Annotated in this window: 51 protein-coding genes (2 of these 51 running past the window's edge); 40 read left to right on the top strand and 11 right to left on the bottom strand. The window is 67.9% G+C overall.

Annotation, left to right across the window (positions count from 1 at the left end; all coding sequences use genetic code 11):
- From AC07SQ_RS17090 to xylB, 8 genes are all read left to right on the top strand, one after another.
- Positions 1-95, top strand: partial view of a carbohydrate ABC transporter permease gene (locus AC07SQ_RS17090; protein ID WP_013539656.1) — the 3' portion only. The gene continues 730 nt to the left of window position 1, outside the view; the window shows 95 of its 825 coding nt (coding positions 731-825); the start codon falls outside the window, past its left edge; the stop codon is at positions 93-95.
- Positions 96-112: 17 nt separating this feature from the next.
- Entirely contained in the window at positions 113-1,150 is a 1,038-nt protein-coding gene (locus AC07SQ_RS17085) for an ABC transporter ATP-binding protein (protein ID WP_070059983.1), read from the top strand.
- 90 nt (positions 1,151-1,240) lie between these two features.
- Positions 1,241-2,620, top strand: a complete 1,380-nt coding sequence (gene dalD, locus AC07SQ_RS17080; RefSeq protein ID WP_495272500.1) for a D-arabinitol 4-dehydrogenase — start codon at positions 1,241-1,243, stop codon at positions 2,618-2,620.
- Positions 2,617-3,405, top strand: coding sequence for an L-iditol 2-dehydrogenase (locus AC07SQ_RS17075; protein ID WP_062472674.1), 789 nt, complete (start codon positions 2,617-2,619; stop codon positions 3,403-3,405). The genes dalD and AC07SQ_RS17075 overlap by 4 nt, the downstream gene beginning before the upstream one ends.
- A 26-nt stretch (positions 3,406-3,431) precedes the next feature.
- The gene (locus tag AC07SQ_RS17070) at positions 3,432-4,103 is read left to right on the top strand and encodes a transaldolase family protein (protein ID WP_495272418.1); all 672 of its coding nucleotides are present in this window, start codon (positions 3,432-3,434) and stop codon (positions 4,101-4,103) included.
- Positions 4,104-4,126: 23 nt separating this feature from the next.
- The gene (locus AC07SQ_RS17065) at positions 4,127-5,095 is read left to right on the top strand and encodes a carbohydrate kinase family protein (protein WP_495272419.1); all 969 of its coding nucleotides are present in this window, start codon (positions 4,127-4,129) and stop codon (positions 5,093-5,095) included.
- A gap of 15 nt (positions 5,096-5,110) precedes the next feature.
- The gene (locus tag AC07SQ_RS17060; RefSeq protein WP_070059980.1) at positions 5,111-6,052 is read left to right on the top strand and encodes an AraC family transcriptional regulator; all 942 of its coding nucleotides are present in this window, start codon (positions 5,111-5,113) and stop codon (positions 6,050-6,052) included.
- A gap of 52 nt (positions 6,053-6,104) precedes the next feature.
- On the top strand, positions 6,105-7,571 hold the full coding sequence (gene xylB / locus AC07SQ_RS17055; protein WP_495272420.1) for a xylulokinase: 1,467 nt from the start codon (positions 6,105-6,107) through the stop codon (positions 7,569-7,571).
- A 164-nt stretch (positions 7,572-7,735) separates the two neighbouring features.
- Here xylB and groL read toward each other — a convergent pair whose 3' ends face one another.
- Complete coding sequence (groL, locus tag AC07SQ_RS17050) at positions 7,736-9,391, bottom strand: chaperonin GroEL (RefSeq protein WP_042579049.1); 1,656 nt, start codon at positions 9,389-9,391, stop codon at positions 7,736-7,738.
- A gap of 55 nt (positions 9,392-9,446) precedes the next feature.
- Positions 9,447-9,737 (bottom strand): co-chaperone GroES, encoded by a 291-nt coding sequence (locus AC07SQ_RS17045; protein ID WP_056572926.1) that lies wholly within the window; start codon positions 9,735-9,737, stop codon positions 9,447-9,449.
- Positions 9,738-10,114: 377 nt separating this feature from the next.
- Here AC07SQ_RS17045 and AC07SQ_RS17040 point away from each other — a divergent pair, with 377 nt between their 5' ends.
- Entirely contained in the window at positions 10,115-10,606 is a 492-nt protein-coding gene (locus AC07SQ_RS17040; protein WP_095743735.1) for a cupredoxin domain-containing protein, read from the top strand.
- A gap of 155 nt (positions 10,607-10,761) precedes the next feature.
- A complete protein-coding gene (locus AC07SQ_RS17035; protein WP_495272421.1) occupies positions 10,762-12,984 on the top strand; it encodes a copper-transporting P-type ATPase in 2,223 nt (740 codons plus the stop codon).
- On the opposite strand, the gene AC07SQ_RS17030 is transcribed toward AC07SQ_RS17035, so the two are convergent.
- Entirely contained in the window at positions 12,965-13,900 is a 936-nt protein-coding gene (locus AC07SQ_RS17030) for a LysR substrate-binding domain-containing protein (protein ID WP_495272422.1), read from the bottom strand. The genes AC07SQ_RS17035 and AC07SQ_RS17030 overlap by 20 nt on opposite strands.
- Positions 13,901-13,997: 97 nt before the next feature.
- Between AC07SQ_RS17030 and AC07SQ_RS17025 the strand changes: the two genes are divergently transcribed.
- From AC07SQ_RS17025 to AC07SQ_RS17005, 5 genes are read left to right on the top strand one after another with little or no spacing between them, the layout of a single operon-like run.
- Positions 13,998-14,450 carry a hypothetical protein gene (locus tag AC07SQ_RS17025; protein ID WP_307695446.1) on the top strand — a complete coding sequence of 151 codons (453 nt, stop codon included), beginning with the start codon at positions 13,998-14,000 and terminating at the stop codon, positions 14,448-14,450.
- 8 nt (positions 14,451-14,458) lie between these two features.
- Positions 14,459-15,631 (top strand): trans-sulfuration enzyme family protein, encoded by a 1,173-nt coding sequence (locus AC07SQ_RS17020; RefSeq protein ID WP_495272423.1) that lies wholly within the window; start codon positions 14,459-14,461, stop codon positions 15,629-15,631.
- A 22-nt stretch (positions 15,632-15,653) separates the two neighbouring features.
- Entirely contained in the window at positions 15,654-16,580 is a 927-nt protein-coding gene (locus AC07SQ_RS17015) for a transporter substrate-binding domain-containing protein (protein WP_495272424.1), read from the top strand.
- A 55-nt stretch (positions 16,581-16,635) separates the two neighbouring features.
- Positions 16,636-17,373, top strand: coding sequence for an amino acid ABC transporter permease (locus AC07SQ_RS17010; RefSeq protein ID WP_495272425.1), 738 nt, complete (start codon positions 16,636-16,638; stop codon positions 17,371-17,373).
- A complete protein-coding gene (locus tag AC07SQ_RS17005; RefSeq protein ID WP_159278447.1) occupies positions 17,373-18,062 on the top strand; it encodes an amino acid ABC transporter permease in 690 nt (229 codons plus the stop codon). The genes AC07SQ_RS17010 and AC07SQ_RS17005 overlap by 1 nt, the downstream gene beginning before the upstream one ends.
- 7 nt (positions 18,063-18,069) lie before the next feature.
- Here AC07SQ_RS17005 and AC07SQ_RS17000 read toward each other — a convergent pair whose 3' ends face one another.
- Positions 18,070-20,250 (bottom strand): TonB-dependent receptor, encoded by a 2,181-nt coding sequence (locus AC07SQ_RS17000; RefSeq protein WP_495272426.1) that lies wholly within the window; start codon positions 20,248-20,250, stop codon positions 18,070-18,072.
- A 271-nt stretch (positions 20,251-20,521) separates the two neighbouring features.
- Positions 20,522-22,114, bottom strand: coding sequence for a phospholipase D family protein (locus tag AC07SQ_RS16995; protein ID WP_095948312.1), 1,593 nt, complete (start codon positions 22,112-22,114; stop codon positions 20,522-20,524).
- Between the two features lie 174 nt (positions 22,115-22,288).
- On the opposite strand from AC07SQ_RS16995, the gene AC07SQ_RS16990 reads away from it, so the two are divergent.
- From AC07SQ_RS16990 to AC07SQ_RS16975, 4 genes are read left to right on the top strand one after another with little or no spacing between them, the layout of a single operon-like run.
- Entirely contained in the window at positions 22,289-24,385 is a 2,097-nt protein-coding gene (locus AC07SQ_RS16990) for a TonB-dependent siderophore receptor (protein WP_495272427.1), read from the top strand.
- Positions 24,386-24,415: 30 nt separating this feature from the next.
- Complete coding sequence (locus AC07SQ_RS16985; protein ID WP_492728418.1) at positions 24,416-25,603, top strand: PepSY-associated TM helix domain-containing protein; 1,188 nt, start codon at positions 24,416-24,418, stop codon at positions 25,601-25,603.
- Positions 25,600-25,812 carry a hypothetical protein gene (locus tag AC07SQ_RS16980; protein ID WP_070059960.1) on the top strand — a complete coding sequence of 71 codons (213 nt, stop codon included), beginning with the start codon at positions 25,600-25,602 and terminating at the stop codon, positions 25,810-25,812. The genes AC07SQ_RS16985 and AC07SQ_RS16980 overlap by 4 nt, the downstream gene beginning before the upstream one ends.
- A 37-nt stretch (positions 25,813-25,849) precedes the next feature.
- A complete protein-coding gene (locus AC07SQ_RS16975) occupies positions 25,850-27,976 on the top strand; it encodes a TonB-dependent receptor domain-containing protein (RefSeq protein WP_495272428.1) in 2,127 nt (708 codons plus the stop codon).
- 75 nt (positions 27,977-28,051) lie between these two features.
- On the opposite strand, the gene metK is transcribed toward AC07SQ_RS16975, so the two are convergent.
- Entirely contained in the window at positions 28,052-29,236 is a 1,185-nt protein-coding gene (metK, locus tag AC07SQ_RS16970; RefSeq protein ID WP_062471813.1) for a methionine adenosyltransferase, read from the bottom strand.
- 232 nt (positions 29,237-29,468) lie between these two features.
- Between metK and AC07SQ_RS16965 the strand changes: the two genes are divergently transcribed.
- Together AC07SQ_RS16965 and AC07SQ_RS16960 are read left to right on the top strand one after the other, a co-directional pair.
- A complete protein-coding gene (locus AC07SQ_RS16965; protein WP_495272429.1) occupies positions 29,469-30,368 on the top strand; it encodes a lysophospholipid acyltransferase family protein in 900 nt (299 codons plus the stop codon).
- Positions 30,365-31,249, top strand: coding sequence for an LpxL/LpxP family acyltransferase (locus tag AC07SQ_RS16960; protein WP_495272430.1), 885 nt, complete (start codon positions 30,365-30,367; stop codon positions 31,247-31,249). The genes AC07SQ_RS16965 and AC07SQ_RS16960 overlap by 4 nt, the downstream gene beginning before the upstream one ends.
- Here the strand turns inward: AC07SQ_RS16960 and AC07SQ_RS16955 are convergent.
- Together AC07SQ_RS16955 and yihA are read right to left on the bottom strand one after the other, a co-directional pair.
- Positions 31,243-32,157 (bottom strand): alpha/beta fold hydrolase, encoded by a 915-nt coding sequence (locus AC07SQ_RS16955; protein ID WP_495272431.1) that lies wholly within the window; start codon positions 32,155-32,157, stop codon positions 31,243-31,245. The two genes, AC07SQ_RS16960 and AC07SQ_RS16955, sit on opposite strands and share 7 nt — an antisense overlap.
- Before the next feature lie 90 nt (positions 32,158-32,247).
- Positions 32,248-32,985, bottom strand: a complete 738-nt coding sequence (gene yihA, locus AC07SQ_RS16950; RefSeq protein ID WP_307584259.1) for a ribosome biogenesis GTP-binding protein YihA/YsxC — start codon at positions 32,983-32,985, stop codon at positions 32,248-32,250.
- Positions 32,986-33,056: 71 nt separating this feature from the next.
- Here yihA and AC07SQ_RS16945 point away from each other — a divergent pair, with 71 nt between their 5' ends.
- The 5 genes from AC07SQ_RS16945 (at position 33,057) to msrQ (ending at position 39,161) form a co-directional block, all read left to right on the top strand.
- Complete coding sequence (locus tag AC07SQ_RS16945) at positions 33,057-33,728, top strand: c-type cytochrome (protein WP_095743749.1); 672 nt, start codon at positions 33,057-33,059, stop codon at positions 33,726-33,728.
- A gap of 121 nt (positions 33,729-33,849) precedes the next feature.
- Positions 33,850-36,030, top strand: a complete 2,181-nt coding sequence (locus tag AC07SQ_RS16940; RefSeq protein ID WP_095743750.1) for a cytochrome c biogenesis protein ResB — start codon at positions 33,850-33,852, stop codon at positions 36,028-36,030.
- Entirely contained in the window at positions 36,027-37,346 is a 1,320-nt protein-coding gene (gene ccsB, locus AC07SQ_RS16935) for a c-type cytochrome biogenesis protein CcsB (RefSeq protein WP_095743751.1), read from the top strand. Before AC07SQ_RS16940 ends, ccsB begins: the two co-directional genes overlap by 4 nt.
- A 116-nt stretch (positions 37,347-37,462) precedes the next feature.
- The gene (gene msrP, locus AC07SQ_RS16930) at positions 37,463-38,476 is read left to right on the top strand and encodes a protein-methionine-sulfoxide reductase catalytic subunit MsrP (RefSeq protein ID WP_495272432.1); all 1,014 of its coding nucleotides are present in this window, start codon (positions 37,463-37,465) and stop codon (positions 38,474-38,476) included.
- 31 nt (positions 38,477-38,507) lie between these two features.
- Entirely contained in the window at positions 38,508-39,161 is a 654-nt protein-coding gene (gene msrQ, locus AC07SQ_RS16925) for a protein-methionine-sulfoxide reductase heme-binding subunit MsrQ (protein WP_495272501.1), read from the top strand.
- A 7-nt stretch (positions 39,162-39,168) separates the two neighbouring features.
- Here the strand turns inward: msrQ and lysA are convergent, their stop codons facing one another.
- Together lysA and lptM are read right to left on the bottom strand one after the other, a co-directional pair.
- Positions 39,169-40,446 (bottom strand): diaminopimelate decarboxylase, encoded by a 1,278-nt coding sequence (lysA, locus tag AC07SQ_RS16920; RefSeq protein ID WP_495272433.1) that lies wholly within the window; start codon positions 40,444-40,446, stop codon positions 39,169-39,171.
- Complete coding sequence (gene lptM / locus AC07SQ_RS16915; protein ID WP_062471782.1) at positions 40,443-40,694, bottom strand: LPS translocon maturation chaperone LptM; 252 nt, start codon at positions 40,692-40,694, stop codon at positions 40,443-40,445. The genes lysA and lptM overlap by 4 nt, the downstream gene beginning before the upstream one ends.
- A gap of 12 nt (positions 40,695-40,706) precedes the next feature.
- Between lptM and cyaY the strand changes: the two genes are divergently transcribed.
- Positions 40,707-41,039, top strand: a complete 333-nt coding sequence (gene cyaY, locus AC07SQ_RS16910; RefSeq protein ID WP_062471779.1) for an iron donor protein CyaY — start codon at positions 40,707-40,709, stop codon at positions 41,037-41,039.
- 24 nt (positions 41,040-41,063) lie between these two features.
- Here cyaY and AC07SQ_RS16905 read toward each other — a convergent pair whose 3' ends face one another.
- Positions 41,064-43,475, bottom strand: coding sequence for a penicillin-binding protein 1A (locus tag AC07SQ_RS16905; protein WP_169805026.1), 2,412 nt, complete (start codon positions 43,473-43,475; stop codon positions 41,064-41,066).
- Between the two features lie 251 nt (positions 43,476-43,726).
- Here AC07SQ_RS16905 and AC07SQ_RS16900 point away from each other — a divergent pair, with 251 nt between their 5' ends.
- From AC07SQ_RS16900 to AC07SQ_RS16840, 13 genes are all read left to right on the top strand, one after another.
- Positions 43,727-44,806: a pilus assembly protein PilM gene (locus AC07SQ_RS16900; protein WP_062471776.1), complete on the top strand. Its 1,080-nt coding sequence runs from the start codon at positions 43,727-43,729 to the stop codon at positions 44,804-44,806.
- Positions 44,803-45,423, top strand: coding sequence for a PilN domain-containing protein (locus AC07SQ_RS16895; RefSeq protein ID WP_492728433.1), 621 nt, complete (start codon positions 44,803-44,805; stop codon positions 45,421-45,423). Before AC07SQ_RS16900 ends, AC07SQ_RS16895 begins: the two co-directional genes overlap by 4 nt.
- Before the next feature lie 6 nt (positions 45,424-45,429).
- Positions 45,430-46,110, top strand: coding sequence for a type IV pilus inner membrane component PilO (locus tag AC07SQ_RS16890; RefSeq protein ID WP_062471770.1), 681 nt, complete (start codon positions 45,430-45,432; stop codon positions 46,108-46,110).
- Positions 46,107-46,649, top strand: a complete 543-nt coding sequence (locus AC07SQ_RS16885; RefSeq protein WP_070059946.1) for a pilus assembly protein PilP — start codon at positions 46,107-46,109, stop codon at positions 46,647-46,649. Before AC07SQ_RS16890 ends, AC07SQ_RS16885 begins: the two co-directional genes overlap by 4 nt.
- The gene (locus AC07SQ_RS16880) at positions 46,646-48,790 is read left to right on the top strand and encodes a type IV pilus secretin PilQ (RefSeq protein WP_495272434.1); all 2,145 of its coding nucleotides are present in this window, start codon (positions 46,646-46,648) and stop codon (positions 48,788-48,790) included. Before AC07SQ_RS16885 ends, AC07SQ_RS16880 begins: the two co-directional genes overlap by 4 nt.
- Positions 48,791-48,813: 23 nt before the next feature.
- Complete coding sequence (locus tag AC07SQ_RS16875) at positions 48,814-49,362, top strand: shikimate kinase (protein ID WP_062471759.1); 549 nt, start codon at positions 48,814-48,816, stop codon at positions 49,360-49,362.
- 33 nt (positions 49,363-49,395) lie between these two features.
- Positions 49,396-50,520 (top strand): 3-dehydroquinate synthase, encoded by a 1,125-nt coding sequence (gene aroB / locus AC07SQ_RS16870; protein WP_495272435.1) that lies wholly within the window; start codon positions 49,396-49,398, stop codon positions 50,518-50,520.
- A 28-nt stretch (positions 50,521-50,548) separates the two neighbouring features.
- Positions 50,549-51,685: a deoxyguanosinetriphosphate triphosphohydrolase gene (locus tag AC07SQ_RS16865; RefSeq protein ID WP_495272436.1), complete on the top strand. Its 1,137-nt coding sequence runs from the start codon at positions 50,549-50,551 to the stop codon at positions 51,683-51,685.
- A complete protein-coding gene (locus AC07SQ_RS16860; RefSeq protein WP_495272437.1) occupies positions 51,682-52,968 on the top strand; it encodes an MFS transporter in 1,287 nt (428 codons plus the stop codon). Before AC07SQ_RS16865 ends, AC07SQ_RS16860 begins: the two co-directional genes overlap by 4 nt.
- On the top strand, positions 52,965-53,540 hold the full coding sequence (locus AC07SQ_RS16855) for a DUF1415 domain-containing protein (protein WP_354347914.1): 576 nt from the start codon (positions 52,965-52,967) through the stop codon (positions 53,538-53,540). The genes AC07SQ_RS16860 and AC07SQ_RS16855 overlap by 4 nt, the downstream gene beginning before the upstream one ends.
- Positions 53,537-54,436: a class I SAM-dependent methyltransferase gene (locus AC07SQ_RS16850; protein WP_495272438.1), complete on the top strand. Its 900-nt coding sequence runs from the start codon at positions 53,537-53,539 to the stop codon at positions 54,434-54,436. The genes AC07SQ_RS16855 and AC07SQ_RS16850 overlap by 4 nt, the downstream gene beginning before the upstream one ends.
- Before the next feature lie 29 nt (positions 54,437-54,465).
- Entirely contained in the window at positions 54,466-55,167 is a 702-nt protein-coding gene (locus AC07SQ_RS16845) for a transposase (RefSeq protein WP_495270006.1), read from the top strand.
- A gap of 178 nt (positions 55,168-55,345) precedes the next feature.
- Positions 55,346-56,472 carry the 5' end (the start) of a glutamate synthase-related protein gene (locus AC07SQ_RS16840; protein WP_495272439.1) on the top strand. The gene runs 3,619 nt beyond the window's last position, so 1,127 of the gene's 4,746 nt are visible here — the first part of the coding sequence; its start codon is at positions 55,346-55,348; its stop codon lies off the right edge, out of view.

The following is a 56,472-nucleotide window of genomic DNA, read 5'->3' as shown; positions in this document are numbered from 1 at the left end:
CCGCGTCGCTGATGGCCATCGCGCCCATCGTCGTGTTCGGCTGGTTCAGCCAGAAGCAACTGGTGCAAGGCCTGACCTTCGGCGCCGTCAAGTAAAGAAAGGGAGACATCTCATGGCCTACCTCGAACTCAAGAACATCAAGAAGAGCTTTGGCGACGTCCACATCATCAAGGGCGTCGACCTGCAGATCCAGAAGGGCGAGTTCATCGTCTTCGTCGGGCCCTCGGGCTGCGGCAAGTCGACGCTGCTGCGGCTGATCGCGGGGCTCGAACCCATCACCAGCGGCAACCTGCTGCTCGACAGCAAGGACATCACCTGGACGCCTTCGGGCAAGCGCGACCTGGCGATGGTGTTCCAGAGCTACGCGCTGTACCCGCACATGAGCGTGTACGACAACATGTCCTTCGCGCTGAAGCTCGCGGGCGTGGCCAAGGACGAGATCAAGACCAAGGTCGAGTACGCGGCCAAGACGCTGAACCTCACGCAGTACCTGGACCGCACGCCGAAAGATTTGTCGGGCGGCCAGCGCCAGCGCGTGGCCATCGGGCGCGCGATCGTGCGTGCGCCCAAGGTGTTCCTCTTCGACGAGCCGCTGTCGAACCTCGATGCGGCGCTGCGCGGCAACACCCGCGTCGAGATCCACAAGCTGCACCGCGCGCTCGGCGCCACCACCATCTACGTCACGCACGACCAGGTCGAGGCCATGACGCTGGCCGACCGCGTGGTGGTGCTGAAGGACGGGCTCATCGAGCAGGTCGGCACGCCGCTGGAGCTGTACGACCGCCCCGCCAACCAGTTCGTCGCACAGTTCATCGGCATGCCGTCGATGAACATGGTGGCGGCGAGCGCCATCCCGAGTTTTTCCGCCGCCACCGGCGGGCGCCTGCCGAGCGACGGCTTCCTGGGCGTGCGCCCCGAAGGCCTGCGCGTGCATCCGAAGCAGGGCGCGGCCGCCGGCGTGCCGGGCCGCGTCGAGCTCATCGAGGCGCTGGGCGCCGACACGCTGATCCACGTGGACGTGGGCGGCGTGCCGCTCATCGCGCGCCAGAACGAACGCACGCCGCTGCAGGCCGGCGACGACGTGGCGGTCGAACTCGACCCGTCCGTGCTGCACCTGTTCAGCCGCGAAGGCCGCGCCGTCGCCGCCTGATCCGACGCCCCTCACTTTCAACGGACCTTCCCCGTGACCCTCGCAGCAGCGGGCCTCGTGCCCACCCCACCGGCGCCTTCGGAATTCACGGTGCTTCACCTCGGCCTCGGCTCGTTCCATCGCGCCCACCAGGCCGTCTACCTGCAGCGGCTGATCGATGCGGGCGACACCCGCTGGTCGCTGTCGGGCGCCAACATCCGGCCCGACATGGCCGAGGTCGTCGCGGCGTTGCAGGCCCAGGGCGGGCGCTACACGCTCGAGACGGTGTCGCCGGCCGGTGAGTACCGCTACGAGCAGATCGAGGCGATCCGCGAGGTGCTGCCGTACGAGCCCTCGCTGGCCCCGGTGATCGCACGCGGCGCCGCGCCGTCCACGCGCATCGTCTCCTTCACCGTGACCGAGGCGGGCTACTACCTCGACACCAAGGGCAAGCTCGACCTGTCGTTCACCGACCTCGCGGCCGACATCGAACGCGCGCGGCGCGGCGAGGCCGGCGAGACGATCTACGGCGCGGTCTGCGCGATCCTGCGGGCACGGCGCGCCGCGCAGGCGGGCCCCGTGACGCTGCTGAACTGCGACAACCTGCGCCACAACGGCGACCGCTTTCGCGCGGGCCTGCTCGAGTTCATCGCGCGCGTCGGCGACGCGCCGCTGCAGGCCTGGGTCGATGCCAACACCCGCTGCCCGAACGCGATGGTCGACCGCATCACGCCGCGCCCGCCGCCCGAGCTGCGCGCGCGCGTGCGCGCCGCCACGGGCCGCGACGATGGCGCGGCGGTCACGGGCGAGAGCTTCATCCAGTGGGTGATCGAAGACGACTTCATCGCCGGCCGGCCCGACTGGGGGCGCGTCGGCGTCGAGCTGGTCGACTCGGTGCAGCCGTATGAGGAAGCCAAGATCCGCATCCTCAACGCCACGCACAGCTGCATCGCCTGGGCCGGCACGCTGGCGGGGCTGGGCTTCATCCACGAAGGCACGCACGACGCGGCCATTCGCCGCATGGCCTTCGACTACGTGACCGACGACGTCATCCCGTGCCTGAGCCCCAGCCCGATCGACCTGGCGGCCTACCGCGACGTGGTGCTCGACCGCTTCGGCAACCCCGCGATCCGCGACACCAACCAGCGCGTGGCGGCCGACGGCTTCTCGAAGATCCCGGGCTTCATCGCGCCGACCGTGCGCGAGCGCCTGGCAGCCGGGCAGGGCATCGACAGCGTGGCGATGCTGCCCGCGCTGTTCCTCGCGTTCCTGCAGCGCTGGCACCGGGGCACGCTGCCCTATGCCTACCAGGACCAGAGCATGGACGACGCCGCCGCGCACGCCATCTGCGACGCAGCCGACCCCGTGGCGGCGCTGTGCGCCGATGCCGGGCTGTGGGGCAGCCTCGCGGGCGATGCGCGGCTGGTCGATGCGGTGCGCCGTGCCGGCGAGCGCGTGGCGCGCTTCATCGAAGAGAAGGCCGCGCCATGAGTGGCCGGCTGCAGGACCGCCATGTGCTGCTGACCGGTGCCGGCGGCGGCATCGGCCTGGCGGTCGCCGAGGCCTGCATCGCCGAGGGCGCGCGCTGCAGCGTGATCGACCGCGCGACCGCCGCGCCCGAGGCCGTGCGCGCGCTGCAGCAAGCCCATCCCGACGCGCTCGCCTACATCGCGGCCGACGTGACCGACACGCAGGCCATCGCGCACATGCTGGCCGAGGCGCAGGTCGCCTTCGGCCCCGTCCACACGCTGTTCAACAACGCCGCCGTGTTCGACCTCGCGCCGCTGCTCGACAGCGACGAGGCCTCGTTCGACAAGCTCTTTGCCGTCAACGTGAAGGGCATGTTCTTCGTGATGCAGGCCGTGCTGCGCCACATGGTCGAGGCCGGCACGCCGGGCGCGTCGGTCATCAACATGGCCTCGCAGGCCGGGCGCCGCGGCGAGGCGCTGGTGTCGCACTACTGCGCGACCAAGGCGGCCGTCATCAGCTACACGCAGAGCGCCGCACTGGCCATGGCGCCGCACGGCATCCGCGTCAACGGCATCGCCCCCGGTGTGGTCGACACGCCGATGTGGGACCATGTCGACAGCCTGTTCGCCAAGGCCGAGGGGCTGGCGCCGGGCGAGAAGAAGCGGCGTGTCGGCCTCGCCGTGCCGCTCGGGCGCATGGGCGTGCCGGGCGACATTGCCGGGGCGGCGGTGTTTCTCGCCAGCGACGAGGCGCGCTACATCACGGCGCAGACCCTCAATGTCGACGGCGGCAATGTCATGAGTTGAACCCCACCTTCCTTCCGCATTTCCGCATGAACGACGACTTCCACCTGTACCTCGACAGCGCCGACCTGGCCGAGCTGCAGGCCTGCCTGCCGCACCCGGTGGTGCACGGCGTGACGACCAACCCGACGCTGCTGCAACGCGCCGGCGTCGGGCGCGCTTACGTCCCGGATCTGCTGAAACGTTGCATCGATCTGGGCGCGCGCCAGGTGCAGGCCCAGGTGTATTCGAGCGAGGTCGACGGCATGCTGGAAGACGCCGCGTTCCTGCTGCCGCAGTTCGACCCCGGCCAGCTCGTCATCAAGATTCCCGCCACGCGCCAGGGCCTGGACGCCGGCGCGCGGCTCATCGCCCAGGGCGTGCCCGTCACCTGGACCGCCGTGTACGCGCCCGAGCAGGCGCACTTCGCCGCGCAGCTGGGCGCGGCCTATGCAGCGCCCTACCTGGGCCGGCTCGAAGACGCCGGCATCGACGGGCTGGCGCTCATCGCGCAGATGCAGTCGCTGGTCGCGCAACGGCCTTCTTCGGGCACGCGGCTGCTGGTGGCGAGCATTCGTTCGCGCGCGGCGTACCTGTCGCTGCTGGGGCTGGGCGTGGGCGCCATCACCATTCCGCCGCGCCTCTTTGCCGAGCTGCTCGACCATCCCGCCACCCTGGCTGCCGAAGCGGGTTTCCTCGCCGACGCCCGCGCCTTGCCCTGACAGAAGAAGAAAATCCAAGCACCATGCGCATTGCACTCACGGGCGAGGCCCTGATCGATTTCACCGCCGGCGAAGGCGGCACTCTGGAGTTCCTCGGCCATGAAGGCGGCTCGCCGCTGAACACGGCCGTGGCCTGTGCACGGCTCGGGCAGCCGACCGGCTTTCTCACGCAGCTGTCCACCGACCTGTTCGGCGAGCGGCTGATGGCTTTTCTCGAACGCAACGGCGTCGACACCCGGCTCATCCTGCGCAGCGACGCGCCGTCGACGCTGGCGTTCGTGGAGCGCACGCCGCAGACCAATCGCTACGCCTTCTACACAAGCGGCAGCGCCGACGCCACCTGGGCGCCCGAGCCGCTGCCGCAGCTGCCTGCGGAATGCCGCTTCCTGCACTTCGGCTCGATCTCGCTGCTGCAGGAGCCGGCGTCGTCGCGCATCGCCGACCTCGTGGCCGCCCACACGGGGCGCTGCGTGATCGTGTTCGATCCCAACGTGCGGCCCAGCCTGATCCCGGACATGGCCGCCTACCGCGCCCGCGTCAGCGAGTGGTTCGCCATGGCCGACCTGGTCAAGCTCAGCGACGAAGACGCTGCGCTGCTCGCCCCCGGACGGCCGGTCGATGCGCTCGCGGCCGAATGCCTCACGGCCGGCGCGCGCGCCGTGGTCGTCACGCGCGGCGGTGCCGGTGCCACGCTGTGGCGCACCGGCAGCGCGCCGCTCACCGTGGCCGCGCCGCGCGTCGAGGTGGTCGACACCATCGGCGCGGGCGACACCTTCACCGCCGGGCTGTCCGTGGCGCTGCTGGCGCATGGCGTCGAGCATCCGGCGCAACTGGCCGAGCTCGGCGACGACGCCTGGCGCGCCGTGATGCGCTTCGCCGCCACCGCCGCGGCCCTGAACTGCACCCGCGAGGGCGCCGATCCACCGACGCTGGAAGCCGTTCGCACGGCGCTTTCGCAGGAAGACAACGAGGCCGTCGCTTCCCGGCCCTGATCGATCCGTGCCGCCATGACCACGACCACCCGCAAACGCGCGATCCCTCGTCAACGCCAACCCGAACTGGAGCGCGACTTCGCGCGCTCCCCGTCGCTGGGCTACGAAGCCCCGGAAGAAACCGGCTTGGTGCGCTGCCTCGCGCACGGCTTTCCGAGCCCGCTGGTGCGATGGCACTTCCATGAAGACTACGAGCTGCACCTGATCACCGAGACCTCGGGCAAGGCCTTCATCGGCGACTGGATCGGACCGTTCCAGCCCGGGCATCTCGTGCTGTGCGGGCCGCGCCTGCCGCACAACTGGATCTCGCTCGATGTGCCCGAAGAAGGCGCCGCCGGGCGCGACCGTGTGATCCAGTTCCGCCACGAGCCCATCGAGCGCGCGGCCGCCGAGATTCCCGAGCTGCGCGACGTGATGCCGCTGCTCGATCGCGCGCGCCACGGCATCGAGTTCTTCGGCATGTCGGAACAGGCGCTGGCGCACTGGGACGCCATCAAGGCCGCGCGTGGCGTGCGCCGCCTGGGCCTGTTCTGCGAGTTCATGGCCGACCTGGCCCAGTGCACCGACTACCGGCTGCTGTCGAGCGTGCAGATGCAGGGCGTTCAGGGCAGCGACGGCGATGCGCAGGTCGACCAGATCAACGACATCGTGAACCGCATCACCAACAACATGACCGACTCGATCTCGATGTCGGACGTGGCCGCCGAGCTGGGCATGAGCGAGAGCCGCTTCAGCCGCTTCTTCCGCCGCTCGACGGGCAACAGCTTCACCGACTTCGTGAACCGCGTGCGCATCAACAGCGCCTGCCACCTGCTGATGCAGACCGACCACTACGTGACCGACATCTGCTACCAGGTGGGCTTCAACAACGTGGCGAACTTCAACCGGCGCTTTCTCGAAATCAAGGGCATGACGCCGAGCGAGTTCAGGCGCCAGGCCGACACGCGCTTCGGCTGACTTCTTTCAAGGCGAACGCGCCCGCTCCGAAGGCGCCATCAGGGAGACCATCTTGTATCTGGGACTCGACCTCGGCACGTCCGAGCTCAAGGCATTGCTGCTCGCGGACGATCACCGCATCGTTGGCGTGGCACGCGCGCCGCTCACGGTCGACCGGCCGCAGCCGCTGTGGTCCGAGCAGGCGCCCGCCCAATGGTGGCAGGCGCTCGAGGCCGTCATGGCCGAGCTGCGCACCACGCATGCGAAGGCGCTGGCGCAGGTGCGCGCCATCGGCCTGTCGGGCCAGATGCACGGCGCCACGCTGCTCGATGCGGCGGGCGACGTGCTGCGCCCGGCCATCCTCTGGAACGACGGCCGCAGCGGTGCGCAGTGTGAGGCGCTCACGCGCGCCGTGCCGCGCCTGGGCGAGATCGCCGGCAACCTCGCGATGCCTGGCTTCACCGCGCCCAAGCTGCTGTGGGTGCGCGAGCACGAGCCCGAGGTCTTCGCCCGCGTGGCGCGCGTGCTGCTGCCCAAGGACTGGCTGCGCTTCATGCTCAGCGGCGAAGCGGTCAGCGAGATGTCCGACGCGGCCGGCACGCTGTGGCTCGACGTGGGCGCGCGTGACTGGTCCGACGAACTGCTCGCCGCCACGGGGCTCACGCGCGCTCACATGCCGCGGCTGGTGGAGGGCAGTGAAGTCTCCGCGCTGCTCAAGCCGGAACTGGCGGCGCGCTGGGGGCTGCGCGAGGGCGTGAAGATCGCCGGCGGCGCGGGCGACAACGCCGCCAGCGCGGTCGGCATGGGGCTCGTCGAGCCGGGGCAGGGCTTCGTCTCGCTCGGCACCTCGGGCGTGGTGTTCGTCTCGACCGACCGCTTCCTGCCGAACCCCGCGCAGGCGATGCACGCCTTCTGCCATGCGCTGCCCAGGCGCTGGCACCAGATGTCGGTGATGCTCTCGGCCGCCAGCGCGGTGAGCTGGGCGGCGAAGACCTTCAAGTTCGCGGACGAGGCGGCGCTGCTCGAAGCCGCGGCCTCGGTTGCGCTGGCGGACCGGGCGCGATGCCCGCTGTTCCTGCCGTACCTGTCGGGCGAGCGCTCGCCGCACAACAACCCGAATGCGCAAGGGGTGCTGTTCGGACTGACGCATGCGCACGGCCCCGCGGAGATCGCCTATGCCGTGGTCGAGGGCGTGAGCTTCGGCTTGCGCGATGGCTTCGACACGCTGCGCCTGCCGGCCGACATGCCGCTGCGTGAAGTCGCGCTGGTGGGGGGCGGTGCGCGCAGTGTGTGGTGGGGGCAGTTGCTGGCCGACATCTTCCAGGTGCCGCTCACGCTGTACGCGGGCAGCGAAACGGGCGGGGCGCTCGGCGCGGCGCGCCTGGCGTGGCTGGCCGATGGGGGCGCGGTGGCCGAGGTGTGCACGCTGCCGCCGGTCAAGCAGCAACTGGTGCCTTCGTCCGAAGGGGCCGATGGGCACAGGACGCGGCATGCGCGATTCCAGGTGCTGTACATGGCGCTGCGCGACCAGTTTCGATAAGCGAGCGCATCTGATTGCCCCATGAAAAAAGCCCCGCCGAAGCGGGGCTTTTTTCTATTTCGCGAAACACCACGGAACCGGCTTTGCCGGGCCGCAGGTGTTGCCCCCGGTAGGGGGTTGGCGTAGCGGACACGAAGTGCCGCGCAGCCTGGGGGCGAGCGAAATTACATGCCCATGCCGCCCATGCCGCCCATGCCACCCATGTCGGGCATGCCACCGCCGCCGGCGCCGGACTCGTCCTTGGGTGCGTCAGCAACCATGGCTTCGGTCGTCAGCAGCAGCGAGGACACCGAAGCGGCGTTCTGCAGTGCGGTGCGGGTGACCTTCGTCGGGTCCAGGATGCCCAGCTCGAGCATGTCGCCGTACGTGTCGTTCGCAGCGTTGAAGCCGTAGTTGCCCTTGCCGGCCAGCACAGCGTTCACCACCACCGAGGCTTCGCCGCCGGCGTTGTTCACGATTTCGCGCAGGGGCGCTTCGATGGCCTTCAGCACCAGCTTGATGCCGGCTTCCTGGTCAGCGTTGTCGCCCTTGACCGACTCGCCCACGGCTTGCTTGGCACGCAGCAGTGCCACGCCGCCGCCAGCCACAACGCCTTCTTCCACTGCAGCGCGGGTGGCGTGCAGGGCGTCTTCGACGCGAGCCTTCTTTTCCTTCATTTCGACTTCGGTGGCCGCGCCAACCTTGATCACTGCCACGCCGCCGGCCAGCTTGGCCACGCGCTCTTGCAGCTTTTCACGGTCGTAGTCGCTGGTCGCTTCTTCGATCTGAACGCGAACTTGCTTCACGCGGGCTTCGATGTCACCAGCAGCGCCAGCGCCGTCGATGATGATCGTGTTTTCCTTGCCCACTTCGATGCGCTTGGCTTGACCCAGGTCGGCCAGCGTCACCTTTTCGAGCGTCAGGCCCACTTCTTCAGCGATGACCTTGCCGCCCGTCAGGATGGCGATGTCTTCCAGCATGGCCTTGCGGCGGTCGCCGAAGCCAGGAGCCTTCACAGCCACGACCTTCAGGATGCCGCGGATCGTGTTCACGACCAGCGTCGCCAGGGCTTCGCCCTCGACTTCTTCGGCAATGATCAGCAGCGGACGGCCCGCCTTGGCGACTTGCTCCAGCACCGGCAGCAGGTCACGGATGTTGCTGATCTTCTTGTCGAACAGCAGCACGAAGGGGTTGTCCAACAGCGCCGATTGCTTCTCGGGGTTGTTGATGAAGTAGGGCGACAGGTAGCCGCGGTCGAACTGCATGCCTTCGACGACGTCGAGTTCGCTGTCCAGCGACTTGCCGTCTTCCACGGTGATCACGCCTTCCTTGCCGACCTTGTCCATCGCGTCAGCGATGAGCTTGCCGATGGTTTCGTCGCTGTTGGCCGAGATGGAGCCGACTTGCGCGATTTCCTTCGAGGTGGTGGTGGGCTTGGAAGCCTTCTTCAGCTCGGCGACCAGGGCCGTGACAGCCTTGTCGATGCCGCGCTTCAGGTCCATCGGGTTCATGCCGGCAGCCACCAGCTTGAAACCTTCGCGAACGATGGCTTGTGCCAGGACCGTGGCGGTCGTGGTGCCGTCGCCAGCGTTGTCGCTGGTCTTGGAGGCCACTTCCTTCACGAGCTGGGCGCCCATGTTCTGCAGCTTGTCCTTGAGTTCGATTTCCTTGGCCACGGACACACCGTCCTTGGTCACGGTGGGGGCGCCGAACGAACGCTCGAGCACCACGTTGCGGCCCTTGGGGCCCAGGGTCACTTTGACTGCGTTGGCCAGGATGTTGACACCCTCGACCATGCGTGCGCGGGCTTCGCCGCCGAAGACTACGTCTTTTGCTGCCATGATGAATTAACTCCGAATGGATTGAATTTGGATGGGATCGAAAGGAGGAGAAGAATTACTTCTCGACGACTGCGAACAGGTCGTCTTCCTTCATCACGAGCAGTTCGTCGCCATCGACCTTGACGGTCTGGCCGCTGTACTTGCCGAACAGGACGCGGTCGCCAACCTTGACGGTCAGTGCGGCCAGTTCGCCCTTGTCGTTGCGCTTGCCCGGGCCCACGGCCAGGACTTCACCCTGATCGGGCTTTTCGGCGGCTGCGTCGGGGATGACGATGCCGGAGGCGGTCTTGGTTTCGCTGTCAACACGCTTGACGATCACGCGATCGGCCAAAGGACGAAGTTTCATTGCATCTCCTGGAAGGGTAAGAAACGGGTTTGTTTGTGGTCGGGCGCCGGAGAAACCGGCGACCTGTCGACTGGATGGGAGGGCTGTTAGCACTCGTCAGCAGCGAGTGCTAATCATAAGGGCATTCGATGACCTTTCAAGGGCGGCGCCCTTGCCGCCGTTTGGCACCGCCGTGCTTTTCCGGGGAAACACCGGGTGGCCGGGTGCCTTCCGCCGGGAAGCTTTGAGATATTTTGCCCGGGCAAAATAAGGCCGTGCCCATGTCGCCGATGCACGGAGGTCGCGCGCGCAGATTGCTTTTTTGTAATCCGGGTGATCGGTGGTGGACGGGCTTGGCTTCCTAGAGTCGCGGCATCCCGGCAATCTCCAAGGACACCATGACACACACCTTCCGCAACACCGTTTTCGCCGCAGGAGCCGCACTGGCCGCTGCCGGCGCCTTTGCCTCGGGCACCCATGCCGGTGGCCACGGCCACGATGCCGAGGCCGCCGTCGGCAAGCCTGGCGTGGCCGCCAAGGTGACGCGCACGGTCCAGGTCGACATGACGGACTCGATGCGCTTCACGCCGGCGGACATCAAGGTCAAGCAGGGGGAGACGGTGCGCTTCGTCGTCAAGAACTCCGGCGTCCTGAAGCACGAGCTCGTGCTCGGGACCGAGAAGGCGCTGCTGGCGCACTACGAGGCCATGAAGAAGAATCCCGAGATGGAGCACGCCGATCCGAACATGGTCACGCTGGCCGCGGGCAAGACCGGCGAGATCGTCTGGCAGTTCACCCAGGCCGGCAAGGTCGACTTCGGCTGCCTGCAGCCGGGCCACTACGACGCCGGCATGAAGGGCGCGGTGCTGGTGGGCAAGGCCGGCAAGTGAGCGTCCTGCGCACGCGTCTTTCATGCGCCGGTTGCCATGCAGGCGCTTTTTCTTCCAGGGTATCGCGCGACAGGGCTTGACCTTCACATCGTGTCAACCTGGACACTGATCGCTTCCCCCTCAAGGGCTTCCCCCTTTCCTGTCGGAGAACGCGAATGAACGACACGTCCACCAGGCACGCAGGACACCCCCACGGTCATCACGACCACCACGATCACCACGCATCGCACGGGCATGCGCCCGCGGACCCTGCGCAGCCCGCTGCGCAAGGCACGGTCTACACCTGCCCCATGCATCCGGAGATCCGGCAGGACCACCCGGGCAACTGCCCCAAGTGCGGCATGACGCTGGAGCCCGAGATGCCGACCCTCGACGAGGGCGAAGACCCCGAGCTGAAAGACTTCAAGCGGCGCTTCTTCTGGACGCTGCCGCTCAGCGTTGTCGTCACCGTGCTCGCCATGGCCGGCCACCGCCTGCAGTGGTTCGAGATGGGCACGCAAAGCTGGATCGAGCTCGTGCTCACTGTTCCCATCGTGCTGTGGGCCGGCTGGCCATTCTTTGTGCGCGCGGTGCAGTCGGTGGCGAACCGCAGCCCGAACATGTGGACCCTGATCGGCCTGGGCACGGCCGCCGCCTTTGTCTACAGCGTCGTGGCCACGGTGGCGCCCGGCGTGTTTCCCGCGTCGTTCGTGTCGATGGGGCGCGTGTCGGTGTACTTCGAAGCGGCCGCGGTGATCATTTCGCTCACCTTGCTGGGCCAGATCCTCGAACTCAAGGCGCGCTCGCAAACCTCCGCGGCGATCAAGTCGCTGCTGGGGCTCGCGCCCAAGACGGCACGCCGGATCGGCGCCGACGGCACCGAGGAAGACGTGCCCATCGGCCACGTGCATGTGGGCGACAGGCTGCGCGTGCGCCCCGGAGAGAAGGTGCCGGTGGACGGCGTGGTGATCGAAGGCGGCAGCGCGGTCGACGAGTCGATGCTCACCGGCGAGCCGCTGCCCGTGACCAAGCGCGTGGGCGACAAGCTCATCGGCGCGACGCTGAACACCAACGGCGCCCTCGTCATGCAGTCGGAAAAGGTCGGCTCGCAGACCGTGCTCGCGAGCATCGTGCAGATGGTGGCGCAGGCCCAGCGCTCGCGCGCGCCGATGCAGCGGATGGCCGACCAGGTCGCCGGCTACTTCGTGATGACGGTGATCGCCATCGCGGTGCTGACCTTCTTCGCCTGGGGATTCTTCGGGCCGCAGCCCAGCTGGGTCTACGGCCTCATCAATGCCGTGGCGGTGCTCATCATTGCCTGCCCCTGTGCGCTCGGCCTCGCGACGCCGATGTCGATCATGGTGGCCACCGGCAAGGCGGCCACGCAGGGCGTGCTGTTCCGCGATGCCGCGGCGATCGAGAACTTCCGCAAGGTCGATGCGCTCATCGTCGACAAGACCGGCACCCTGACGGAAGGCCGGCCACAGTTCGAGCGCGCGGTGCCTGCGCCGGGCTTCACCGCCGACGAGGTGCTGCGGCTCGCAGCCAGCCTGGACCAGGGCAGCGAACACCCGCTGGCCGACGCCATCGTGCGGGCGGCGCGCGAGCGCCAGCTGGCACTGGACACGCCCGAGGGTTTCGAATCCAGCAGCGGCATCGGCGTGAGCGGCGGCGTGGCCGGCAGGAAGCTGGCGCTGGGCAACACGGCGCTCATGGAACAGCTGCGCGTGCGGGTCGACGACCTCAAGCCGCAGGCCGAGGCCTTGCGGGCCGAGGGCGCGAGTGTCATGTTCCTGGCGGTGGATGGCCAGGCGGCCGGCCTGCTCGCGGTGTCGGACCCGATCAAGCCCACCACGCTGGAGGCGCTGGCCGCGCTCAAGGCTTCGGGCCTGCGCGTCATCATGGCCACGGGCGACGGGCTGACCACGGCCCGGGCCGTCGCCGCGAAGCTGGGCATCGACGAGGTGCACGGCGAAGTGAAGCCCGCCGACAAGCTCGCGCTGGTCGACAGGCTGCAGCGCGAGGGCCGCATCGTCGCGATGGCCGGCGACGGCATCAACGACGCGCCTGCGCTCGCCAAGGCCGACGTCGGCGTGGCGATGGGCACCGGCACCGATGTCGCGATGAACAGCGCCCAGGTGACGCTGGTCAAGGGCGACCTGCGCGGCATTGCGCAGGCGCGCGTCATCTCCGAGCAGACCATCGCCAACATGAAGCAGAACCTGGGCTTCGCCTTCCTCTACAACGCCCTGGGCGTGCCGCTGGCCGCGGGCGTGCTGTTCCCGTTCACGGGCTGGCTGCTGTCGCCGATGATCGCGGCGCTGGCCATGAGCCTGAGCTCGGCGTCGGTGATCACCAATGCCTTGCGCCTGCGCGGCGCTACCTGGCGCGAGGCTTGAGAAGGCCCGCCAGGGCCTTCTGGTCTTCGGCCAGCTGGATGCGCATGAGCTGGAGCACGCGCACCGCCAGGCCGGACAGCGGCTGCCCTGGTGGCAGCACCAGCATGCCAGCGAAGGACACCTCCAGCGACAGCGGGCGCACGGCCAGGCCGCGCTGCGCGTACTCCAGCGCGGTGACCGGGTTGACGACGCCGATGCCCATGCCGCTCAGGGCCATCTCGCACACGCTGGCCGCGTAAGGGGTTTCGACCAGCACGCTCAATGCGACGTTGCGGTCCGCCAGCGCCCGCTCCAGGCGGCGCCGGGACGCATCTTCCGGATTGAGCGCGAGGAAGGGCTCTTCGGCGAGTTGATGCGGCTGGATGGTCCTGGCGCGGGCCAGCCGGTGCTTGGCATGCATCACCACCACGCCCGGAAAGCGCGCGAATTCGGAGTGCTCCAGGCCGGTCGTCGGCATCTCGTCGGCCATCAGCCCGAAGTCGACCTGGCGCCCCAGCACGGCCTCGTGCACCTCTCGCGAACTGAGCACCTGCAGCGAAATCTGCGGACGGGCGTCGGCGTCGCCGCGCTCGGCCACCAGCCGCGACAGCACCCGCGGCACGAAGCTCAGGCCGAAGGCCGGGTACACCGCCATGCGCAGCGTGTTGACGCCGAAGCGCTTGAGACTGCGCATGCGGTGCTCGATGCTGCTCAGGCCCACGAAGACGCGCTCGACCTCGGTCAGCAGCGCCTGCGCTTCGGGCGTGGGGTGCAGGCGGCCGCGCAGCCGGCGGAACAGGGGAAAGCCCGCGGCTTCCTCCAGCCTGCGCAGCGACTGGCTGATGGCCGGCTGCGTCACGCCCAGGAGTGCGGCCGCCTTGCTCGCGGAGCCCACGGACATCACGGAACGGAACACCTCGATCTCTCGGAGCAACATATAACAACCGCTTATGGAGAAAGAATTTCGGGCGCGATCCGGATTATCTCCAGCGTCCTAGAGTTGGTGTCTTCAGCCACTTCCCGAAAGACGCGAGATGAACCTTCGAACAGCGCTTGCAGTGACGGTCCTGGCGTGTGCGACGCCCGCATGGGCGCACGACTTTTCCAGCGACGTCGCCAGGTTCCAGACCCTTGCGGCCACCCGCAAGCCCGACAGCCCGCAGGCGGTGGCCGCCAAGCTGGCGCTGGAGCGGGCGCAGGGCGAGATGGAGCAGTCGGACGTGAAGATGCTGCTGCGCATCCGTTCGATGACCAACGCCGGCCTGCGTGCCCTCGGCGAGCAGCCGGCCTTGCTCACCAGCGAGTACAAGCGCCTGGAGGCGGCACTGGCCAACCCCAAGACCCAGGACCCGGCCCGGATCGCCACCGCCCGCGAAACCTTCACCCGCCTGGGCGTGGAGATGAAGGTCTACACCGATCTCGAAACCATGGCCGTCGAGCAGATGAAGCATGCGCTGCAGCTCATCGAATCGGCCCCCGCGAACTGACTTCCATCGTGAACCCATCCATTTCCCATCCCGGCACGTCCCCTGCGGACGCCGCCTTCGCCAGCCTGGTGCCGCCGGTGTGGCGCGCCTCCACGGTCGTGTTCGACTCGCTCGACGATTTCGTGCATCGCCGCACCCGCCTGCCGGACGGCTTCAGCTACGGCACGACGGGCACGCCGACGCAGCGCGCCCTCGAGGCGCGCATCGCCGAGCTGGACGGCGCCGCGCACGGCATCGTCTTTCCTTCCGGACAGGCGGCCATCTGCGGCGTGCTGCTCGCGCTGCTCCAGAAGGGCGACCACCTCCTGATGACCGATGCCGCCTACGGCCTGGCCAAGTCCTTCGCCGTCGAACGGCTGCAGGCGCTGGGCATCGAGGTCGAGTTCTATGCGCCGCGCATCGGCGCGGGCATCGAGCGCCTCGTGCGCCCGAACACGCGGCTCATCTGGCTGGAGTCGCCCGGCACGGTGACGATGGAAGTCGAGGACGTGCCGGCGATCACCGCCGTGGCGCGCGCCCGTGGCGTGCTGACCGCCATCGACAACACCTGGGCCAGCCCGCTGGGCTTTGCCGCGCTGGCGCACGGCGTCGACCTGTGCATTCACGCATGCACCAAGTACATGGGCGGCCATTCGGACGTGCTGATGGGCAGCGTCACCACCCAGGACGAAGGCCTGTACCGCTCCTTGCGCGGCCTGCAGTCGCTGATGGGGCTGGCCGTGAGCCCGGAGGACTGCTTCCTGGTGGCCCGGGGCCTGGACACGATGCAGGTGCGCATGGAGCGCCAGGCCGCCAGCGCGCGCCTGATCGCCGGGCAACTCGCCGCGCACCGCCTCGTGCGCCGCATGCTCTTTCCGGCGCTGCCCGGCGCGCCGGACCATGCGCTGTGGGCGCGCGATTTCGCGCAGCCCGGCTGCGTGATGTCGCTGCAGCTCGTGGACTGCCCTTACGACGCCTACCGGGCGCTGTTCGCAGGCCTGAAGCGCTTTGCCATCGGCGCCAGCTGGGGCGGCGTGCGCAGCATCGCGGCCTTCTACCCGGCGGAAGAACTCGCCAGGCGCAATTTCTGCGACGTCGAAGGGCCGGTCATCCGCCTGTCGATCGGCCTGGACGACCCCCAGGCCCTGCGCGACGAGCTGCAGGGCGCGCTGGACGCCTGCGCCACGCGTTTCGATCTCTGACCCCCGACACCTGGAGCCTGCGATGACTTTCAAGCCGACCCTTCACGCCGCGTTGATCCGTTCCTTCCTCGCCATGGCCGGCCTCGCGCTGTGCGCAAGCGTTGCCGCGCAGACCGCGCCGCCGCTGGACGGCACGCTCAAGAAGATCAAGGACACCGGGGCGATCACCGTGGCCACGCGCGGCGCCTCGATCCCGTTCAACTACCTGGACGACCACAACAAGCAGGCCGGTTTCGCCTGGGAAATTTCGCAGCGCGTGGTCGCCCAGGTGAAGAAGGACCTGCAGCTCGCCCGGCTGGAGGTCAAGACCCTGGAAGTCACGCCGCAGACGCGCATTCCGCTGGTGGCCAACCAGACGGTCGACCTGGAGTGCAGCTCGACCACCAACAACGCCGAGCGGCAGAACCAGGTGTCGTTCTCGACGACCTTCTTCGTCGTGGGCGCGCGGCTGCTGGTGCGCAAGAACTCCGGCATCAAGCACTGGGCCGACCTCGTGGGCAAGAACGTCGTGGTCAGCGCGGGCACCACGGCGGAGCGCATGCTGCGGCAGCTCAACGAGAAGAACAAGTGGGGCATCCAGATCATCCTGGCCAAGGACATCAACGAGAACTTCCTGACCGTGGAGACGGGGCGCGCAGTGGCGGCGACGCAGGATGACATCATTCTCTTCAGCAACATCGCCCGCGCCAGGAACCCGGCGGACTGGGAGGTGGTCGGCGTGCCGCAGCAGAAGGAAGCCTATGGCTGCATGCTGCGCAAGGGCGACGCGGCGTTCAAGAAGCTTGTCGACGGCGTGATCACCGGGATGATGCGATCGGGCGAGTTCACCGCGTTGTACGAGAAGTACTTCCTCAAGCCCATCGCGGTGAAGGGCAGCGTGACGGTCAACTTCCCGATGTCGCCCGACATGCAGGAACTCGTGCGCCATCCGAGCGACCAGCCGCTGTAAGGCACGGGCGCGGCCACCCCTTCACGAACCGAACCGTCTGCCGGCACCTTTCGCGATGCACTACACCTGGGATTGGTTGATCTTCTTCAAACCCTCGGTCACGGGGGAGGGCCTGTACGGCCTGATGCTGGTGCGCGGGTTGCTGTGGACGGTCGCGCTGTCGCTGCTGGCCTGGACGCTGGCATTGGGCCTGGGCCTGATCGCTGGCGTGGCACGGACGCTGCCCCACCGGGCCGCGCGCGTGCTGTCGGCGGTGTACATCCACTGCTTTCGCAACACGCCGCTGCTGGTGCAGCTGTTTCTCTGGTACTTCGTGGTGCCCGAGCTGTTGCCGACCGCCTGGGGCCATGCGATCAAGCAGATGAACCCGACCGCGAACCAGTTCCTCACCGTGCTGGTGGGCCTCACGCTCTACACGGCGGCGAAGGCGGCCGAGCAGGTGCGTGCAGGCATCGAGTCGGTGCCGCGCAGCCAGAAGCAGGCGGCCATGGCGATGGGCCTGGGAACCGTGGCGGCCTACCGCTACGTGATCCTGCCGCAGGCCCTGCGCATCGTCATCCCGCCGCTGACGTCCGACTTCCTGAACGTGTTCAAGAACTCGGCCGTCGCGCTGACGATCGGGCTCATGGAGCTCACCGGGCAGACGCGCCAGCTCAGCGAGTTCAGCGCCCATCCCTTCGAGGCCTTCATCGTGGCGACGCTCATCTACATGGCGATCACCTACGGCGTGATCGTGCTGATGCGCCGCATCGAACACCGGGTGCGGGTGCCCGGGCTGCTGGGCGCCGCGTGATGGGCTACGACTTCGATTGGGTCGCCCTGCAGCGCGCCTGGCCCTACCTGCTGCAGGGCCTGCAGATGACCGCCCTGCTGGTGGCGGCCTCCATGGCCGCCGGCATCGGCCTGGGGACCCTGCTGGCGATCACGCGGATCTTCGCGCCGCGGCCGGTGGCGGCGCTCGTGGCGGGGTACGTGAACCTGTTCCGCTCGATCCCGCTGATCCTCACGATCCTGTGGATCTACTTCCTGATGCCGGTGGTGCTGCGCGCCGTGACCGGCGACCCGAACCTCGGCGTCGGGCCGATCTACGCCGCGCTCGTGGCCTTCGTGCTCGCGGAGTCCGCGTACTACTGCGAGATCATCCGCGCCGGCATCGGCAGCGTGCGCGCCGGCCAGATGCAGGCGGCGCAGTCGCTGGGGATGTCTCCGGGGCAGGCGATGCGGCACGTGATCCTGCCGCAGGCCTTTCGCAACATGACGCCCTCGCTCATCAACCAGACCATCGCGCTGCTCAAGGACACCTCGCTGGTCTACGTGATCAGCCTGAACGACTTTCTCGGCGCCGCCAGCAAGGTGGGACAACGCGACGGGCGCGTGGTCGAGGTTTACATCCTGGTCGCTGTCGTCTACCTGGTGCTGTGCACGGCGGGCGCGTGGTGGGTCACCTGGCTGCAACGGCGCAAGGTGGCGGCGGCGACCTGAGGCCTTCTCAGAACTTGGCGCGCAGCGTCAGCTGCACCTCGCGCCCCGGTCCCGGCAGGATCAGGTTGTCCACGCTGCCGTGGGCCGACACGTAGTACTTGCGGTTCGCGATGTTCTTCAGGTTCAGCGCGATCTCGTAGCGCTCGGTCTTGTAGTTGGCCGCGAGGTCGGCGGTCAGGTACGAGGGCAGCGTGACGAGGTTGCTCAGCGAGGCGTAGCGCGCGCTGACGTAGTTCAGGCCGCCGCCGGCGCTGAAGCCGTGGCCCAGGTCCTTCATGGCCCACACGAAGGCCGAGTGGCGCGGCGTGAGCGCGGCGGTCTTGCCCTGCACCGGGATCGCGGCGCCCACGGGCAGCTGCAGCGAGCTCACGGTGGCGAGCGACTTGGTCATCTTCGCGTCGAGGTAGGCATAGCCCGCGCTCACGTCCCAGCGGCCCGGCAGGCGGCCGTTGAGCGCAAGCTCCAGGCCGTTGGTGCGCTGCGTGCCGACGTTGATCTGGCGGCGCGGGTTGTTCGGGTCGGTGTTCTTGATGCCCGAGCGCTCCAGGTTGAACAGCGCGGTCGTGAGGTTCAGGCCGCCGTCGAGCAGGTCGAACTTGGCGCCGATTTCCTTGTTGACGGTGATCTCGGGCGCGTTGTCGATGTTGCCGGTGGACAGCGCGAAGTTCTCGCCCGAGGGCTGGAACGAGCGGCTGTACGACACGTAGTACGACTGCACCGTGTCGGGCTGCCACACCACGCCGGCGCGCGGGCTGAACTTGCGGTCGGTGCGTTCCAGCGGCGCGAGCTTGCGCTCGAAACTGGTGTCCTGCTTGAACACGTCGTAGCGTCCGCCGATCAGCGCCTTCCAGTGCGGCGCCAGCGTGATTTGGTCCTGGACGTAGACGGCCGCGGTCTTGAACTCGCTGTTGCTCGGGATCGCGCCGTCGGCGAGGTAGGTGGCCAGCGGGATCGGCAGCGGGTCCGCCACCGGGCTGAACAGGTTCACGCGCTGCGCTCCTGTGGCGGAAGACACGCTGAAAAGGCGCTTGCGCTGCACGCCGAACTCGGCACCGACCAGCCACTCCTGCTTGAAGCCGCCCAGGTCGTTGCGCCAGGTCAGGTCGGTCTGGTTGAACCAGCCGCTCTCGTCGCGGTCGACGATGCCGCGCGTGCGGCCCACCGTCAGGCGCACCGGGTCGGTGGTGCCGCTGGGCAGCGTGTTGTTGCGGTCCAGGTGGTAGCTCGAATAGCGCGTGGTGTTGCGCAGGCTCAGCGCGTCGCTGAAGCGGTGGTTCAGCGTGGCGGTGAAGGTCTGCACCTTGCTGGTCACGGTGTCGTCGCGCTTGCCGTGCGCCGAGCCGTAGTAGGCGCCGATGGGCACGTCGACCGGGCGGCCGTTGAGCGCCGGAATGCCGAAGTCGGTGAGGCGCTGGTCGCGCAGGTTGGTGTACTGCAGCAGCAGGTCGGTCTGCGGGCTGAACTTGATCGCCAGCGAGGGCGCGATGTTGTGGCGGTCGGTGAACTGCTGGTCGCGGTAGCTGTCCGACTGCTCGCCCGCCACGTTCAGGCGAAAAGCCATGTTCTCGCCGATGGGCGTGTTCAGGTCGATCGTGCTGCGCGTGTAGTGGTGGCTGCCCAGGCCCAGCGAGACCTCGCCGAAGCGGCGCTCGAACACGGGCTTCTTGGTCACGCGGTTGATCAGGCCGCCCGAGGAGCCGCGCCCGTAGAGCACGGCGGCCGGGCCCTTGAGCACTTCGATGCGCTCGGTGTCCGAGAGGTCGCGGAAGTACAGCGCGTCGTCGCGCACGCCATCGACGAACCAGTCGGAGATGCCGCTGAAGCCACGGATCACGACCTGGTCGCGCTGGCCGTCGCCGTGGTTGAAGCTCACGCCCGGCACGTTGCGCAGGGCGTCCTGCATCGACACGGCGCCCTGGTCGCGCAGCAGCTGTTCGGGCAGCACATTGACGGCCTGCGGCACGTCGCGCAGCGGCGCGCTGCCCTTGGTGGCGGTGCTGGTGGCGGCCGGGGCGTAGCCCTTGTCGTCCTCGGCGCTGACGGTGACTTCCTTCAGCGTCGTGGCGGCGGCCTGTGCCAGCGCGACGCCCGACAGCGACGCGAGGGCGGCGCCGGCCAGCAGCGAAAGGGGCCACAGCGGGCGCGAGGGGGTGGCGGTGCGGGTGGCTGTGCGGGAAGAGGGCTTCATGTTGTCCGGTTGTGCTTGTTCTTGGAGGGCGGCGCCGCGCAGGGGCAGCCGTACGCGACAACGCCCTTCGTCGCGAGAGACGAAGGGCGTTGTCGTGCCCTGCCTTGAACTGGAAATGTCTGGGTGAGGCAATGGCGCAGCGCGGACGGAAGAAGCTCCGTGGCGGGACGCCATGACGGCCGCTGGACGCGGCGGGCTGAATTCTAAAGAGCTAAATGCGAGGCGTTTGCATTTGTGGCAAGGATGCGACGCGGGGCCGCCCGCTCGCGGCTCACAACTGGTCGGTCGGCACGAACCACGAGAACAGCAGCAGCTGCAGGCGCGTGAGCATGCTGGAGTCGGGCTCGCTGTCGAGCACTTCGTTGTGCACGTCGCCGGTGCCGATCCACTGCACGTTCTGGCCGTCGGGCTTGAGCACGACGCGGTACACGCCTTCCATGTCGTCCAGCTGGTAGGCGAAGAGCAGCGCCTGCGTGAGCTCGAAGCTGCGCACGCGCACGCCGAACTCGGTGTTCAGCAGGGCCGAGCGCGGGTCGAGGTTCATCGAGCCCAGCAGCACCCACTGGCGGTCGACCAGCGCCAGCTTGGCGTGCAGGCGCCCGCGCGCCTTCTTGAGCAGGCTGCGGAACTGGCCGCTGCGCTTGAGCTGCTGCGTGCTGACCTCGTACAGGTTCACGCCCAGCTTGAGCATGTCGACGCGGTAGCGGTTGTAGTTGATGTTCACCAGCGGCTCGTCGCTGTCGGCCAGCGAGTTGGTGACCACGGTGATGCTCAGGCCGTGGTCGCGGCCCATGCGGATGCGCTCCATGCCCTCGTCGCCCGGAATGAAGTAGGGCGAGATCACCACCACGTTCGACTTCGCGGCGCCCAGCATCTCGTGGAAGCGCTGGGCCAGCGACTCCTGCGGGCGCGCCATCGTGCCCAGGGCCTTGTTCGGACTGTCGGCGGTGGCGGCGGCCTCGGCGCGGATCCAGCGCGTCTCGCCGATGTTGTCCAGCTGCGCGCCCAGCGGCAGGTCGCCCAGCAGGTCGGTGGCGGCCAGCGGATCGGGCAGCGGCGCGAAGGCGGGCGAGGTCGCGGCGTCGAAGGCGGCTTTCAGCTCATCGGGCGTGAGCGTCGTGCCGGCCATGCGCTGCAGCGGGTAGACCACGTCGCTGTTCCAGTAGGTGTCGAAGATCCCGGCCGACTGCGGCACCACCGGGCCGGCCAGCAGCAGCTCGAAGTCGATGAAGTTGGCGCTCTCGCTGCGCAGGAAGTACTCGTCCGCGAGGTTGCGTCCGCCGGCGATGGCCATGGCGCCATCGGCGATGAACAGCTTGTTGTGCATGCGGTGGTTGAGCCGCCGGAAATCGCCGAAGAACTCCAGCCAGCGCAGCGATGAGTGATCGCGCGCGTTCACGAAAGGGTTGAACAGCCGCACCTGCGCGTTGGGCTCGGCGGCCAGCCCGAGCAGCAGGCGGTCCATGCCGGCGGTGTAGAAGTCGTCGAGCAGCAGGCGCACGCGCACCCCGCGCCGGGCGGCGTCGCGCAGTTCGCGCAGCAGCAGGCGGCCGGTCTTGTCGTTGCCGAGCTGGTAGGTCTGCACGTCGAGCGAGGCCCGGGCGCGGCGGATGAGTTCCAGCCGCGCATCGAGTGCGAACGAGGCCTCGATCAGCGGCCGCATGCTCGACAGGCCGTCGGGCGGCGAATCGAGGCTGGCGGCGGCGTGGCCGAGCGGGGTGGCGGCCGAAGCGGGAATGGCGATCGAGGGCGGCCCATCGGGCAGGCGCGGCGGCAGGCCGGCGCAGCCGGTGAGCACCAGCACGACCAGCACCAGCGCCGGGCCGCGCAGCGCAGGAAACAACGAGGCGAGGAGCTTGAGCATGGGGCCTGTCAGCGCACGCAAGGGCGTGCGGGCGGCATCGTAGCCCGGCGCGCGGCGGCGACCGCGGCGGTTTTGCAACGCTTCGCCCCCGTGTGCTGGAAAACCCGTGGACCGCGACTTTCTTGACAATAGAATGCGAATTGTTATCAATAGTGTTCAATGAGCAATAAAAACATGGCAAGAATGAGGGCGCGGCGCAGGGCCGCTTCGGTGCTGGTGGGCTGTCTGGCGATCTACGCGCAGCAGCACGTTCTGGCGCAAACGGGCGGTACGGGCTCGCTGCCCGAAGTGCGTGTCGATGCGAACGCCGAAGCCGAAACCGCCACCTCGCCCGTGATCGGCTACCGCGCGAAGAACGCCGTCACCGCCACCAAGACCGACACGCCGCTGTCGGAAACGCCGCAGTCCGTCACCGTGATCACGCGCGACCAGATGGTCGACCAGGGCGCCAACAACCTGCAGGACGCCCTCAACTACGCGGCGGGCGTGCGCTCCGACGCCTACGGTGTCGATTCGCGCACCGACTCGATCCGCGTGCGCGGCGCCTACCCCGACATCTACCTCGATGGCCTGCGCCAGGCCTACGGCTACTACACCAGCACCACGCGCACCGAGCCCTACACGCTGGAGCGCCTCGAAGTGCTGCGCGGCCCCTCGGGCATGCTGTTCGGCGCGGGCACCGCGGCGGGCGTGGTCAACATGGTCAGCAAGCGGCCGCTGCAGGAGGCCCAGCGCGAGGTGGGCGTGCAGTTCGGCAGCTTCGGCCGCAAGCAGGTGCAGGCCGACCTGACCGGTCCGCTGAATGCCGACGGCTCGCTGTCGTACCGGTTGATCGCGTTGCAGCGCAAGTCCGATTCGCAGGTGGACAACGTGCCAGACGACCGCAGCGTGATCGCGCCGTCGCTCACCTGGCGGCCCAACGCGGCGACCTCGCTGACGCTGCAGGGGCTGTGGCAAAAAGACAAGAGCGGCAGCAGCTCACAATTCCTGCCGTGGGAAGGCACCTTGCTGCCGAACCCGAACGGCCGCGTGCCGGCCAGCCGCTTCATCGGCGAGGCCGGCGACTACTACAACAGCGAGCGCCAGACCTTCGGCTGGCAGTTCGAGCACAAGTTCAACGACAGCTGGACCGTGCGCCAGAACTTCCGCTACGCGAAGAACGAAAACGACAACCGCTACCACTACGGTGGCGCGTTCAGCGGCTTCGACAGCTGGTCGACCGACCCGATCTTCAAGCGCGTGTTCCCCCGCTACTTCGACAGCCAGCTGACCCGCAACCGCACGCAGACCCTGGACAACCACGTCGAGGGCCACTTCCAGACCGGCGCGCTCAAGCACACGCTGCTCGTGGGCGCGGACTTCGCGCGCCAGCGCGAGAACGTCTGGGGCGGCACCACGGTCGACACCATCGACCTCTATGCGCCGGTGTACGGCCACGTGGACGAACCCGAGCGCGTGGCGCGTCCGCGCACTCGCCAGCGCCAGACCGGCCTGTACCTGCAGGACCAGATCAAGCTCGACAACTGGATCTTCGTGGCCGGCCTGCGCCATGACCGGGCCGTGTCCAGCGCCGCCGGCAGCGACGAGCAAAAGAGCAGCGCCACCACCAAGCGACTGGGCGTGATGTACGCCCATCCTTCGGGCTGGTCGCCGTACCTGAGCTACAGCGAGTCGTTCACGCCGCAGTCGCCGCGCGAAGGCCGCATCTTCTCGCCGCTGCGCGGCGAGCAGTGGGAAGCGGGCGTCAAGTACGAGCCGAAGAACCGCGCCATGGCCTTCAGCGCCGCGGTGTACGACCTGCGCGAGAAGAACCAGATCGTCGAAGAGCAGCCGAAGGTGTTCTCGCAGCGCGGCCTGACCAAGACCCGGGGCGTGGAACTGGAAGCGAAGGGCTCTGTGGGCACCAACCTCGACCTGATCGCCCACTACAACTACACCGACGCCGACGCGCAGATCGAAGGCCTGCCCAAGCACCAGGCCAGCTTCTGGGCCAAGTACAGGTTCTCGGTGGCCGGCATGAGCGGCTTCTCGGCCGGCGCCGGCGTGCGCGTGATGAGTTCGTTCCGCGACACCCAGTTCGGCACCGGCCCGCGCATCCCCGGTGTGGCGCTGGCCGACCTGGTGTTTGCTTACGATACGGCCCAGTGGCGCTATGCGCTCAACATCAACAACGTGACGGACAAGGTGTACTTCAGCACCTGCCTGTCGCGCGGCGACTGCTGGTACGGTGCGCGACGCAACATCGTGGCGAGCGCCACCTACCGCTTCTAGCCTTTTCTCCACCCAACGACGCACGACGACATGGACAGCCGAAAGATCAAGACCTGGGCCTGGGTGCACAAGTGGAGCAGCCTTGTGTGTACGGTGTTCATGCTGCTGCTGTGCATCACCGGCCTGCCGCTGATCTTCCACCACGAGATCGGCCACCTGCTGGGCACCGAGGTCGAGGCACCGAAGATGCCGGCGAACACGCCGCGCATCAGCCTGGACAAGGTGGTCGAGATCGGCCGCGCCAAGCACCCCGACCGCGTGGTGCAGTTCGTCTCGCAGCCCGAGGACGACGACGGCCTGTGGTTCGTCACGCTCACGCCCACGCCCGAACCCACCGAAGACTTCAAGTCGGTGGCGGTCGATGCGCGCACCGGCGTCGTGCTGGCGCAGCCGGAGTTCAGCCAGGGCTTCATGTACATCATGTTCAAGCTGCACGTCGACCTGTTCGCCGGGCTGCCGGGCAAGCTGTTCCTGGGCTTCATGGGGCTGCTGCTGCTGGTGGCCATCGTCTCGGGCGTGGTGCTGTATTCGCCGTTCATGCGCAAGCTCGACTTCGGCACCGTGCGGCGCGAGAAGCGCCCGCGCCTGAAGTGGCTCGACCTGCACAACCTGCTGGGCATCGTCACGCTGGTGTGGCTGTTCGTGGTGGGCTCCACCGGCATGATCAACACCTGGGCCGACCTGATCATCAAGTACTGGCAGTACGACCAGCTCAGCACGCTGCTCGCGCCCTACAAGAACGAGCCGGTGGTGCCGGTGGCCGAGCGCGGCTCGCTGCAGCGCTCGATGGAAGGGGCGATGCAGAAGGCGCCGGGCATGAAGCTGTCGTTCATCGCCTTCCCGGGCACCTCGTTCTCGAGCCCGCACCACACGACCTTCTTCCTGCGCGGCAACGAGCCCTTCACCTCGAAGCTGCTGCAGCCGGTGCTGGTCGATGCCAAGACGGCGGAGGTCACGGCGGCGCCGAAGATGCCGTGGTACCTCACGGGCCTGCTGGTGTCGCAGCCGCTGCACTTCGGCGACTACGGCGGCATGCCGATGCAGATCCTGTGGGCGCTGCTCGACATCGCGACCATCATCGTGCTGGGCAGCGGGCTGTACCTGTGGCTCAAGCGCGGCAACACCGTGCCGGCACGGACGACCACGACGACTGCGGCGCCCGCCACGGTATCGGGCCCGCAGCCCGACCCGGCACCGGCCATGAAGGTGCAGGCATGACGACGCACCACAAGGCACCGCACCAGTCCTTCTGGCGCATGTGGGGCTGGCCGATCGCGCTGGGCGTGATGACCACGGTCGGCCTCATCACCGCGCTGTTCAGCGACGGCGGCCTCGGCGACATGGTGGCCTGGGTGGGCCTGGGCATTCCGGTGCTCGTGTGCGCCTGGTACGGCTGGCGCCGGTCGCCGCGCACGGGTTCGCGCTAGGCGAAAGGGGCAGGGCACCGACGCAGAATCGGTGCCGATGAATGCCGCACTCTCCTACCCGCTTCGCCTTCTGATCCTGGGCGTTCCGCTGGCCGTGCACGGCCAGCAACCCGCCACGTCGCCGGCTGGCACGCTGCGCGATGTCACCGTTTCGACGCCGCGCGGCACGCTGTCTCCGTTTCTCGTGCCCGGCTCGGTCGACCGCGTCGATGGCGACGAGATGCGCGACAGCCGGATGCAGGTCAACCTGTCCGAGAGCCTGGGCGCCGTGCCCGGCCTGCAGGTGCAGAACCGCATGAACTACGCGCAGGACCTGCAGCTGTCGGTGCGCGGCTTCGGCGCGCGCTCGACCTTCGGCGTGCGCGGCGTGCGCCTGTACGTCGACGGCATTCCGGCCACCTTGCCCGACGGCCAGGGGCAGACCTCGAACATCGACATCGGCTCGGTCGACCGCGTCGAAGTGCTGCGCGGGCCGTTCTCGGCGCTGTACGGCAATTCGTCGGGCGGCGTGGTGCAGGCGTTCACGGCCTCGGGGGAGGGCGCGCCGCGCCTGTCGTACTCGCTGGCGGGCGGCAGCTTCGGCAGCTGGCGCCAGTCGCTGCAGCTGAGCGGTTCGCAGGGCGCGGTCGACTACCTGCTCGGCGCGAGCCACTTTCGCACCGACGGCTGGCGTGAGCAGAGTGCCGCGCGGCGCAACATCGCGAACGGCAAGCTGGGCGTCGCGCTCGACAACGGCGACAAGCTGACGCTGGTGTTCAACAGCGTGCGCATCGAGGCGCAGGACCCACTGGGCCTGACGGCCGAGCAGGTCGCGCAGGCACCGCGCAAGGCGCCGCTCGCGCTGCAGTACGACACGCGCAAGACGGTCGAGCAGACGCAGGTCGGCCTGCGCTACGAGCGGCGCCTGAATGCTGAACAAGCGCTGCAGTTCATGGTCTACGGCGGCGAACGCAAGACCGTGCAGTTCCAGTCGATCCCGCCGTCGGCGCAGCAGAGCCCGCTGCATGCGGGCGGCGTGATCGACCTCACGCGCCAGTACGGCGGCGTCGACCTGCGCTGGACCGCCGCGCTGCAGCTGGCCGACCGGCCCTTCGACCTCGTGGCGGGCCTGGGCTACGACAGCCTGCGCGAGCGCCGCCGCGGCTACGAGAACTACCTGGGCCCGGTGGCCGCGCCCCTGCTGGGCGTGCAGGGGCGGCTGCGCCGCAACGAGCGCAACGAGGTCTGGAACCTCGATCCCTATGCGCAGGCGGCCTGGCGCTTCGCGGAGCGCTGGACGCTCGAGGCCGGCGTGCGTCGCAGCCGTGTGCACTTCGATTCGCACGACCTCTACATCGGTGGTGCCAACCGCGACGACAGCGGCAGCGCGAGCTACAGCAAGACCCTGCCCGTGGCCTCGCTGCGCTACCAGGCCACGCCCGATCTCGCGGTGTACGGCTCGGTCGGCCGGGGCTTCGAGACGCCGACGCTCAACGAGCTGTCGTACCGCCCGGGCGGCGCGAGCGGGCTCAACTTCGGGCTGCGGCCTTCGGTGAACGACAGCCTCGAGGTGGGCGCGAAGGCGCGGCTGGCCGGCGGCCTGCTGACGGCGGCGCTGTTCCACACGCGCACGCGCGACGAGATCGTCACCGCCACCAACAGCGGCGGCCGCGCCACCTTCCAGAACGCGGGGCGCACGCGGCGCAACGGCTTCGAACTGGGCTGGCAGCACGAAACGACCGACCACTGGCGCACGCAGGTCGCCTACACGTGGCTGGACGCGACCTACCGCGATGCGTTCTGCTCGCCGTCGCCTTGCGCGGGCAGCAATGCGGTGAACGCGGGCAACCGCATCCCGGGCATCGCGCGCCAGTCGCTGTTCGCTTCGCTCGGCTGGGTGCCGCCCGAGGGCTGGCGCGCGGGTGTCGAGATGCGCGCGCTGAGCCGCATCCAGGCCAACGACCTGAACACCGCGAGCGCGCACGGCTACGCCGTGGCGGCGCTGTACGCCGGCTACCTGAAGAAGTGGGAGCGCTGGGACTTCAACGCCTTCGCGCGCGTCGACAACCTGTTCGACCGGCGCTACATGGGCTCGGTCATCGTCAACGAAGGCAATGCGCGCTTCTACGAGCCCGCGCCGGGGCGCAACTGGACGGTGGGCCTGAGCGGCGCGTACCGCTTCTGAGCGAACGCGCCATGAAAGGAAAAGGCCCGCCGCCCCGAGGGGACGGCGGGCCTTGAGGCCCGGTAGTCGCAGTGCTTACTTGAGGCCGGCTGCGGCGCGCAGTGCGGCCGCTTGCGTCGTGGCTTCCCAGGTGAACTCGGGCTCTTCGCGGCCGAAGTGGCCGTAGGCGGCGGTCTTCTGGTAGATCGGGCGCAGCAGGTCGAGCATCTGGATGATGCCCTTCGGGCGCAGGTCGAAGTGCTCGCGCACGAGCTCGGCGATCTTCTCGTCGGGGATCACGCCGGTGCCTTCGGTGTAGACCGTGATGTTCATCGGCTGGGCCACGCCGATGGCGTACGCCACCTGGATCTGGCACTGGCGCGCCAGGCCGGCGGCCACGATGTTCTTGGCCACGTAGCGCGCGGCGTAGGCGGCCGAGCGGTCGACCTTCGACGGGTCCTTGCCGGAGAACGCACCGCCGCCGTGCGGGCAGGCGCCGCCGTAGGTGTCGACGATGATCTTGCGGCCGGTGAGGCCGCAATCGCCCTGCGGGCCACCGATGACGAAGCGGCCGGTCGGGTTGATCAGGTAGCGCGTGTTCTGCAGCCATTCCTTGGGCAGCACGGGCTTGATGATCTCTTCGATGATGGCTTCGTTGAACGAGGCCTTCATCTTGGTCGGCGTCTCGCTCTGGTCGGGGCTGTGCTGGGTCGAGAGCACCACGGTGTCGATGCTGTGGGGCTTGCCGTCCACGTAGCGCATCGTGACCTGGCTCTTGGCGTCGGGGCGCAGGAAGGGCAGGCGGCCGTCCTTGCGCAGTTGGGCCTGGCGCTCCACGAGGCGGTGGGCGTAGTAGATCGGCGCGGGCATCAGCTCGGGTGTCTCGTCGCAGGCGTAGCCGAACATCAGGCCCTGGTCGCCGGCGCCGGTGTTCAGGTGGTCGTCCGAGGCGTGGTCCACGCCCTGGGCGATGTCGTTGGACTGCTTGTCGTAGCAGACCATCACGGCGCAACCCTTGTAGTCGATGCCGTACTCGGTGTTGTCGTAGCCGATGCGCTTGATGGTGTCGCGCGCGACCTGGATGTAGTCGACGTGCGCGTTGGTCGTGATCTCGCCGGCAAGCACCACGAGGCCGGTGTTGGTCAGCGTTTCGGCGGCGACGCGGCTGCGGGGGTCTTGTTCGAAGATCGCGTCGAGGATCGCGTCCGAGATCTGGTCCGCGACCTTGTCGGGATGGCCTTCGGAGACCGATTCGGAAGTAAAGAGAAAGTCGTTCGCCACTGTGGTCACTCCTTGAAGTTCAATTGGCGCGTTGCCAACTCTGCGGAGCCCTGGCGAACGCTTTAGCAGATGTCGACGTATCGACGGGACACAATCGCATTCGCGCTTGTGGGTGTCGCCCTGCAAGTTGTTCCGTAACTCGGCGACAATTTGCATTCTATTCGAGCCGCGCAATACCATGCGCGCGCGTCCGCCTTTTGACCCTCCCTGACTCTCTCCCCCTCCCCGTTCAATGATCACCCTGTTCCGCCTGCTTGCCCGCGTGCCGATGCCGTTGATGCATCGGCTCGGCGCCTTGCTGGGATGGCTGGTCTGGTGGTGCGCGCCGGACTACCGCCGCCGCTTCAAGGCCAACGCCGAGAGCGCCGGCTTCTCGCCCGCGCAGTACCGTCCCGCCATCGCCGCCGCCGGCCACATGGCGTCCGAGCTGCCCTGGCTGTGGCTGCGCCCGCAGGGCGAGAGCGTGCTGACGCGCGTGGTACGCTGGGAAGGCGTCGAGGCCTTCGAGGCCGCGATGCGCGCGAAAAAGGGCGTGATCCTCGTGGCGCCGCACCTGGGCAGCTGGGAGATGTGCGGCCAGGCCATCGGCGAGCGCTTTCTCGCGGACTTCGGGCCGATCACCGCGCTGTTCCGTCCGGCGCGCAAGAAATGGATGGCCGACCTGATCGCCGCGGGTTCGCGCGACCGGCCCGGCCTGCAGACCCTGCCGACCAACAACACCGGCGTGCGCGGCCTGATCCGCACGCTGCGCAGCGGCGGCTACACCGGCATCCTGCCCGACCAGGTGCCGCCGCTGGGGCAGGGCGTGTGGGCGCCTTTCCTCGGCCGCCCCGCCTACACCATGACCCTGCTTCCCCGTTTGGCCCAACAGACCGGTGCCGCCTGCTTTCTCAGCGTGTGCGAGCGCCTGCCGCGCGGCGCGGGCTACGTGATCCGCTTCGAGCCGATCGTCGGCACCGCGCTCACCGACCCCAATGCCTCCATCGAGGACGCCGCCGCCGCCATGAACGACGGCATCGGCCGCCTGATCCACAGCCTGCCCGGGCAGTACGTCTGGGACTACGCGCGCTACAAGGAGCCGCGCGGCGAACCCGCCGTGGTGGCCAACGCCGCCGGAGGGGCCGCGCCATGAGCCTCAGTTCCCGACTTGGTATCGGCTTCATGCGGGTGCTGGCCCCGCTGCCCCTGCCGCTCGTGCGCGGCTTCAGCAGGGTCCTCGGCCGCCTGCTGCACACCATCGCCGTGCCGCGGCGGCGCGTGGTCGACCGGAACCTGGCCCTGTGCTTCCCCGGAAAGTCGGAGGCCGAGCGCCGCGCTATCGCGCGCGAGACCTTCGTCTTCGTCGCGCAGTCCTGGCTGGACCGCAGCTGGCTCTGGCATGCGCCCGAACAGGTGGTGAAGAGCCGGCTGAAGATCATCGGTTCTGCCTCGGAAATCCGCGAGATCGCCGAGGGCGACGCGCCGATGATCCTGTTCGCGCCGCACTTCTACGGGCTCGATGCCGCGGCCACCGCGCTCACCATGCACACGGCGCGCCCGTCGGCCACGATCTACACGACCCAGCGCGACCCGATGGTCGACGCCTGGATCCGCGAAGGCCGCACGCGCTTCGGCGACGTGGCGGCGCTCAACCGGGTGGACGGCATCAAGCCCATCCTCGCGGGGCTGCGCAAGGGCGGCCTGCTGTACCTGCTGCCCGACATGGACTTCGGGCGCGACCAGACGATCTTCGTGCCCTTCTACGGCGTGCAGGCGGCCACCGTGCCGTCGCTGTCGCGCTTCGCGCGGCTGGGCAAGGCCAAGGTGGTGCCGGTGGTGGCGAAGCTCACGCCGGGCGGCTACGAGATTCAGGTCCTGCCGGCGTGGCAGAACTTCCCGACCGACGACGTCGAGGCCGACACGGCGCTCATGAACGAGCGCCTGCAGGGCTACATCGACACGATGCCGTCCCAGTACTACTGGGTGCACCGCCGGTTCAAGACCCGCCCGGAAGGCGAGCCGCCCATCTACTGATTGCGGGCCAGGAAGCCCTCGATCTCGCGCGCGACCAGCTGCGGCTGCTCGTGCACGATCCAGTGGGTGGCGTTCGGCACCTTCTTGACTTCGAGCTGGGGCACGTACTCTTCCAGCCCTTCGAGCAGGCCCGGCAGCAGCGCGGCGTCGTCGAGTGCCCAGAACACGAAGGTCGGCATGGTCACCGTGAGGCGTTCGCGCGGCAGCACCGGGATGCTGTCGATGGTCTGGCCCGGCAGCGGTGGCTTCATCGGCGTCACGCGGTACAGGTTGCAGGCGCCCGTGAGGCCCGCGCTCCAGACTTCGCGGTACTGCTGCTTCACTTCCTCGGTGAGCCAGCCGAAACCGTCCGGGCCGGCCTTCATCAGCAGGAAGAAGGGCCACATGCGCTTGAAGTCGTCGGCCGCGAGCAGGGCTTCGGCGTCGGGGCGCGCCAGGAAGTGCATGTAGGCACTGGCCTGCTGCTGCGCCGGGTTGTTGCGCAGCTCGCGCGTGAAGGTGCCCGGGTGCGGCGAATTGATGATGACCAGCTTGCCGACCTGCTGCGGGAAGGCGTTGGCGTAGCCCCAGGCGAAGGCGCCGCCCCAGTCGTGGGCCACCAGCGCGGCCATGGTGCCGTCGGCGCTCTCGGTGGCCACGAGCTGCTGGATGTCCTGGATCAGCAGGTGGGCCTTGTAGTCGGCCACTTCCGTGGGGGCGCTGGACTTCTCGAAGCCGCGCAGGTTGGGCGCCACGCAGCGGTAGCCGCCATGGGCCGGGTCCGAGAAGTAGGCGAGCAGTTCGTCCCAGATGAACGCGGCCTCGGGAAAGCCGTGCAGGAACACCATCAGCGGCTGGCCCGGCTTGCCGGCCGCGCGGCAGCTCAGGGTGGTGCCGTTGGGCAGGCTGCGTTGGAAGGTCTCGATCATGCTTCGTGTCTCCTTGGGTTGACTGTCGCTATTGTTTTGATAGTGAACTTCGCAGGCGAGGCGCTCGATGCAGCCGGTTCCTCTAGCGCATCAGGCGTCGTCGGCCGGTGGCGGCGCGGGCGCTGGCGCGGCGTCGTCGGGGTGCACCCAGCGCCACAGCAGCTCGGCCGCTTCGCCGACCCCTTGCTTCTTCAGGGCCGAGAACAGTTTGACCTCGCCGCCGCCGGCGTTCAGTCGCGTAATCGACAGCACCTTGGCGGCTTCGGTGCGCGTGAGCTTGTCGGACTTGGTCAGCAGCACCAGGAATTTGAGGCCTTGCTCGACGCGCGGACGGATCACGTCGAGCAGGATCTCGTCGAGCTCGGTCATGCCGTGGCGCGGATCGCACATCAGGACAACCCCGCGCAGACTTTCGCGCGTCATGAGGTAGTTGCCCATCACGCGCTGCCAGCGCAGCTTGGCTTCCTTCGGCACGGCGGCATAGCCGTAGCCGGGCAGGTCGGCCAGCACGGCGTCGTCGACCTTCTGCTTGCCGATGCCGAACAGGTTGATGTGCTGCGTGCGGCCGGGCGTCTTCGAGGCGAAGGCCAGGCGCGTCTGCTGCGTCAGGGTGTTGATGGCGGTCGATTTGCCGGCGTTGGATCGGCCGACAAAAGCGATCTCAGGCAGGTCGACTGGGGGCAGGTGCTCGAGTTGCGGAGCGCTGGTCAGGAAGTGGGCGGTGTGCAGCCAACCGAGGGCCACGCGCTCGCGTTCAGCGACCTGCGGGTCCACGGCAGGGGCCGCGCGGGGAGGATAAGCGGCGGACTTGGCGCGCGGGGAGGTCATCAATGGGCTTTCGGAACGGGGCGCCATTGTAGAATCGCGGGGTTTTGCGCCATAAATTCGAAGCCCCCGATATGAAGTTGTTTGCCAATATTCTGCTTGCAGCCCTCATGGGCGTCGCAGCCAGCGCGAGTTTTGCAGCCGATGAGCATGCAGCTGCCCCCGCAGCGGCAGCCGCCAAGCCGGCCAAGCCCGATCCCGCCAAGGGCGACACGCTGTTCAATGCGACGCCGGCCAACAGCCAAAGCTGCGCTTCGTGCCACAACGCGGACGGCAACTCGGCCATCGCAGCCAATCCCAAGCTGGCGCAACAACACCCCGAATACATCCTCAAGCAGCTGCAGGACTTCAAGTCCGGCAAGCGCAAGAGCGCCATCATGAAGCCGCTGGCCTCGGCGCTGTCCGAAGAAGACATGCGCAACATCGCCTGGTTCGTCGGCTCCAAGAAGATCAAGCCGGGCTTCTCGAAGGAGAAGGACACGGTCGCCCTCGGCGAGAAGATCTACCGCGGCGGCATCGGCGATCGCCAGATCCCGGCCTGCGCCGGCTGCCACAGCCCGAACGGTGCCGGCCTGCCGGCCCAGTACCCGCGTCTGGGCGGCCAGCATGCCGACTACACCGTGGCCCAGCTCGTGGCCTTCCGCGACAACGTCCGCCTGAACAGCTCGCCCATGAACGGCGTGGCCGCCAAGCTCAACGACCGCGAAATCAAGGCCGTGGCCGACTACATCGCCGGCCTGCGCTGATTTTTGCCGTCGCGCTGTCCAGCGTGAACTAACCGCCGATAAAAATCCCAAACAAAGGGCGGGCCGATCCAGGAGGATGGCCCGCCCTTTTGTTTTTTTCCTCTTTCCTGGTTCCCTCCCGATGACCGTCTCCACCCATGGCCTTCGCGTGCATCGCGGCCCGCAGCTGCTTCGCGCCGCGGTGGAACTGCTGTCGTCGATGCGCTTCGCGATCGCGCTGCTGACGGTCATCTGCATCGCCTCGATCATCGGCACCGTGCTCAAGCAGCATGAGCCGATCAACAACTACATCAACCAGTTCGGGCCTTTCTGGGCCGAGCTGTTCCGTACGGCGCGGCTCGACTCGGTCTACAGCGCCTGGTGGTTCCTGCTGATCCTGCTGTTCCTGGTGATCAGCACGTCGCTGTGCGTCGCGCGCAACACGCCGCGCATCCTGATCGACCTGCGCACCTTCAAGGAAGACATCCGCGCGCAGAGCCTCAAGGCCTTCGGCCAGCGCGCCGAGAACCGGCTGGCCGAGACGCCTGACATGGCGGCCAACCGCATCGGCCAGCTGCTCGTGAGCGGTGGCTGGAAGGTCAAGCTGCAGCAGCGCAACGCCAGCGCCGACGGCAAGGCCGCGGCGGGCTGGATGGTCGCGGCGCGCGCCGGCGGCGCGCACAAGCTGGGCTACATCGCCGCCCACAGCGCCATCGTGCTGGTGTGCATCGGCGGCCTGCTCGACGGCGACCTCGTCGTGCGCGCCCAGACCTGGTTCAACGGCAAGAGCGTGTTCACGGGCGGCGGCATGATCGCCGACGTGGCGCCCGAGCACCGCCTGTCGACCGCCAACCCGACCTTCCGCGGCAACATCCTCGTGCCCGAGGGTGGGCGGGGCAACGTGGCCATCCTGAACCAGGCCGACGGCGTGCTGCTGCAGGAGCTGCCGTTCACCATCGAGCTGAAGAAGTTCATCGTCGACTACTACTCGACCGGCATGCCCAAGCTGTTCGCCAGCGAGGTGGTGCTGCACGACCGCGAAAGCGGCGAGCAGGTGCCCGCCCGCATCGAGGTGAACCACCCGGCCAGCTACAAGGGCGTGGAGATCTACCAGTCGAGCTTCGACGACGGCGGCTCCACGGTGAAGCTCAAGGCGGTGCCGATGGCGGCCGCGGCCAAGCCCTTCGAGGTCGAGGGCATCATCGGCGGCCCGAGCACCGAGATCACCAACGGCAAGGACAAGCTCACGCTCGAGTACGCCGCGTTGCGCGTGATCAACGTGGAGAACTTCGCCGACGGCGGCGCGATGGGCAGCGGCGCCGACGTGCGCAAGGTCGACCTGCGCCACGGCATCGAGTCGCGCCTGGGCGCCGCCAACAAGACCAACAAGCCCAAGGTGCTGCGCAACATCGGCCCCAGCATCGGCTACAAGCTGCGCGACGCGGCTGGCCAGGCGCGCGAGTACCAGAACTACATGGTGCCGGTCGACGCCGGCGACGGCCAGCCGGTGTTCCTGCTGGGCATGCGAGAGAAGCCCGAGGAGCCGTTCCGCTACCTGCGCGTGCCGGCCGACGAGCAGGGCTCGATGGACGGCTTCGTGCGCATGCGCACCGCGCTGGGCGATCCCGCCACGCGCGAGCGCGCCATCCAGCGCTACATCGCCAAGGCGACCGACCCCAAGCGCCCCGAAATGGCCGAGCAGTTGCGCGTGTCGGCCGCCCGCGCGCTGGCGCTGTTCTCGGGCGCCGAGCGCGCCAAGGCCGACGCCGCGTCGCAGGGCGGCTGGCAGGCGATTGCCGAATTCATGGAAGCCAACGTGCCCGAGGCCGAGCGCGAGCGCGCCGGCACGGTGCTGGTGCGCATCCTCAACGACGTGCTGTTCGAAGTGCTCAACCTGAGCCGCGAAGGCGCCGGCCTGGCCGCGCTGCCGAACGACGAGAAATCGCAGGGCTACCTGACGCAGGCCGTGCTGGCGCTGAGCGACGCGCACTTCTACCCGGCGCCGGTCGCGATGATGATGACCGACTTCACCCAGGTGCAGGCCAGCGTGTTCCAGGTGGCGCGCGCCCCTGGCAAGAACATCGTCTATCTGGGGTGTCTGTTGCTGATCGTCGGTATTTTTGCCATGCTGTACGTGCGCGAGCGCCGCCTGTGGGTGTGGCTGACACCCGGCGGCGGCGCCTCTGGAGACAACGACGGCCGCGAAACGGTCGCCACGATGGCGTTCTCGGTCAACCGCAAGACCCTGGACAGCGATCGCGAATTCGAGCACCTGAAGCACAGGTTGCTCGCCCTGAAGAAAGAAGAACCGGCGTCACCATGAACACCACGACCCTCACGCTCCACGAAAGCTGGCTATCCCGCCGCAACCTGTTCGACTGGGTGTTCGCGGCGCTGGTGCTGGCCGGCGGCGCGTTCGCCTTCATGCGCCACGCCGGCTCGATGGACAGCTACGAAAAGCCGATCCTGGTGGCCGCGCTGATTTCGGTTATCGGCATCTGCTGGTTCTGGCGCCCGCTGCGGGTGCTGACGCTGGTGGTGGCCGCGGCCTCGCTGCTGGCCATCAGCTCTTACCAGGGCGACCTGGCGCGCGCCGACTCGGTGTTCTGGCTCAAGTACTTCCTGTCGAGCCAGTCGGCCATCCTCTGGATGAGCGTGCTGTTCTTCATGAGCACGCTGTTCTACTGGATCGGCTTCGCCGCCGGCAAGCAGCAGGCCGACACCTTCGACCTGATCGGCTCACGCCTGGCCTGGGCGGCCGTGACGATGGCGCTGATCGGCACCATGGTGCGCTGGTACGAAAGCCACCAGCTCGGCCCGGACATCGGCCACATCCCGGTGAGCAACCTGTACGAAGTGTTCGTGCTGTTCTGCTGGCTGACGGCGGCGTTCTACCTGTATTTCGAAGAGCGCTACAACACGCGTGCGCTGGGTGCCTTCGTGATGCTGGTGGTGAGCGCGGCGGTGGGCTTTTTGCTCTGGTACACGATCGTGCGCGAGGCGCACGAGATCCAGCCGCTGGTGCCTGCGCTGCAGAGCTGGTGGATGAAGCTGCACGTGCCCGCCAACTTCATCGGTTACGGCACCTTCGCGCTCGCGGCCATGGTGGCCTTTGCCTACCTCATCAAGGAGCAGGCGAGCGAGACCCGCTGGTACAAGCTCACGCCGATCTGGCTCCTGGGCGTGGCGCTGTGCTTCGTGCCGGTGGCCTTCCGCCAGCGCGTGCAGGAGGCTGGCGGCAGCTACTGGGTGATCTACGCGGGCATCTCGGCGCTGATCGCCGCGGGCATCCTGCTGGGACGCAAGCGCATCGCGGCGCGCCTGCCGGCCAACGAGGTGCTCGACGACGTCATGTACAAGTCGATCACCGTCGGCTTCGCCTTCTTCACCATCGCGACCGTGCTCGGCGCCCTGTGGGCGGCCGACGCCTGGGGCGGCTACTGGAGCTGGGACCCGAAGGAAACCTGGGCGCTGATCGTCTGGCTCAACTACGCGGCCTGGCTGCACATGCGCCTCGTGAAGGGTCTGCGCGGCACCGTGGCGGCCTGGTGGGCGCTGGCCGGCCTGGCCGTGACCACCTTCGCCTTCCTGGGCGTGAACATGTTCCTGAGCGGGCTGCACAGCTACGGCACGCTGTAAGCGCAGGCTTTGCGCCTTTTGCGAAGAATTGAAACCACGCGCCGCCATGGCGCGTAACCAAACCGGGGCATGTCACGAACTACCCTGAGCACAACGATTCACGCGAAAGGCCTGTCATGTCGTTCCCTTCCCGTTCGCACCGTCGCGACACCCGCGGTTTCACCCATCCGCTGTCGAGCGAGATCACGCCGCGCGCGGCCTACGAAGGCCGGCGCGACCTGCTCAAGCTGATGGCCGGGGGTGCCGCAGGCGCCGCTCTGGCGGGCTTTGCCGGGCGCGAGGCCTTCGCCCAGGCGACCGGCCCGCACAAGCTGGCCTTGCTGCCGGGCGCCAAGTCGGCCGTGCCGGGCGCGCAGACCATGGAAAAGCTCACCGACTACAAGGACGCGAGCAGCTACAACAACTACTACGAGTTCGGCGTCGACAAGGGCGATCCGGTGAAGAACGCCGGCACCCTCAAGACGAGGCCGTGGACCGTGGAGGTCGAGGGGCTGGTCAAGAAGCCGGGCAAGTACGGCATCGAAGACCTGCTCAAGCTCAGTGCACAGGAAGAACGCATCTACCGCCTGCGCTGCGTCGAGGGCTGGTCGATGGTGATCCCGTGGGTCGGCTACTCGCTGGCCGAGCTCATCAAGAAGGTCGAGCCGCAGGGCAACGCCAAGTTCGTCGAGTTCGTGACGCTGGCCGACCCGAAGACCATGCCCTTCGTCGGCTCGCGCGTGCTCGACTGGCCCTACACCGAAGGCCTGCGCATGGACGAGGCGATGCACCCGCTCACGCTGCTGGCTTTCGGCATGTACGGCGAGGTGCTGCCCAACCAGAACGGTGCGCCGGTGCGGCTCGTGGTGCCGTGGAAGTACGGCTTCAAGTCGGCCAAGTCGATCATCAAGATCCGCTTCGTCGAGAAGGAGCCGAGCACCGCCTGGAACAAGGCGGCGGCGCAGGAGTACGGCTTCTATTCGAACGTGAACCCGAACGTCGACCACCCGCGCTGGAGCCAGGCGACCGAGCGCCGCATCGGCGACGGCGGCGGCCTGTTCGCGAAGCGGCGCAAGACCGAGATGTTCAACGGCTACGAGGCGCAGGTCGGCCAGCTCTACGCCGGCATGGACCTGAAGAAGAACTACTGAGCGGGCGGGCCCGCCCGGTCGTTGCGCCATGCTGAACAAGCTGCTCATGCACCCGGCGACCAAGCCGGTCGTCTTCCTGCTGTGCCTGCTGCCGTTCGCGCGGCTGGCCTTCGGCGCCTTCACCGACGGGTTGGGCTCGAACCCCGCCGAGTTCCTGATCCGCGCGACGGGCGACTGGACCCTGCGCTTCATCTGCATCGTGCTGGCGGTGACGCCGCTGCGCGTGATCGCCAAGCTCAATGCGCTGGCGCGGCTGCGCCGCATGCTGGGCCTGTTCGCGTACTTCTACGTGGTGCTGCACCTGCTGTGCTACAGCTGGTTCGACATGGGCTTCGAGTGGGGCGAAATCGCCAAGGACATCGCCAAGCGGCCGTTCATCCTGGTGGGCTTCTCGGCCTTCGTGCTGCTGACGCCGCTGGCGGCCACGTCGTTCAACCGCGCGATCAAGGCGATGGGCGCCAAGCGCTGGCAGCTGCTGCACAAGCTGGTCTACGTGATCGCGGGGCTCGGGCTGCTGCACTTCTTCTGGATGCGCGCGGGCAAGAACAACTTCGCCGAGGTGTTCGTCTACGCCGCAATCATCGGGGTGCTGCTGGCGTGGCGCGTGTGGAACTTCGCGCGCAAGCGCCAGGCCAGACCGGCGGTGGCCGTGCGCGGCAGCGAGAAGCCGCTGCGCACCGGCTGAGACCGGATCAGCCGTCGATCTCGGCGCGCAGCTGGTCTTCCATCGTCTCGCGACGGCGGATCAGCTTGGCGCTGGCGCCGCTCACCAGCACCTCGGCGGCACGGCCGCGCGTGTTGTAGTTGCTGGCCATGCTCATGCAGTACGCACCGGCCGACAGCACGGCCAGCAGGTCGCCGGCCACCACGTTGAGTGCGCGGTCGCGGCCGATCCAGTCGCCGCTTTCGCAGACCGGGCCCACCACGTCGTAGGTCGGCGCGTCGCCGGCGCGCTCACGCAGCGGCACGATCTTCTGGAAGGCCTGGTACATCGCGGGGCGCGGCAGGTCGTTCATGGCCGCGTCGACGATGCAGAAATTCTTGTCCTCGCCGGGCTTGGTGTAGAGCACCTCGGTCACGCACACGCCGGCATTGCCGACCAGCGAGCGGCCGGGCTCGATCACCAGCTTGCGCTGGCCGAAGCCGCGCGCATCGAGCTTGGCGAGCAGCTGCTGCCACAGCGCATCGGCCTTGGGCGGCACTTCGCCGTTGTAGTCGATGCCCAGGCCGCCGCCGAAGTCCAGGTGATGGATCGGCACGCCGGCCGCCTCGATGGCCTCCACCAGGTCGAGCACGCGGTCGCAGGCGTCCAGGTAGGGCGAGGCTTCGGTGATCTGCGAGCCGATGTGGCAGTCGATGCCGACCATCTCGAGGCCCGGCAGCCGGGCGGCGTGCTGGTAGGCCTGCACCGCACGGTCGTGCGCGATGCCGAACTTGTTGCCCTTGAGGCCCGTGGAAATGTACGGGTGCGTCTTCGGGTCGACGTTCGGATTGATGCGGATGCTGATCGGTGCGCGCACCTTCTCGGCCAGTGCCACCTCGTTGAGCACGTCGAGCTCGGCTTCGCTCTCGACGTTGAAGCAGGCGATGCCGGCCGCCAGGGCTTGACGCATCTCGGCGCGCGTCTTGCCGACGCCCGAGAAGATGATCTTCTTCGGATCGGCGCCCACCGCCAGCACGCGCGACAGCTCGCCGCCCGAGACGATGTCGAAACCGCAGCCGGCCTCGGCGAACACGCGCAGCACGCCGAGCGACGAATTGGCCTTCATCGCGTAGCAGATCAGCGCGTCGCGGCCCTCGAAGCCGCGCTGGTAGGCGGCCAGGGCATCGAGCATCCACTGCTTCGAATAGACGAACAGCGGCGTGCCGTGCGTGCGCGCCAGCGCGTCGAGTGCGACGCCCTCGACGTGCAGCGCGCCGTCGCGGTGGGCGATGTGGGGGTGGCCGGGCAGGGGGGTGTTCGTCGTCATTTCTGGGGGGAGGCGGGGGCGCTGCTGGCTGCGGCGGGCTTGGGGGCCGCTTCGTTGTCGGAGGCTTTGGAGCCGCCGGGGGTGAGCAATTGGGGCAAGGTGGCGCGCTGGGCGGCCGCCGGATCGGTCGGCAGATAGAGCGCGCCGCGCTGTCCGCACGCCGCAAGGCCGGCCGCGCTGGCGGCAAGGCAGACCATGAGCGCGGTGCGGGCGCGAGCGCTCACTAGAATTTGGCGAACATTCAACATGCTGAAATTGTAATGACCGACACCGAGTACATGGACCGCGCCGAGGCGGCGCTTGCTGCCATCGAGCAGGGCTGCGACCGCATCAACGACGCGACCGACGCTGACATCGACAACCAGCGGGTCGGCGGGATGATCACGATGTCGTTTCGCAATGGCAGCCAGCTGATCGTGAACCTGCAGAAGCCGCTGCAGGAAATCTGGCTGGCGGCGCGCTCCGGCGGCTACCACTACCGGCACGACGGCCGGGTGTGGGTGGACACCAAGACCGGGGAAGAATTCTTCGGCAACCTGTCGCGCGAGGCGACCCTGCAGGCGGGGCAGCCGCTGGTGTTCGCGGCGGCCTGAGCCGCCGCTTTCCCGCTTTCTTGATCAGTTCCTGAACAGGTCGAGGATGCGGTTGCGCTCCTCGGGCGGCGCAGGCGCGCTGATCGCCGGGCCGCTCAGGGCTTCGGCCGGTGCTACCGGCGCGGAGGATTCCACGCCCAGGCTCGACACGCCGCGGCCCGGCGCGTAGTCGTCGTAGTACCACTCGCCGCCGACGCTCACGATGCCCGAAGGCGGCGTGGTCGACAGGTCGGTCACGGGCACGCCCTTGAGGGCGGTTTCCATGTAGTTGATCCAGATCGGCAGGCTCAGGCCACCGCCGGTTTCGCGGTCGCCCAGGTTGCGCGGCGTGTCGTAACCGATCCACGAGATCGCCGTCATGGTGGGCTGGAAGCCCGCGAACCAGGCGTCGAGCGAGTCGTTGGTGGTGCCGGTCTTGCCGTAGAGGTCGGGGCGCTTGAGCATCGCCTGCGCCTTTGCGGCCGTGCCGGCGCGCGTGATGGACTGCAGCAGCGTGTCCATGATGAAGGCGTTGCGCTGCGGAATGGCGCGCGAGGCTTCATTGAGCAGCGGCGGCTGGACGTCGACCAGCACGCGGTCCTTGTGGTCGGTGACGCGGGTCACGAGGTACGGATTCACGCGGTAGCCGCCGTTGGCGAACACCGAATAGCCCACCGCCATCTGCATCGGCGTGACGGCACCGGCACCGAGCGCCATCGGCAGGTAGGCGGGGTGCTTGTCCTTGTCGAAGCCGAAGTTGGTGATCCAGTCTTGCGCGTAGCGCGTGCCGATGGATTGCAGGATGCGGATCGACACGAGGTTGCGCGACTTCATCAGCGCCGTGCGCATCGACATCGGACCGTCGAAGCCGCCGCCGTAGTTCTTGGGCTCCCAGGGCTGGCCGCCGGTGGTGCCGGCGTCGAAGAACAGCGGGCCGTCGTTGATGACCGTGGCGGGGGTGAAGCCCTTTTCGAGCGCCGCCGAGTAGATGAAGGGCTTGAAGCTCGAACCCGGCTGGCGCCAGGCCTGCGTGACGTGGTTGAACTTGTTCTTGCCGAAGTCGAAACCGCCGACCAGCGCCTTGATGGCGCCGTCGCGCGGGTCCATGGCCACGAACGCGCCTTCCACCTCGGGCAGCTGGGTGATTTCCCAGGTGTTCTTGGGCGTCTTCGCGACGCGGATCACGGCGCCGCGGCGGATCTTGATGTTGGGTGGTGCCTTGTCCGACAGGCCGGACTGCGCGGGCTTGAGGCCGTCGCCCGTGATCTGCACGGCGTCGCCGTTGGCGCGGATGGCCTGGATTTCCTTGGGCGTGGCCTTGAGCACCACGGCCGCCATGACATCGCCGTTGTCGGGGTGGTCGTTCAGCACGTCGTCCACCGCCTCGTCGAGCTCCTTGGGGTCGTTCGGCAGGTCGATGAACTTCTCGGGGCCGCGGTACACCTGACGGCGCTCGTAATCCATGATGCCCTTGCGCAGGGCCTTGTAGGCCGCGGCCTGGTCGGCGGCGACCAGCGAGGTGTAGACCTTGAGGCCGCGCGTGTAGGTGCTGTCGCCGTACTGGGCGTACATCAGCTGGCGCACGGTTTCCGCCACGTACTCGGCGTGCAGGCGGTTCGGGTCGGCGGCGTCGCGCAGGTGCAGCTCTTCCTTCTTGGCCTCGGCCGCCTGCTCGGCGGTGATGAAGCCGGCCTCCTGCATGCGGTCGATCACGTAGAACTGGCGCCCGCGTGCGCGCTGCGGGTTGTTGACCGGGTTGTTGGCGCCGGGCGCCTTCGGCAGGCCGGCCAGCATGGCGGCCTGGGCAATCGTCATCTCGGACAGCGGCTTGCCGAAATAGGCTTCGGAAGCGGCCGCGAAACCGTAGGCGCGGTTGCCCAGGTAGATCTGGTTCAGGTAGATCTCGAAGATCTGGTCCTTCGTGAGCAGGTGCTCCAGCTTGAAGGTCAGCAGCACCTCGTAGATCTTGCGGGTCAGCGTCTTCTCGGAGCTCAGGTAGACGTTGCGGGCCACCTGCATCGTGATGGTGGAGGCGCCCTGGCTCTTCACGCGGTTCAGGTTGGCGAGGCCGGCGCGCACCAGCCCCTTGTAGTCGACGCCGCCGTGGTCATAGAAGCGGGCGTCTTCGGCGGCCAGGACGGCGTCCTTCACGACCTTGGGGATCGCGGCGATGGGGGTGAGGTTGCGTCGCTCTTCCCCGAACTCGCCGATCTGCGTGCCTTCGGCGGAGAACACGCGCAGCGGCAGCTTGGGGCGGTAGTCGGAGAGTTCCGAGATGTCCGGCAGGTTGGGATAGGCCACTGCCAGGGCCACGGCCACCACGCACAGGATGGAAAGCAGGCCCGCCGCAGCGATGCCCGCCCCCCAGAACACGAAACGCAACAGCCATTTCAGCCAGAAGGGGCGTTCGGGTGGAGGAGTCTTGGCGCGCCCTTTCGGGCTGGAAGTTTCTTGCATGGGGGCCCGGAGAGTCACCGGACATTATAAAAAGCCGCCCCCTCGGCGCCTCCGGATCTTTGTTACCTCGCGCATTCCCTCTCCAGGGGCTAAGCAGAAAGTTACAGAATGCGGCTTTGACGTCACGTTTTGACAACGGTTGTCGGTTTCGGGCTTTCTGCACGCTTGGTGGGCGCTGTGCCTGCTGCTAGCATGCAACCGAACGCATATTTTTCCATTGGTTACAAATAACAGGGGGAGAGGGACCTAACTTGGCTGCTCTTGGATCATTGTTTCGTCGTCAGAACGCCCCCCTGCTGGGACTGGACGTCAGTTCGTCCAGCGTGAAGCTGGTGGAGCTCGGCCGTGAGGCCAGCGGCAAGCTGGTTCTGGAGCGCTGCGCCATCGAACCGCTCGAACGCGGCTGGATCACCGACGGCAACGTCGAGAAATTCGACGAAGTCGCCGAAGCCGTCCGCCGTGTCGTGCGCAAGAGCGGCACCAAGACCCGCAACGTGGCGCTGGCGCTGCCGCCCTCGGCGGTCATCACCAAGAAGATCATTCTCCCGGGCGGGATGAGCGAGCAGGAGCTCGAGATCCAGGTCGAATCCGAAGCCAACCAGTACATCCCGTTCTCGCTCGATGAGGTGAGCCTCGACTTCTGCGTGACAGGACCGAGCACGACCTCCGTCGGCGACGTGGAAGTGCTGATCGCCGCCTCCCGCAAGGAGAAGGTGCAGGACCGCGAAGGCCTAGCGGAAGCCGCGGGCCTCAAGGCCATGATTCTCGACGTCGAGTCGTATGCCTCGCGCCTCGCAACCGCGCGCCTGATCGAGCAGCTCCCCGGCAAGGGCGTGGACGCCATCGTGGCGCTGTTCGAGGTGGGCGCCTTCACGACCAGCATGCAGGTGCTGCGCAACCAGGAAGTGCTGTACGACCGCGACCAGGCCTTCGGCGGCGCTCAATTGAGCCAGCTGATCGTGCGCCAGTACGGTTTTTCTGCCGAGGAAGCCGAAGCCAAGAAGCGCAGCGGTGACCTGCCCGACGACTACGGCTCGGGCGTGCTCAAGCCCTTCGTCGAAAGCATCGCGCAGGAAATCGCGCGCGCGTTGCAGTTCTTCTTCACCAGCACGCCGCACAACCGCGTCGACTACGTGCTGCTGGCGGGCGGCTCGTCGTCGCTGCCGGGGCTGACCAATGCCGTGACCCGCCAGACCTCTTTTGCCTGTTCGCTCGTGAATCCGTTCGACGGCATGGACTTCGGCCCCAGCATTCGCGAGAAGAAGGTCCGCCGCGAAGCGCCTTCCTATCTGACCTCCTGCGGCCTGGCCATGCGGAGGTTCCTGCAGTGATCCTGATCAATCTGCTTCCGCACCGCGAAGCCGCGCGCAAGCGCCGCCGCGAGGCTTTCTACGGCACCCTGGGTGGTGCCGCGCTGCTGGGCGCCCTGATCGCCGGCCTCGGTTACCTGTGGTTCGAGGCCCAGATTTCGGCTCAGCAATCGAAGAACGGTTTCCTTCAGGCCGAGATCAAGAAGCTCGAAGTCGAGATCAAGGAAATCTCGACACTGCAGGAGGAAATCGCAGCCTTGCGCGCGCGCCAGCTGGCCGTGGAAGACCTGCAAGGCGACCGCAATCTGCCCGTGCACCTGCTCAACGAACTCGTCCGGCAACTGCCCGACGGCGTCTACCTCACCAGCATGAAGCAGGAGAACCAGACCGTGACCCTGCAAGGCATGGCGCAGTCGAACGAGCGCGTGTCGGAACTGCTGCGCAACCTCGGCAACAACAGCCCCTGGCTGGTGAAGCCTGAGCTGGTCGAAATCACCTCGGCCAACGTGAACCTGAGCCAGCGCGACCAACGCCGCGTTGCGAACTTCACGATGCGCATCGGCCTCAAGCGGCCCACCGACGCCCAGAAGGCGGAGGCCGATAAGGCCCTGGCCGCCAAGGCGCAGGCGAAGGGGTAACCGATCATGGCCATCAGCAACCGATCCCTCCCCAAAGTCGACGTCGCCACCGCATTGCGCAACTTCGGCGACCAGTTCCGCGGACTGAATCCGAACGATCCTTCCATGTGGCCGGCGGTGCCGCGCTACGCCCTGTGCCTGGCCCTGGCTGCCCTGGTGCTGGTCGGCCTGTGGTTCGTCTGGCTGACCAATTCCAACGACGAACTCGAAGCCGAGCGCGCCAAGGAAGTCACGCTCCGGACCGACTACCAGAAGAAAGTGGCGCAAGCCGCCAACCTCGACCTGCTGAAGAAGCAGCGCGAGCAGGTGCAGCAGTACGTGATCCTTCTCGAAAAGCAACTGCCCAGCAAGGCGGAAATGGACGCGCTGCTCTCGGACATCAACCAGGCCGGCCTCGGCCGCAGCCTCCAGTTCGAGCTGTTCCGTCCGGGCCAGGTGTCGGTCAAGGACTACTACGCAGAGCTGCCGATCGCCGTGCGCGTCACGGGCCGCTACCACGACATGGGCGCCTTCGCGGCCGACGTGGCCAGCCTGTCGCGCATCGTGACGCTCAACAACGTGACCGTCACACCGCAGAAGGACAAGGACGTGCTGACGATGGACGCCACCGCGCGCACCTACCGCTACCTCGACGAAGACGAGCGGGCCGCACAGAAACGCGCCACGGCGCCGAAGGCGAAGAAATGAAGCCGGTCGCCAAAGTCCTGTGGCTGGCATTGGCCACGCTGGGCCTGAGCGCCTGCGGCGATTCCGACCAGGAAGACCTGCAGCGCTGGATGGTCGAGCAGCGCGCCCAGATCAAGCCCTCGGTGCCGCCGATCTCCGAACCCAAGAAGTTCACGCCGCAGGCCTACACCGAGGCGTCGTCGTTCGAGCCCTTCAACATGCTGAAGCTGACCCAGGCGCTGCGCCGGGAGTCGAACCAGCCGAGCACCTCCGAGCTGATCGCGCCGGAACTGGCGCGCCGCAAGGAAGCCCTCGAGGCGTTCCCGCTCGACACGATGGCGATGGTCGGCAGCATGAACCGCAACGGCCAGCCGGTGGCGCTCGTGCGTGTGGACAAGCTGCTCTACAAGGTGCGCGTCGGCGAATACCTGGGGCTCAACTACGGGCGCATCACCCGTATCAACGAAACCGAAGTCGCCCTGCGCGAGATCGTGCAGGACGCCGCGGGCGAATGGATCGAACGCGTAGCCACGCTGCAGTTGCAAGAGAGTGCGAAATGAACCATAAAAAATCAACGATGGCACAGTGGCTGCGCGCCGCCGGGCTGGGTCTGCTGGCTTTCGGTGCCCTGGCCGTCGCCCATGCGCAAAACGCGATCGAGTCGGTGACGAGCTCGACCCAGTCGGGCGCGGAAGTGATCCGCATCGACCTGGCGCAGCCGCTCACCGCCGTGCCTGCCGGGTTCTCCGTGCAGACGCCGGCGCGCATCGCACTGGACTTCCCGGGCGTGACGAACGCCATCGGGCGCTCGGCCATCGAGGTGAACCAAGGCAACCTGCGCTCGGTCAACGTGGTGCAGGCCGGTGACCGCAGCCGCGTGGTGCTGAACCTGAAGCAGGCCACGGCGTACAAGGCCGAGATCCAGGGCAAGTCGCTGCTGGTGGTGCTCGAGCCGGTGGCTGGCACCGCACTCGTCGCTTCCGCGGCGACCACTTTTGCCGAGAACCGCAACCGCGACACGCTGCCGCTGCGCGACGTCGATTTCCGCCTCGGCGCCGACAACACCGGCCGCGTGCTGGTCGACCTGCCGAACAACCAGGTCGGCGTCGATGTGAAGCAGCAGGGCAAGAGCCTGGTGGTGGAATTCACCAAGTCGACGTTGCCCGAAGGCCTGCGCCGCCGCCTCGACGTGGCCGATTTCGGCACGCCGGTGCAACTGATCACCTCGCAGCAATCGGGCGACCGCGTGCGCATGACGATCGATGCCAAGGGCGACTGGGAGCACAGCGCCTACCAGAGCGAAAACCAGTTCGTGGTGGAAGTCCGCGCGCGCAAGGTCGACCCGAGCAAGCTCACGCAAGGCGTCGGCTACAACGGCGAGAAGCTGTCGCTCAACTTCCAGAACATCGAGATCCGCTCGCTGCTGCAGGTGATCGCCGACTTCACGAACTTCAACATCGTGACCTCGGACTCGGTCAGCGGCGCACTGACGCTGCGGCTGAAGGACGTGCCCTGGGACCAGGCGCTCGACATCATCATGCAGGCGAAGAACCTGGGCATGCGCAAGAACGGCAGCGTGCTGTGGATCGCGCCCAAGGACGAGATCAACGCCAAGGAAAAGCTCGAATTCGAAGCCAAGGCGGCGATCGAGAACCTGGAGCCGCTGCGCACGCAGTCCTTCCAGCTGAACTACACGAAGGCCATTGCCATTGCGCAAGGGCTGACGGGGACTGGTGCATCGGCAGGTGGTGGCGGCAGCGGTGGTACGACCTCGCGCATCCTGAGCCCCCGCGGCAGCGTGATCGCCGAAGCGCGGACCAACCAGCTGTTCGTTTCCGACGTTCCCTCGCGCCTGGCCCAGGTCGCCGACCTGATCCAGAAGCTGGACATTCCAGTCCGCCAGGTGCTGATCGAGGCGCGCATCGTGGAAGCCTCGGACACCTTCGGCAAGTCGCTCGGGGTGCGGATGGGCGGCGGTATCTCCCGCGAACGCGTCGCGTCGGCCAACGGCAATCCGGCATACGGCACCTTCGGCGTCATGCCTGCCACCACCAACGCCGGCGGCGTCGGCGGCGCAGCAGCCACCTGGACCAACTCCAACTTCATCAACCTGCCCGCCGGCGACGCTGGCGGCACCGGCAACGCCGCAGGCACCTTCGCGATCTCGCTGTTCAACTCGAGCTTGTCGCGCATGCTGAACCTCGAGATCTCCGCCCTCGAAGCCGACGGCAAGGGCAAGCTGGTCTCCAGCCCCCGCGTCATCACGGCCGACCAGACCAAGGCGCTGATCGAGCAGGGCGAGGAAATCCCGTACCAGCAGGCCACCTCCAGCGGCGCGACCTCGATCTCGTTCCGCAAGGCGGTGCTGAAGCTTGAAGTCACGCCGCAGATCACGCCCGAAGGCAACATCATCCTCACGCTGGACGTGAGCAAGGACGCCCGCGGCGTCAACACCTCGGCGGGCCCGGCCATCAACACCAAGCACGTGCAGACCGAGGTGCTGGTCGAGAACGGCGGCACGGTCGTCATCGGTGGTATCTTCGAGCTCACCGAAACCAATGACGAATCGCGCGTGCCGGTGCTGGGTGAAATCCCCTACATGGGGGCATTGTTCCGCAAGCGCGAACGCGTTGCCAACAAGACCGAAATGCTCGTCTTTATCACCCCGAAGATGATTACCGACCGCAACGCCGCGCGCTGACGCGCGGGCGTAGCAGCCACCGCGTGGCGGTCGCACTTGTCGGGTTGCCCGGCGCCGGAAAGTCCGCAGTGGGCCGGCGTCTGGGTGCCCGGCTGAACACTCCCTTCATCGACACCGATCACGTGATCGAGCAGCGCATCGGCTGCACGATCCGTGATTTCTTCGATCGCGAGGGCGAAGCCGCCTTCCGCGACATCGAGCAGGCGGTCATCGCCGACCTGGCCGCCCACCCCCACGGCGTGCTGGCGACCGGCGGTGGCGCCGTGCTGCGCGAGGCCAACCGCCAGCAGTTGCGCGACCATTTCCACGTCATCTACCTGCGCTCCTCGCCCGAAGACCTGTTCCGGCGCCTGCGCCACGACGTCAAGCGCCCGCTGTTGCAGGTGGCCGACCCGCTGGGCCGGCTGCGCGAACTGCACGATGCGCGCGACCCGTTCTACCGGGAAACGGCCCATGACGTGGTCGACACCGGCCGGCCGTCGATCGCGGTGCTGGTCAACCTCATCGTGATGCAGCTCGAGCTGGCCGGGGTGGTCGAACCCGGCGCCCATCCGGAAGAGCCCTCGGACTGACCCTGGCAGGCCCGAGCGCCTAAACTCGTGGCCATGTCCTTGCCTGTTTCGCCCGCACTTTCCGCCCCGCCAAAGCCCGAACGCGTCGAGATCCAGCTCGGCGAGCGCAGCTACCCGATCCTGATCGGCGGCGGCCTGCTGGAAGACCCCGCCAGCTTCGGTGTCGTTCCCGCGGCCGCCAGCGCGCTGATCGTCAGCAACACCACCGTGGCGCCGCTCTACGCCCGGGCCCTGCAAACCGTGCTGGCCGGCCGCTTCCGCACGGTCCATCTGCTCGAACTGCCCGACGGCGAGGCATACAAGAACCTCGAGACCCTCAACCTGATCTTCGACGCCCTTCTGGGCCACGGCAGTGACCGCAAGACGGTGCTGTTCGCGCTCGGCGGCGGGGTGGTGGGCGACATGACCGGCTTCGCCGCCGCCAGCTACATGCGCGGCGTGCCCTTCGTGCAGGTGCCGACCACGCTGCTGGCGCAGGTCGATTCCTCGGTGGGCGGCAAGACGGCCATCAACCACCCGCTGGGCAAGAACATGATCGGCGCGTTCTACCAGCCGCAACTCGTGCTCTGCGACCTGGACACGCTGCAGACGCTGCCGCCGCGCGAACTGAGCGCCGGCCTGGCCGAAGTCATCAAGTACGGCCCGATCTACGACATGGCTTTCTTCGACTGGATCGAGTCGAACATCGAGGCGCTGGTGGCTCGCGACCCGGCCGCGCTGGCCCATGCTGTGAAGCGCAGCTGCGAGATCAAGGCGCTGGTGGTCGGTCAGGACGAGCGCGAGACCGGCCTGCGGGCCATCCTCAATTTCGGCCACACCTTCGGCCATGCCATCGAGTCGGGCCTGGGCTACGGCGAGTGGCTGCATGGCGAGGCTGTCGGCTGCGGCATGGTCATGGCGGCGCAGCTGTCGCAGCGGCTCGGCGGTGTCGACGCGGCTTTCGTTGCGCGGCTCACCCGCCTGATCGAGCGCGCTGGCCTGCCCACCGTGGGGCCGGCGCTGGGCGCCGAGCGCTACCTGGAGCTGATGCGCGTCGACAAGAAATCGGAAGCCGGTGAAATCCGCTTCGTGGTGATCGACCGGCCCGGCTCCGCCGTCGTGCGCAGCGCGCCCGACGCGATGGTGCGCGACGTGCTCGCGCAGTGCTGCGTGGCATGAGCGCGGCGCGACACGCGGAGATCCGGCCGTGAGCCTCGCGGCGTACGCCTGCCATCCGGCGCGCTCGCGCGGACGGCGCCACGCGGAGCCGCCCGCGCCCACGCGCGACGCCTTCCAGCGCGACCGCGACCGCATCGTCCATTCCACCGCCTTCCGCCGGCTGGTCTACAAGACCCAGGTGTTCCTGAATCACGAGGGCGACCTGTTCCGCACGCGGCTCACGCATTCGCTCGAAGTCGCGCAGCTGGGCCGCTCCATCGCGCGCGCGCTGCGGCTCAACGAAGACCTGGTCGAGGCGATCGCGCTGGCCCATGACCTGGGCCACACGCCCTTCGGCCACGCGGGCCAGGACGCGCTCAACGCCTGCATGGCCGAGCACGGCGGTTTCGAGCACAACCTGCAGAGCCTGCGCGTGGTCGATGCGCTGGAGCACCGTTACCCGCAGTACGACGGTCTGAACCTCAGCTTCGAGACCCGCGAAGGCATCCTCAAACATTGCTCGCGCGCCAACGCGGAGCGCCTCGAGGCCGCCGAGCCGCAGGGCGTGGCCCGTCGCTTTCTCGACCGCACGCAGCCGGGGCTGGAGGCGCAGCTGTGCAACCTGGCCGATGCCATCGCCTACAACGCGCACGACATCGACGACGGCGTGCGCTCGGGCCTGATCAGCGTCGAGCAGCTGGCCGATGTGGAACTGTTCGAACGCTACCGCCGCGAAGCGCTGGCCGAGCATCCGCACCTGCAGGGCCAGGGGCGGCGCGTGCTCTATGAAACCATCCGCCGCATGCTAAGCGCGCAGGTCTACGACGTGATCGACACGACGCGCGCGGCCATCGAGGCGCTGGCGCCCGCCGATGCCGACGCCGTGCGCCAGGCGCCACCGCTGGTGGCCTTCAGCGGCGTCATGCAGGCGCAGTCGGAGGCGCTCAAGCAGTTCCTGTTCCGCAACCTCTACCGCCATCCGCAGGTCACGCAGACCACCGACCAGGCGAGCGAGGTCGTGCGCGGGCTGTTCGACGCCTACCTGGCGCGCGGCACCGAGATGCCCGCGTCGTTCGCGGAACGCCGCGACCGCCATCGCGCCGTGGCCGACTACATCGCCGGCATGACCGACCGCTTTGCCATGCGCGAGCACGAGCGACTGACTGGCCGGCGGGGCATCGCATGACGGCGGCCGTGCGCTCGAACAGCGCGTCGGCCCGCGTGCCGGCCGCGGCCTTCGCCGTCGTGCTGGGCGGCGTCAGCGCCGCGCTGCACCTGGGCAAGCTGCCGCCCGCCGTGCCGGCGCTGCAGGCGTCGCTCGGCATCGACCTGGTCGAGGCCGGCTTCCTTCTTTCGCTGGTCCAGGTCGCGAGCATGACGCTCGGGCTGCTGGCCGGGCTCGCGGCCGATTCCATCGGCCTGCGGCGCAGCATGCTGATCGGGCTGGCGGTGCTGACGACGGCCAGCCTGCTCGGGGGCGCCGTCGGTGCCGGTCTGCTGGGCGGGTCTCACGCGGTGCTGTGGCTTTTCGTGCTGCGTGCGGCCGAAGGCATCGGCTTCCTGATGGCGGTGATGCCCGGCCCGGGGCTCATCCGCGCACTGACACCGGCAGGCGCCGACAAGGCTGCGCTGGGCCTGTGGGGTGCCTACATGCCGCTCGGCGTGGCACTGGCGCTGCTCATCGGTCCGGCCCTGATCGGCTGGGGCGGATGGGCCGACTGGTGGTGGACGCTGTCGCTGGTGTCGGCGGGTGCGGCACTCTGGGTGTGGCTGGCGGTGCCGCGCGACCGGCCCCGCGTGGTCGGCGCGAGCTTGCAGCCCGCATCCTCCGGATGGGCGTCGCGGCTGCGCGAGACGGTCGGCGCGCGCGCGCCGTGGCTGGTCGCGTTGACCTTCGCCGTGTACTCGTCGCAGTGGATGGCCGTGATCGGTTTTCTTCCCGCCATCTATGCCGACGCGAAGGTGCCCGCCGCCTGGAGCGCGGTGCTGACCGCGTTGGCCGCGGCGATGAACATCGTCGGCAACCTCATGGGCGGTCGTTGGCTGCAGCGCGGCGTGGCGCCAGAGCGCCTGCTGCAATGGGGTTTCCTGACCATGGCGCTGGGCGGTGTCGCCGCCTTCGCACAGGTAGGGCAGGGCGCCGGCGCCGAGGCGCTGGGCCTGCCGCCCGCGCTGCGCTATGCCGCGATCTGCGCCTTTTCGCTCGGCGGCGGCATGGTGCCGGCGACGCTGTTCCTGCTGGGCGTGCGGCTGGCGCCGGGGCCGAGCACCGTCTCGACCACCGTCGGCCTGATGCAGCAGGCGTCGTCGCTCGGCCAGTTCCTGGCGCCACCGGCGGTGGCCTGGCTGGCGCACCGCGTCGGTGGCTGGCATTGGACCTGGACCGCCACGCTGGCCTGCTCGCTTGCCGGCATGGCGGTCGCCGCGCGCCTCGGGCGCATCCGCCGACTGACGGAGGCCACGGTATGAGCGACCCGACGGTCATCGACGCCGCGCAAGCCGAAGCCGACACCCGGCGCTGGCTCGAGCGCGCCGTGATCGGCCTCAACCTGTGCCCCTTCGCCAAGGCGGTGCATGTGAAGGGCCAGATCCACTACCTCACCTACCTCGACACCCACGAAGGCCGCCTCATCGATGCGCTGCTGGCCGAGGCCCGCGCGCTCGTGGCGCTCGATGCCGAGGTGCGCGACACCACCTTGCTGATCGTCCCCCACGCGCTGGCGGACTTTCTCGACTTCAACGATTTCACCGAACGCGCCGAGCGCAAGCTCGCCCGCGCGGGCTTCGACGGCGTGCTGCAACTCGCCAGCTTCCATCCGCATTTCCAGTTCGCCGGCACCGAGGCCGACGACATCACCAACGCCACCAACCGCGCGCCGTACCCCACGCTGCACCTGCTGCGCGAAGACAGCGTGGACCGCGCGGTCGAGGCCTTTCCCGAGGCCGAGGCGATCTTCGAGCGCAACATCGAGACGCTTGAAGCCCTGGGCCCCGACGGCTGGACCGCGCTCGATGTCGGCCCGGGAAGCGCCACGCCATGAACAACAAGAACACCATGCCCCGTCCCGCGAAAGCCCACCCCACCAACAAGGCTGCGAAGGCCGAAGCCGAGCTGGCCGAAGTCCTGCGGCCGGGCCAGTCCGTCGAGCTCCTCAAGGAGCTGCACATCCTCACGCGCGAAGGCCGGCTCAACCAGGATTCGCGGCGCAAGCTCAAGCAGGTCTACCACCTGTTCCAGTTCATCGAGCAGCTGCTGCGCGAGCTGCCGGGCGAGGGCGCCGAGGCCACGCTGGCCGACCACGGGGCGGGCAAGTCGTACCTGGGCTTCATCATCTACGACCTGTTCTTCCGCGCGCGGCAGGGCGGCCATGTCTACGGCATCGAGACGCGCAGCGAGCTGGTCGAGCGCTCTCGTGCGCTGGCGCAGCAGCTGGGCTTCGGGCGCATGTCGTTCCTGAACCTCACCGTGGCCGAGTCGGCGCAGGCGAGCGAGCTGCCGGCGCAGATCGACGTGGTCACCGCGCTGCACGCCTGCGACACCGCCACCGACGACGCCATCGCCTTTGGCCTGGCCAAGAAGGCGCGCTGCATGGTGCTCGTGCCCTGCTGCCAGGCCGAAGTGGCGGCGTGCCTGCGCGAGACCAAGGCGCTGGCCCTGTCGCGCACGCCGCTGGCCGAGCTGTGGCGCCATCCGCTGCACACGCGCGAGATCGGCAGCCAGCTCACCAACGTGCTGCGCTGCCTGTACCTGGAAGCCAACGGCTACAGCGTGACGGTCACCGAGCTGGTCGGCTGGGAGCACAGCATGAAGAACGAGCTGATCCTGGCGCGCTACACCGGCCAGCGCAAGGCGAGTGCGGCGACGCGGCTGCGCGAGCTGCTGGCGCAGTTCGGACTCGACACGCTGGGCGACACGCGCTTTCGCCTCTCCGATTAAGTACCCGGACGGCGTCGTCCATCGTCCCCATGGCCCGTCTTCCCCGTCTCACGCTGGCCGGCATGCCGCACCACGTGATCCAGCGCGGCAACAACCGCCAGCCGATCTTCGTCGACCGCGCCGACCACGAGAAGCTGCTCGGCCTGCTGGCCGAGAACGCCGTGCGCTTCGGCATCGCGCTGCATGCCTACGTGCTGATGGACAACCATTTCCACCTGCTGGCCACGCCCGACAGCACCACGGGCCTGCCGCAGTTCATGCAGTCGGTCGGGCGCAGCTACGTGCGCTACTTCAACGACCGCCATGGCCGCAGCGGCACCTTGTGGGAAGGGCGCTACAGATCGACCCTGATCCAGACCGAGCGCTACCTGCTGACCTGCATGGCCTACATCGACCTGAATCCGGTGCGCGCCGGCATGGTCGCCGAAGCGCGCGACTTCCCGTGGTCCAGCCACGGCCACTACGCCGGCCTGCGGCAGGACCGGCTGCTGACGCCGCATCCGCTGTACTGGGAGCTCGGCAACACGCCCTTCGCGCGGGAGGCGGCGTATGCCGAACTGGTGCGTGGCGGGGTTCGCGCGGCCGATCAGCAGGCCCTGACCGAGGCCACCTTGCGCGGCTGGGCGGCCGGCGACGACGGTTTTCTGGACACGTTGCAGAAGTCCACCGAGCGCCGTGTGATCAAGGCCAAGGCCGGCCGGCCGCCTGCGCCCGCCAAAGATCCGGACTGAAAGCGGCTGAAAGCCGCACCCCTGTTGGAAATCATGCTGCTATTTTTGATATGTCCCCAATTTAATTCTGACAAGAAAACTCAAGATTTAATAGGAATCTGACCCCTATTAAAGTGTTTGGCATTCTTTGTGCATCGCAATATGCTCCCTTTCCCTGCGAAAACTGAAGGAGCGCGCCATGACGACGGCTGCCGAGATTCAACACCTCCAAGAACACGGTCTGTATTCCGGTGCCGATGAGCACGACGCCTGCGGCGTCGGCTTCGTCGCCCACATCAAGGGCGAGAAGAGCCACGCCATCGTGCTGCAGGGCCTGAAGATCCTCGAGAACCTCGACCACCGCGGCGCTGTCGGCGCCGACAAGCTGATGGGCGACGGCGCGGGCATCCTGATCCAGCTGCCCGACCTGCTGTACCGCGAAGAAATGGCCAAGCAGGGCGTCACGCTGCCCCCGCCCGGCGAATACGGCGTCGGCATGATCTTCCTGCCGAAGGAACACGCCTCGCGCGAAGCCTGCGAACAAGAGATGGAACGCGCCATCAAGGCCGAAGGCCAGGTGCTGTTGGGCTGGCGCGACGTGCCGGTCAACCGCGACATGCCCATGTCGCCCACCGTGCGCGAAAAGGAACCGCTGCTGCGCCAGATCTTCATCGGCCGCGGCAACGACGTGATCGTGCAGGACGCGCTGGAGCGCAAGCTGTACGTGATCCGCAAGACCGCCAGTGCCAACATCCAGCGCCTGAAGCTCAAGCACAGCAAGGAATACTACGTTCCGAGCATGTCCAGCCGCACCGTGGTCTACAAGGGCCTGCTGCTGGCTGACCAGGTGGGCACCTACTACCTCGACCTGCAGGACAAGCGTTGCGTCTCGGCCCTGGGCCTGGTGCACCAGCGCTTCTCGACCAACACCTTCCCCGAGTGGCCGCTGGCCCACCCGTACCGCTATGTCGCCCACAACGGCGAAATCAACACGGTCAAAGGCAACTACAACTGGATGAAGGCGCGCGAAGGCGTGATGTCGTCGCCCGTGCTCGGCGCCGACCTGCAGAAGCTCTACCCGATCAGCTTCGCCGGCCAGTCCGACACCGCCACCTTCGACAACTGCCTCGAGCTGCTGACGATGGCCGGCTACCCCATCAGCCAGGCCGTGATGATGATGATTCCCGAGCCCTGGGAACAGCACGCCACCATGGACACGCGCCGCCGCGCGTTCTATGAGTACCACGCCGCCATGCTCGAGCCGTGGGACGGCCCGGCCTCCATCGTGTTCACCGACGGCCGCCAGATCGGCGCCACGCTCGACCG

The sequence above is a fragment of the Variovorax sp. GW821-FHT06D12 genome, from assembly GCF_059419205.1.
Note: the sequence above shows the minus strand (reverse complement) of the source record. Positions and strands in the feature narration are given on the sequence as shown.

Excerpts from the sequence above, each read along its gene's own strand:
- msrP (WP_495272432.1), top strand. The coding sequence starts at position 37,463 with ATGTCGTTCCCTTCCCGTTCGCACCGTCGCGACACCCGCGGTTTCACC.
- AC07SQ_RS17070 (WP_495272418.1), top strand. The coding sequence starts at position 3,432 with ATGAACGACGACTTCCACCTGTACCTCGACAGCGCCGACCTGGCCGAG.
- AC07SQ_RS16995 (WP_095948312.1), bottom strand. The coding sequence starts at position 22,114 with ATGCTCAAGCTCCTCGCCTCGTTGTTTCCTGCGCTGCGCGGCCCGGCG.
- AC07SQ_RS17000 (WP_495272426.1), bottom strand. The coding sequence starts at position 20,250 with ATGAAGCCCTCTTCCCGCACAGCCACCCGCACCGCCACCCCCTCGCGC.
- AC07SQ_RS16940 (WP_095743750.1), top strand. The coding sequence starts at position 33,850 with ATGACCGTCTCCACCCATGGCCTTCGCGTGCATCGCGGCCCGCAGCTG.
- AC07SQ_RS17025 (WP_307695446.1), top strand. The coding sequence starts at position 13,998 with ATGAACCTTCGAACAGCGCTTGCAGTGACGGTCCTGGCGTGTGCGACG.
- AC07SQ_RS16980 (WP_070059960.1), top strand. The coding sequence starts at position 25,600 with ATGACGACGCACCACAAGGCACCGCACCAGTCCTTCTGGCGCATGTGG.
- lptM (WP_062471782.1), bottom strand. The coding sequence starts at position 40,694 with ATGTTGAATGTTCGCCAAATTCTAGTGAGCGCTCGCGCCCGCACCGCG.
- AC07SQ_RS16945 (WP_095743749.1), top strand. The coding sequence starts at position 33,057 with ATGAAGTTGTTTGCCAATATTCTGCTTGCAGCCCTCATGGGCGTCGCA.
- AC07SQ_RS16860 (WP_495272437.1), top strand. The coding sequence starts at position 51,682 with ATGACGGCGGCCGTGCGCTCGAACAGCGCGTCGGCCCGCGTGCCGGCC.
- lysA (WP_495272433.1), bottom strand. The coding sequence starts at position 40,446 with ATGACGACGAACACCCCCCTGCCCGGCCACCCCCACATCGCCCACCGC.
- AC07SQ_RS16890 (WP_062471770.1), top strand. The coding sequence starts at position 45,430 with ATGGCCATCAGCAACCGATCCCTCCCCAAAGTCGACGTCGCCACCGCA.
- AC07SQ_RS17075 (WP_062472674.1), top strand. The coding sequence starts at position 2,617 with ATGAGTGGCCGGCTGCAGGACCGCCATGTGCTGCTGACCGGTGCCGGC.
- AC07SQ_RS16955 (WP_495272431.1), bottom strand. The coding sequence starts at position 32,157 with ATGATCGAGACCTTCCAACGCAGCCTGCCCAACGGCACCACCCTGAGC.
- AC07SQ_RS16985 (WP_492728418.1), top strand. The coding sequence starts at position 24,416 with ATGGACAGCCGAAAGATCAAGACCTGGGCCTGGGTGCACAAGTGGAGC.
- yihA (WP_307584259.1), bottom strand. The coding sequence starts at position 32,985 with ATGACCTCCCCGCGCGCCAAGTCCGCCGCTTATCCTCCCCGCGCGGCC.
- AC07SQ_RS17035 (WP_495272421.1), top strand. The coding sequence starts at position 10,762 with ATGAACGACACGTCCACCAGGCACGCAGGACACCCCCACGGTCATCAC.
- AC07SQ_RS16850 (WP_495272438.1), top strand. The coding sequence starts at position 53,537 with ATGAACAACAAGAACACCATGCCCCGTCCCGCGAAAGCCCACCCCACC.
- ccsB (WP_095743751.1), top strand. The coding sequence starts at position 36,027 with ATGAACACCACGACCCTCACGCTCCACGAAAGCTGGCTATCCCGCCGC.
- AC07SQ_RS16845 (WP_495270006.1), top strand. The coding sequence starts at position 54,466 with ATGGCCCGTCTTCCCCGTCTCACGCTGGCCGGCATGCCGCACCACGTG.
- AC07SQ_RS16855 (WP_354347914.1), top strand. The coding sequence starts at position 52,965 with ATGAGCGACCCGACGGTCATCGACGCCGCGCAAGCCGAAGCCGACACC.
- AC07SQ_RS17045 (WP_056572926.1), bottom strand. The coding sequence starts at position 9,737 with ATGAAACTTCGTCCTTTGGCCGATCGCGTGATCGTCAAGCGTGTTGAC.
- AC07SQ_RS16990 (WP_495272427.1), top strand. The coding sequence starts at position 22,289 with ATGGCAAGAATGAGGGCGCGGCGCAGGGCCGCTTCGGTGCTGGTGGGC.
- AC07SQ_RS17010 (WP_495272425.1), top strand. The coding sequence starts at position 16,636 with ATGCACTACACCTGGGATTGGTTGATCTTCTTCAAACCCTCGGTCACG.
- AC07SQ_RS17085 (WP_070059983.1), top strand. The coding sequence starts at position 113 with ATGGCCTACCTCGAACTCAAGAACATCAAGAAGAGCTTTGGCGACGTC.
- AC07SQ_RS16965 (WP_495272429.1), top strand. The coding sequence starts at position 29,469 with ATGATCACCCTGTTCCGCCTGCTTGCCCGCGTGCCGATGCCGTTGATG.
- AC07SQ_RS16975 (WP_495272428.1), top strand. The coding sequence starts at position 25,850 with ATGAATGCCGCACTCTCCTACCCGCTTCGCCTTCTGATCCTGGGCGTT.
- groL (WP_042579049.1), bottom strand. The coding sequence starts at position 9,391 with ATGGCAGCAAAAGACGTAGTCTTCGGCGGCGAAGCCCGCGCACGCATG.
- AC07SQ_RS17040 (WP_095743735.1), top strand. The coding sequence starts at position 10,115 with ATGACACACACCTTCCGCAACACCGTTTTCGCCGCAGGAGCCGCACTG.
- AC07SQ_RS17060 (WP_070059980.1), top strand. The coding sequence starts at position 5,111 with ATGACCACGACCACCCGCAAACGCGCGATCCCTCGTCAACGCCAACCC.
- AC07SQ_RS16905 (WP_169805026.1), bottom strand. The coding sequence starts at position 43,475 with ATGCAAGAAACTTCCAGCCCGAAAGGGCGCGCCAAGACTCCTCCACCC.
- AC07SQ_RS17030 (WP_495272422.1), bottom strand. The coding sequence starts at position 13,900 with ATGTTGCTCCGAGAGATCGAGGTGTTCCGTTCCGTGATGTCCGTGGGC.
- AC07SQ_RS17005 (WP_159278447.1), top strand. The coding sequence starts at position 17,373 with ATGGGCTACGACTTCGATTGGGTCGCCCTGCAGCGCGCCTGGCCCTAC.
- AC07SQ_RS16885 (WP_070059946.1), top strand. The coding sequence starts at position 46,107 with ATGAAGCCGGTCGCCAAAGTCCTGTGGCTGGCATTGGCCACGCTGGGC.
- AC07SQ_RS16880 (WP_495272434.1), top strand. The coding sequence starts at position 46,646 with ATGAACCATAAAAAATCAACGATGGCACAGTGGCTGCGCGCCGCCGGG.
- aroB (WP_495272435.1), top strand. The coding sequence starts at position 49,396 with ATGTCCTTGCCTGTTTCGCCCGCACTTTCCGCCCCGCCAAAGCCCGAA.
- AC07SQ_RS16960 (WP_495272430.1), top strand. The coding sequence starts at position 30,365 with ATGAGCCTCAGTTCCCGACTTGGTATCGGCTTCATGCGGGTGCTGGCC.
- AC07SQ_RS17015 (WP_495272424.1), top strand. The coding sequence starts at position 15,654 with ATGACTTTCAAGCCGACCCTTCACGCCGCGTTGATCCGTTCCTTCCTC.
- AC07SQ_RS17065 (WP_495272419.1), top strand. The coding sequence starts at position 4,127 with ATGCGCATTGCACTCACGGGCGAGGCCCTGATCGATTTCACCGCCGGC.
- cyaY (WP_062471779.1), top strand. The coding sequence starts at position 40,707 with ATGACCGACACCGAGTACATGGACCGCGCCGAGGCGGCGCTTGCTGCC.